A 57671-nucleotide genomic window follows, 5' to 3' on the forward strand; every position below is an offset into this window, starting at 1 on the left:
TTGAAGATTTAAAGCCATAGTTGACAAATAAGTGATCAATCGGAATGAGTTCTGTTTCATCGGTTTTAACTTTTGTGATTTCAAGATGAGTGGCATGACCATTTTTGCCAATCAAGCGGCTAGGAACAAATGGTGTTTTGATGCTAACAGAAGATTGTTTGAGTTCTTCTACACTATGTTCTAAAGCACGGAAGTTATCCCGACGATGAATGATCGTAGTTGGAGCAATCTTGTCAAAAGCAAGGGCCCAGTCTACAGCAGAGTCTCCACCACCAAGGACGGTCACCTGCTGTCCTTCATATTGTTGGATGTTCGAAACATGATAGTGGACGTTATCAAAGTCTTCAGCTCCCTCAATGTCAAGGGCGCGTGGCTTAAAGGCACCGCCGCCCATGGCAATAATGACTGCTTTAGACTGATGCACTTGGCGAGAAGTAGTGATGGTGAAGAGGTCACCCTCTTTTCGAATATCCTCTACCGTTTCATTGAGAAAGATCGATGTATCAAACCGTTTGACTTGCTCAATCAAGCGGTTGCTCAATTCTTCACCAGTCAAATTGGTAAAGCCAGGTACATCGAGGATACTCTTTTCTGGATAGAGAATAGCTGGTTGCCCTCCCAGTTGAGGTAAGGAATCAATCAGTTTGACTTTTACTTGGCGCATATTGCCATAAAAAGCAGCAAACAGACCAACTGGTCCGCCCCCAACAATTGTAATATCATAAATTTCTGACATAGTATCTCCTTCAGGGTTTTCTTTGTTTCCATTGTATCATAAAATGAGAAGAATGAAAAAGTCGGAAAAAGAAATGATATGAAGTCTAGGAGGACTAGAAAAGTTTCAAAAGATCTTGACAGCGTCCTTAAAGTGTGATAAAATTATTAAGATTTTAGGCTTGAAGGGAGTGAAAAACATGTCAAAAACAGTAGTACGTAAGAATGAATCTCTTGACGATGCTCTTCGTCGTTTCAAACGTGCGGTTACTAAAGCTGGTACTCTTCAAGAAACACGCAAACGTGAATTCTATGAAAAACCTTCTGTAAAACGTAAACGTAAATCAGAAGCAGCTCGTAAACGTAAAAAATTCTAATTGAATACAAGAACAGACTTCGGTCTGTTTTTTGTTTTTAATCCGTTAAAGATAAAAAAACGATCTTCTAGCTAGAAGATCGGATCTTTTTATCTGATTATTTGTTTGCAAGCAAGTCGCGGATTTCTGCAAGCAACTCTTCTTGAGTTGGAGCAGGAGTTTCTTCTTCAACAGCTTCTTCCTTTTTACCAAGGTTTTGAGCTTTTTCAGCAGCCTTAACGATGAAGAAAAGAACAGTACCAATGACTACGAAGTTGATAACAGCGCTCAAGAAGCTACCGTATGCCACACCGTTCCATGACAATTCTGCGATTTTATCAACACCAGCAGCTTTCAAAGCTGGGTTCAAAATAAGTGGTGTGATGATATCGTTCACAAGAGATGTTACGATGGCTCCAAAAGCAGCCCCGATAATCACAGCAACAGCAAGGTCAACAACATTCCCACGAAGGAGAAAGTTTTTCAATTCTTTCAACATATCCTAAATATGTCCTTTCATAATAAATTTTTACTATGATAGTATAACGGAAAAATATTCGACTTACAAGAAATATGCTTCATTTTTTAAAAATTAGTGATAAAGGTTGAAAATCTTTTCTTTTATGTGTGAAATCGGTAGGAAAAAATTTACTTTTACTAACTTTTAGTATAAAATATAAAGTGATAATCTATGGTAAAATGGAGGCACTGTTTATGGTTGATAAAGAGCAAATAGCAGAGATTAAAAACAGTGTCAACATTGTTGAAATCATTGGGGAAGTAGTTTCTTTGACCAAGGCTGGCCGTAATTTTTTAGGGCTCTGTCCTTTTCATGGTGAAAAGACTCCTTCTTTTAATGTCGTTGAAGACAAGCAGTTTTACCATTGTTTCGGATGTGGTCGCTCGGGAGATGTCTTTAAGTTTATTGAGGACTACCGTGGAGTCGCCTTTATGGATGCAGTTCAGATCGTAGCAGAAAAAGCGGGTATTGCGATTCAGTACCAAGCAAGGCCGGCTCAACCAACGTCTATCAATCCCAACCAAGAACTTTATGAGATTCATCAGGAGGCGAGTAAATTTTACCAAGCGATTCTGATGACGACCAAGATGGGGGAAGAAGCGCGCAACTATCTGCATGAACGTGGCCTGACGGATGAGGTCATCCGCCATTTTCAATTGGGCTTAGCCCCAGCAGAAGGGAATTATCTCTATCGAAATCTCTCTGAGAAGTTCTCTGAGAAAGTGATTACCGATTCGGGGTTATTCACAATCTCAGATGCTGGAACAGTTTTTGATGCCTTTCAGGATCGGATTATGTTTCCTTTGACGGATGATAGTGGACGGGTCATTGCTTTTTCTGGTAGGCTGTGGAAACTAACGGATGATGGCAGTCATCAAGCCAAGTATAAGAATAGTCGTAGTACCCGTCTATTTAATAAGAGTTATGAACTTTATCATTTGGATCAAGCCAAGGCGAGCGCCAAAAAGCACCATGAAATGTATATCATGGAAGGCTTTATGGATGTCATTGCGGCTTATCGAGCTGGGATTGAAAATGCAGTCGCCTCGATGGGGACAGCCTTGACACCAGATCATGTTCAACACCTGTCTCATTTTACCAAAAATGTCATTCTGACCTATGATGGGGATAAGGCGGGACTTGAAGCAACCGCTAAGGCCTTGGATGTCTTGCAGAATCTGGAGTTGGAGATCGTCCGTATCCCTGATCAGATGGATCCCGATGAGTACCTCAAAAAGACCTCCCCAGAAGATCTAGCTTCCCTCTTGAAGAATTCGCGGATCAGTAAGATTGAATTCTTGATGCACTACTGGAAACCCCAGTATATTGAGAACTTGCAGGCACAGATTGAGTTTGTCGAGAAGCTGGCACCGATGATCGCCCAGACGCGCTCCATTACAGCGCAAAACACCTATATTTATAAGTTGGCAGATTTATTGCCAGACTTTGATTATTTGCAGATTGAGCAGATTGTCAATAATAGTCGTTTACATCAACGGCAGGAGGATCAAAGTGGTGGACGATCAAGAACGTCGAATTTTTCAGTAGAGCTCTTGCCGAATCGTGGGATGACGCGTTTGATCAAGTCGGAAAATCATTTATTAAGTAGGATGAAAGATTTTCCAATGGTGCTCAATGATTACCGTTTGCGACCTGATTTTTCCTTCGACACACCGGAGCTCCAGATCTTGTACCAATTGCTCTGTCAAAATGGAGAAGTCACCTCTCAGGATCTATCCGAGCAGCCTGAAGGGGTCCAGCACGCCTGGTACCGGATGTTAGAAGAAGATTTGCCAGAAGAGATAGCGGATGGTGAATTAGAGGAAGTGGAAGAAACGCGAAATCGTGAGCTTCTTCGCAAAGAAAGTCAACAAATTGGAAATAAAGTGAAGGAAGCTTCCTCGACAGGGGATGAGGAAAAAGCTTTATTGGAACTCGAGCGTTTGATCGCTCAAAAAAGAAGAATGGAGTAGGAATGGCTAAAGAACAAAAAGATATTACAACATTGGACGTTCAAATTGCAGAGTTTATTCGCAGCCACAAGAAAAGTGGAACTGCAACAGATGATGATATTAATGACAAATTGGTGATTCCTTTCTCACTAGATGCAGACGGAATTGATGATCTCTTGCAACGGATTCAAGATGCAGGAATTTCGATCACAGATAAAGACGGCAATCCAAGTGCGCGTGTGTTAACCAATGAAGAAGAACCAGAATTAACAGATGAGGAATTGCTTGGAAGTAACTCTGCTAAAGTCAACGACCCAGTTCGGATGTACCTAAAAGAAATTGGGGTTGTTCCTTTGTTGAGCAACGAAGAAGAGCAAGAATTGGCTATTTTGGTAGAACAAGGCGATTTGGAAGCCAAGCAACGTCTAGCAGAAGCCAACCTTCGTTTGGTCGTTTCCATTGCGAAGCGTTACGTTGGTCGTGGCATGCAATTTTTGGATTTGATCCAAGAAGGAAACATGGGCTTGATGAAGGCGGTTGATAAGTTTGACTATACCAAAGGGTTTAAGTTCTCTACTTATGCCACTTGGTGGATCCGTCAGGCCATCACTCGTGCCATTGCAGACCAAGCGCGTACCATTCGGATTCCTGTTCACATGGTGGAAACTATTAACAAGTTGGTTCGGGAACAACGTAACCTCTTACAAGAATTGGGACAAGATCCAACGCCTGAACAAATTGCTGAGCGCATGGATATGACGCCAGACAAGGTGCGTGAAATTTTGAAGATTGCCCAAGAGCCTGTTTCTCTGGAAACTCCAATCGGGGAAGAAGATGATAGCCATTTGGGAGATTTCATCGAAGACGAAGTGATTGAAAATCCAGTAGACTATACCACTCGTGTGGTTTTACGTGAGCAATTGGATGAAGTCCTCGATACCCTGACAGACCGTGAAGAAAACGTCCTTCGTTTACGTTTTGGTCTCGATGATGGAAAAATGCGGACCTTGGAAGATGTGGGCAAAGTCTTTAACGTGACCCGTGAACGGATCCGTCAGATCGAAGCCAAAGCCCTCCGCAAACTCCGCCACCCAAGCAGAAGCAAACCATTACGTGATTTTATAGAGGATTAAAAAGGTCCGGGGGACCTTTTTAACGGCCACCCAAAAACAAAAGATTGGCCAGGTCCAGTGGACATTTTTAACCCGAGCCAAGAAATTCGGAAGCGAGGAATGTCCTGCGGGTCTTTTTAACGGCCACCCAAAAATAAAAGATTGGCCAGGTCCGGGGGACCTTTTTAACCTGGGCCAAGCAATTCTATCGAGAGTAACATAACAAAAAAAGGAAGTGTCATATGGCATATACAACTGAGCAAATTGAAGAAATTAAAAATAAAATTTTAAATGCTTTGGAAGAGGTAATCGATCCTGAGCTTGGGATTGACATTGTTAATTTAGGTCTTGTTTACGAGATCCATTTTGATGGTGAAACTGGAGCGACCATTATTGATATGACGCTAACGACCATGGGATGTCCATTAGCGGATCTTCTGACAGATCAGATTCATGATGTTTTAGCAGAAGTAGAAGAAGTGACATCGGTGGATGTGAAGTTGGTCTGGTATCCTGCTTGGACGGTTGAAAAGATGAGCCGTTATGCACGGATAGCACTTGGAATTAGTTAAAAATTCTATTCATCAAAACAAATCAGAGGTTAGGGAAACCCTAACCTCTGATTTGTTTGTACCCCTTTTTTTGAACAACCATTTTCAAATTCTTAGCAAATTTTCAGATAAAGTTGCAATCATCAAGGGGACAGGGTATAATAGCATAAATAGAAAATAAAGGAGATTTACATGAATCAGTATCCTTTGGTCTACTTGGACCATGTGACAAAGAATTATGGGCATGAAGTTGCTCTCATGGATGTTAGTTTGAACATCCAACCTGGCCGTATTATTGGCCTTTTGGGTCCCAATGGTAGTGGGAAAACAACCATCATTAAATTGATTAATGGTTTGTTGCAACCAAGCCTTGGAAATATCTATATTCATGGGCAATTACCATCCCCAGCTTCTAAAAAAGTTGTTTCCTATTTGCCGGATACGACTTATCTGAATGAAAATATAAAAATTAGTGATGCTATTAGCTATTTCCAAGATTTTTATTCAGATTTTAATGTCCAACGAGCTTACCAATTGCTCAACGATTTGCATTTGCATCCAAATCAAAAATTGAACAGCCTTTCAAAAGGGAACAAGGAAAAAGTGCAATTGATTTTGGTGATGAGTCGTGAAGCTGACTTGTATGTTCTTGATGAACCAATCGGTGGGGTTGACCCAGCGGCGCGTGATTATATTTTGCGGACCATTATTCAAAACCGACGTCCAAATTCTTCTGTCTTGATTTCTACTCACTTGATTGCGGATATTGAGCAAGTTTTGGATGAAGCGATTTTCATCAACCAAGGAAGAATCCTCTTGCATGAAAATACGACTGTTATGCGCAATCAACACGGAAAATCAATCGATGAGATCTTCCGTGATCAATTCCGTGTTTATTAGGAGGACCCCATGTTTGGTAAATTATTAAAATACGAATTTAAGACAACAAGTAAATGGTATCTGTTGATTACTTTGATCGCACTTGGTTTGTCAGTGATTACTGGTGTTATTGGTGGAAGTGCTACAAACGGTTTTGTGGATATGGAAGCCAATAGTATGCAAATCATAACTGGGACTCTTGGGATTCTCATTTTTGGAGGAGTCATTGGTCTTTATCTTAGTAACTACTATATTATTATTCGTCGTTTCTATTCCAACTTATACGGACGTGAAGGTTACTTGACCTGGACCCTTCCAGCTAGCCCTCATGCCATCATTTTGTCTAAATTTGTGGGAGCCTTAGTAGCGAGTCTTTACTGCCTATTCCTTCTATTTTTTAGTGGTTTTATCACAATGCTTGTGATGGGCGCTGTCATGGGACAAGACCTCTCTCCTGTATTTAGTATTATCTCTGAGGCTTTTAGTCATTCTATTGCTTATTGGATTATCATCTGGTGGATTTTTACCACAGCTTCAGGAATCTTCCTATTTTATGTATCGATCGCACTTGGTCAATTGTTCCAAAATCGTCGTGGATTGAAGGCTATTCTGTTTTTCTTTCTCTTGTGTATTGTGTTAAGTATCATTGGTACAGCAGTCAATCCAGCTAGAAATACGAATGATTTACTCCATCTGCTCTATGATAACGGAAATATGGAGGAATGGGGAACCTTATTTATACCAGGACTCATCTATGAAGTCATCAAGATTGTTTCTATGTACTTCACCATTCACTACATCAGCAAGTACAAGTTGAATCTTCAATAAGTACAGCAAATTGAGCAAGGAGCTTCCCAGCGGAAGCCTTCTTGTTCAATTTTTTTCTTTTGCATTTTTAGCTACATTTTGATATAATAATTGTATTCGTTTTGGGGTCGTTACGGATTCGACAGGCATTATGAGGTATATTTTGCGACTCGTGTGGCGACGTTAACGCTCAGTTAAATATAACTGCAAAAAATAATAATTCTTACGCTTTAGCTGCCTAAACACCAGCAGGCGTGACCCGATTCGAATCGCTCGCGTTTGATGACAGGTCTTTATTTGAGCGAGATACGATCAAGCTTTGTCTAGTAGCTTGATAAGAGATTGATAGACTCGCAGTTTTTGGGCTTGAGTTATGTGTCGAGAGGCTGTTAAAACAAAACATAACCTATGGTTGTAGACAAATATGCTGGCAGGTGTTTGGACGTGGGTTCGATTCCCACCGGCTCCATATATAATTTTGGAAGATTACTCAAGAGGCTTAAGAGGCCGTGTTGGAAACGCGGTAGGCGTGTAATAGCGTGCGTGGGTTCGAATCCCATGTCTTCCGTTGTTGAGACATCATTGTGTAGCAGTGGTGTTTTTTTGTACAAAAAAGAGTTCCAAAAATAGACAAGTGAGAGAGGAGAAAAAGTGATTGCACAGCTAGATACCAAATCAGTTTATACCTTTATGGAAAGCCTTGTGACCATAAAAGACTATGTCCAAGTGGCTAAAAGCATGGGTTATGATGCATTGGGAATCATGGATGTAGATAATTTGTATGGTGCCTATGAATTTATCGAAGCCTGTCAGGACCACAACCTCAGCCCTTTGGTCGGTTTAGAAATTGGACTAGAGGTAGACAATGAAACAATTCCGTTTCGGATGATGGCCTTGTCAACGAAGGGCTACCAAAATCTGATGAAGATGTCGACCGTCAAAATGATGGGGAAAAGCAACTGGGAGGATGTGAAGCACCTTACAGAAGGAGTAGCAGTCATTGTTCCAGCGCCTTTTGCTAGTGGAGACTTGCCTCTTGGTCTAGATTACTTTATCGGAGTTTTTGCGGATACGTCGAACCAAGAGTTTAGCCACCCTGTGCTCCCTCTTCATACTGTGCGTTTTTTTAAGGCTGGGGACGTGGAAGCTATGCAAATGCTCGCAGCCATCAAGGACAATCAAAGTTTGACGGAAACAGGACCAATTGATCCGACAACAGTCCTAAAAGCCCCTCAGGATTTACAGAATGATTTTGCTGAGCGATTTCCGCAAGCCATCATAAATCTTGAAAAACTTGTCAAAGGGATTCAATATGATATTGACACCCAGTTGAAATTGCCTCGCTTCAATCCTCAGAAACCAGCTGTTGTGGAATTGAGAGAATTAGCTCAAGCCGGTCTTCTTCGAAAGAACTTGACTAGTCCGGTCTATCAAGAACGTTTGGAGCATGAATTAGACATTATTCACCAAATGGGCTTTGATGATTATTTCTTGATTGTCTGGGATCTTCTTCGTTTCGGACGAAGTCAGGGATATTATATGGGGATGGGACGTGGGTCTGCTGTAGGCTCACTGGTAGCCTATGCTCTAGAGATTACAGGGATTGATCCTGTGGAGAAGAACCTCCTCTTTGAGCGCTTTTTAAATGTGGAGCGCTATACCATGCCGGATATTGATATTGATATTCCTGATCTCTATCGTCCTGAATTTATCCGCTATGTGAGAGACCGTTATGGAAGTTACCATGCGGCTCAGATTGTAACCTTTTCAACCTTTGGCGCTAAGCAAGCCATTCGCGATGTCTTTAAACGCTTTGGAGTTCCTGAGTACGAACTGACCTCTATTACCAAGCGAATTGGTTTTAGGGATACATTGACGACAGCGTATGAACAGAATCTAGCCTTTCGACAAGTAATCCATAGCCGAACGGAATTTGAGCGTGGCTTTGAGATTGCGAAAAGAATCGAGGGCCAACCTAGACAGACTTCGATCCACGCGGCTGGGGTCGTGATGAGTGACCAAGATTTGACCGATCATATTCCTCTCAAGTATGGAGAGGACATGTTCATTACCCAGTACGATGCTCATGCGGTTGAAGCCAATGGTCTATTGAAAATGGACTTCTTAGGCTTGCGCAATTTAACTTTTGTTCAAAAAATGAAGGAAGCAGTCTATGAAAAGTATCAAGAAGATATACGAATAGAAGCCATTGATTTAGAAGATCCAGCAACGCTGGCTTTGTTTGCGTCAGGAGACACCAAGGGGATTTTCCAATTTGAACAGGCCGGGGCCATTCGCCTTTTGAGGCGTGTGAAACCCAATCATTTCGAAGAAGTGGTAGCGACCACCTCTCTTAATCGTCCAGGAGCTAGTGATTACATTGACAATTTTGTAAAACGAAAGCATGGCCAAGAGAAGGTAGAAATTTTAGATGCCTCTATCGCAGATATCTTAACGCCTACCTATGGGATTATGCTTTACCAAGAGCAGGTCATGCAGGTGGCCCAGCGTTTTGCAGGCTTTAGCCTGGGGAAAGCCGATATCTTACGGCGTGCCATGGGCAAAAAAAATGCGACTGAAATGCACAAGATGGAAGACGATTTTGTCACGGGTGCTCTTAAACTTGGTCATACGGAAGAAAAAGCCAAAGAGGTCTTTGCGATTATGGAAAAATTCGCAGGCTATGGTTTTAACCGTTCCCATGCCTATGCCTATTCTGCCTTGGCCTTTCAGATGGCCTATTTCAAGGTCCATTATCCAGATGTTTTCTTTGATGTCATGCTCAATTATTCGAGCAGCGATTATTTGACAGATGCTCTCCAGTTTGATTTTAAAGTCGCGTCATTATCGATTAATACCATTCCATACAGGGATAAGTTTCAAGATAGAAAAATCTACTTAGGCATGAAAAATATCAAGGGATTTCCGAGAGAGTTTGCCTATTGGATCATCGACAATCGTCCCTTTGAAAGTGTCGAAGATTTTATTTTACGACTACCTAATCAGTATCATAAATTACCTCTACTAACGCCTTTAGTGGAGCTTGGATTATTCGACATTTTTGAAAAAAATAGACGCAAGGTGCTTCACAATTTGCCGAATTTGTTGGTCTTTGCGGATGAATTGGGTAGTCTGTTCGGGGATTCCAATTACTCTTGGACGGAGACAGAAGACTTTAGCCAGGCTGAAAAATATGAAAAGGAAGAGGCCATTATTGGCGTCGGGCTCAGTACCCACCCACTGATTTCGATTGGGCAAACGAGTCCCTACGAGATTCAGCCAATTTCTCAACTCATACAGGGAGAGCAGGCGTGCATTCTCATTGAGGTGCAAAGCATTCGAACCATTCGAACCAAGTCGGGCGATCTCATGGCTTTCTTACAAGTCAGTGATACCAAGAAAAAACTAGATGTGACCCTTTTCCCTGAAACCTACAATCGATTTTCCTCCTTGATAAAAGAAGTTGGCTTTTATTACTTGACGGGGAAGGTACAGGAGCGTGATGGGCGCTTACAGATGGTTCTATCAGAAGCACAATTAGCGACCAATGAGAAATTCTGGATTCAATTGGCTGACCACAGTCAGGATCAGGCCATTCTTTCGATTTTGAAAAAATATCCTGGTCCTTACCCAGTTGTGATGCGCTATGAAGATGAAAAGAAAACCTTGCAACTGAAAGGGTATCCAGTTCAAAAAAACAAAGAGTTAGAAGCAGAACTCAAGAATCTGGTTATGAAAACGATTTATCGATAAAAACTATGGAAAATACGAGATATTTAGTCCCATTTGTGTTATAATTACGTAGAATGTAAAAGAAAAAAGGAGCAAATAACGAAATGAAACGTATTGCTGTTTTAACTAGTGGTGGAGATGCCCCTGGTATGAACGCTGCCATCCGTGCAGTTGTTCGTCAAGCAATTTCAGAAGGAATGGAAGTTTTCGGTATCTATGATGGATATGCGGGAATGGTTGCTGGTAAAATTCAGCCCCTTGACGCCTCATCTGTTGGAGATATTATTTCCCGTGGTGGTACCTTCCTTCACTCAGCACGTTACCCTGAATTCGCACAACGCGAAGGTCAATTAAAAGGGATTGAGCAGCTGAAGAAACATGGAATCGAAGGTGTTGTCGTTATTGGTGGAGATGGTTCTTATCATGGTGCGATGCGCTTGACTGAGCTTGGATTCCCAGCTGTTGGTCTTCCTGGTACGATCGACAACGATATCGTCGGAACTGACTTTACAATTGGTTTTGATACGGCAGTCACAACTGCAATGGACGCGATCGATAAGATCCGTGATACTTCTTCTAGTCACCACCGTACTTTCGTTATCGAAGTGATGGGACGTAACGCTGGAGATATCGCTCTTTGGGCAGGGATTGCATCTGGTGCAGATGAAATCATCATCCCAGAAGAAGGATTTAAAATCGGAGATGTTGTTGAGAGCATCAAAGAAGGTTATAAAAAAGGTCGTACTCACAATATCATCGTTTTAGCTGAAGGTGTGATGTCTGCTGCTGACTTTGGTAAGGCATTGAAAGAAGCAGGTGATGAAAGTGACCTCCGTGTGACCGAGCTTGGCCATATCCAACGTGGTGGTTCTCCAACTGCACGTGACCGTGTCCTTGCATCACGTATGGGTGCACATGCTGTTACGTTGTTGAAAGCTGGTATTGGTGGTGTAGCTGTTGGTATTCGCAATGAGAAAATGGTGGAAAACCCAATCCTTGGTGATGCAAAAGATGGTGCTCTCTTTAGCTTGACGGATGACGGTAAGATCGTCGTAAACAATCCGCATAAAGCAGATCTTGGTCTTGCTAAATTGAACCGTAGCTTATCATCTATTTAATTTCATTTCTTAATTTCGTTAACATGTCTTAAAAAGACAGATATATAAAAAAGGAGTCGTATATCATGAACAAACGTGTTAAAATCGTTGCAACTTTAGGTCCTGCGGTCGAAATCCGTGGTGGTAAAAAATTTGGTGAAGATGGATACTGGGGTGAAAAACTTGACGTTGAAGCTTCAGCACAAAATATCGCTAAATTGATCGAAGCTGGTGCTAATGTTTTCCGTTTCAACTTCTCACATGGTGACCATGCTGAACAAGGTGAACGTATGGCAACTGTTAAACGTGCAGAAGAAATCGCTGGTAAAAAAGTTGGTTACCTTCTTGATACAAAAGGTCCTGAAATTCGTACTGAATTGTTCGAAGGTGAAGCAAAAGAATATTCATACAAAACTGGTGAAACGATTCGTGTTGCGACAAAACAAGGAATTAAATCTACTCGTGACGTTATCGCTTTGAACGTTGCAGGTTCACTTGACATCTTTGATGATGTTGAAGTTGGTCACCAAGTATTGGTGGACGATGGTAAATTGGGTCTTCGTGTTATCGAAAAAGATGCTGCTAAACGTGAATTTGTTGTTAAAGTTGAAAACGATGGTATCATCGCAAAACAAAAAGGTGTAAACATTCCTAATACAAAAATTCCTTTCCCAGCTCTTGCTGATCGCGATAACGATGATATCCGTTTCGGTTTGAAACAAGGAATCAACTTCATTGCTATCTCATTTGTACGTACTGCAAAAGACGTTCAAGAAGTTCGTGCAATCTGTGAAGAAACTGGTAACAGCCACGTTCAATTGTTTGCGAAGATCGAAAACCAACAAGGTATCGAAAACTTGGATGAAATCATTGAAGTTACTGATGGCATCATGATCGCTCGTGGTGACATGGGTATTGAAGTACCATTCGAAATGGTTCCAGTTTACCAAAAGATGATCACTTCTAAAGTAAACGCTGCTGGTAAAGTTGTTATCACTGCAACAAACATGCTTGAAACAATGACTGAAAAACCACGTGCAACTCGTTCTGAAGTATCTGACGTCTTCAACGCTGTTATCGATGGTACGGATGCTACAATGCTTTCAGGTGAATCTGCGAATGGTAAATACCCACTTGAATCTGTAGCTACAATGGCGAAAATCGACATGAACGCTCAAACTCTTTTGAAAGAATATGGTCGTTTGAATCCAGCTGCCTTTGAACGTCATTCTAAGACAGAAGTTATGGCATCAGCAGTTAAAGATGCTACAAGCTCAATGGACATCAAATTGGTTGTTACATTGACTAAGACAGGTCACACTGCACGTTTGATCTCTAAATACCGTCCAGATGCTGATATCTTGGCATTGACATTTGACGAATTGACTGAACGTGGATTGATGTTGAACTGGGGTGTTATCCCAATGTTGACAGATGCTCCTTCATCAACTGATGATATGTTCGAGATTGCTGAACGTAAAGCAGTTGAAGCTGGTCTTGTTAAATCTGGTGATGATATCGTTATCGTTGCTGGTGTACCAGTTGGAGAAGCTGTTCGTACAAACACAATGCGTATCCGTACAGTACGTTAATAGACAATTTGATCTGAAAGCCTTGCTGGTTGGTCCGAAAGGATCGACCGCGAGGTTTTTCTTGTTTAGTTTGCTAACAAGACTTCTCACTAATGCTTACTTTCTCTTTTTTAAAGATCAAAAAAATGGTATAATAAATCAAAAGGAAGGGAGACATACATGCCAAGGAGAGATTTAATTAGAAATGTCATCATTGTCGCTGTATTGGTCTTAGCACTGATTTTGCTTCGAATCTTTGTATTTCATCCATTTAGTATCAATGATAAGATGGCCAATGCTTCTGTGAAAAATGGAGATCTTGTGGTAGCAACTAGAAATGCTCAGGTAGATCGCAGCGATTTGGTCTTATACAAGGTCGGTGGAAAAGAATACCTTGGACGTGTCATTGCCAAAGAAAATGATGAGGTCAGCTACGTGGATGATGTTCTCTATTTGAATGGACAGGCAACACCAGAACCTTACCTGAATAAAATGCTAAACAAACATCTAGCTGCTCCAACGAGTAATGGGTATTATACGGATGATTTCTTTTTATCAGAGTTAAAAGGGACCAAGGCTGGTCGTGTACCATCTGATACCTATCTAGTCTTAAATGATAACCGTGGGGATACAGAAGATAGTCGTGAGTTTGGTTATATCCATAAAAATCAGATCGAAGGAGTCGTGAATCTGCGTCTCTATCCTCTCAATAAATTTGGATTTATAAAAGTAGAAAAATAGCCGAAAGGCTATTTTTTTTTATAAATATCAAAATGAACTAGTTATTTTCCCATTTTTGTGGTAAGATATTCATTAAATAATTTTTTAGGAGGAGAATGCTATGCAGTATGCTTTGGAAATTTTACCAAGTTTGTTAAAGGGAGCAAGCCTCACCTTGCAAGTGTTTGCTTTCGTATTGATTTTATCGATTCCATTAGGAATCGTTGTTGCCTTTTTGCTTCAATTGCGCTCAAAGATCCTGCATGGACTCCTAACGATTTATATCTGGATCATGCGAGGGACCCCTCTATTGCTCCAGTTGATCTTTATTTATTACGTCCTTCCAAGTATTGGGATTCGGATTGACCGCTTGCCTGCGGCTGTTACAGCCTTCACCCTTAATTATGCAGCCTATTTTGCAGAAATCTTTCGTGGCGGGATCGTTGCCATTCCAAATGGCCAGTATGAGGCGGCTAAGGTCTTAAAACTGAGTTCTTGGCAAACGATTCGCTACATTATTTTGCCTCAGGTGGTGAAGATCGTTCTTCCAAGTGTCTTCAATGAAGTCATGTCCTTGATCAAAGATACTTCCTTGGTCTATGCTCTGGGAATTAGTGATTTGATCCTCGCTAGTCGGACGGCAGCCAATCGTGATGCCAGTCTAGCACCCATGTTTTTAGCGGGAGCTATTTATTTAATCCTCATTGGGATCGTGACCATCATTGCCAAGCGGGTTGAAAAGAACTTTTCATATTATAAATAGGAGGAGAAGCATATGTTAGAATTAAAACAAATTTCGAAACGTTTTGGGGATAAGCAGATCTTATCAGATTTCAATCTTCTCGTTCCTGAAAAACAAATTGTTGCTATTGTTGGACCTTCTGGGGGTGGAAAGACCACCTTGCTTCGCATGTTAGCTGGTCTTGAAACGATTGATTCTGGTCAGATCATCTACAATGGTGAAAACTTGCCTCTGGATACCTTAGAAAAACGAAGTCTTCTCGGTTTTGTCTTCCAGGATTTTCAATTATTTCCACACTTATCGGTTATGGAAAACCTGATCTTGTCACCTATCAAGACCATGAATGTGACTAAGGAAGAAGCGACTAAAAAAGCCATGAGCTTACTGGAGCGCTTGGGGCTTGGAAACCATGCGGATGCTTATCGATTCTCCCTATCGGGTGGTCAGAAGCAACGGGTGGCATTGGCGCGTGCTATGATGATCGATCCGGAAATCATTGGCTATGATGAGCCAACTTCGGCCTTGGATCCAGAATTGCGATTAGAAGTTGAGAAGTTAATCTTGCAAAACCGTGAACTGGGCATGACCCAGATTGTTGTGACTCACGATATTCCATTTGCAGAGGCCATTGCGGATATACTGGTCAAGGTTGAGCCAAAATAGGAGGTGCCTATGAAACGTGTAATACCATGGCTGCTAGGTGTCCTTAGTCTCGTCCTTCTGACGGCTTGTGGTCAGACTGTGAGTGATCCGAAAGTAGACAACTGGCAAAAATACCTAAAAGAGCAGTCCATCACGATTGGTTTTGATAATACCTTTGTTCCCATGGGCTTTGAACAAAAAGATGGAACCTATGCGGGGTTTGATATTGATTTGGCCAATCAAGTCTTTGAATCTTATGGGATTCATGTCAACTGGCAGCCTATCGATTGGGATATGAAAGAGACAGAACTGAAAAATGGGACCATTGATGCCATCTGGAATGGCTATTCAGCAACAGATGAACGTCGGGAAAGTGTTGCTTTTACAAAGCCCTATATGAAAAATGAACAAGTCTTGGTCACTAAGAAAGCCTCTGGGATCCAATCAGTCGATGGGATGAAAGAGAAACGATTAGGTGCACAGACTGGATCGTCTGGCTATATGGATTTTGAAGCCAATCCTAAAATCTTAAAAAATAAGGTCAAAAATCAAAAGGCTACTCAATACCAGAGTTTTAACGAGGCACTGATCGATCTCCAGAACGATCGGATCGATGCCCTCTTAATCGATCGTGTTTATGCCAACTATTATCTACAAACAGAAGGAATTTTAAAAGACTACAATGTCTTTCCTGTCGGTTTTGAGACAGAATCCTTTGCGGTAGGGGTGCGCAAGGCGGATAAAACATTGAAGAAAAAAATTGATGAAGCTTTCGTAAAACTCTATCAAAAGGGCCAGTTCCAAAAGATCTCTAAGAAGTGGTTCGGAACGGATGTAGCGACAGATGACATCAAGTAAAAAAGCTAGGAAATGATTCCTAGCTTTAGATTAAAGACAAAGTTATCTTAAAAACTTTCCTTAGGTGAGTACGGACGTCAGCGAACTTCTACGAAGTTCCATGACTTAGTTTTGAACCTAAGGTTTCAAAACTCCCGAGTGCTAGAAACACCACTGTTTCTAGCACTTTTCTCACAGCGGAAAGTTTTGGTATACTTTTGATTCATTTTAAAAATTAGAAAATTTTTAGAGAATCAATTAACTTTTTTTATAAGGTTTGGATACTCTCTCAAGCTAGGAGATACTTCCTAGCTTTTTAGTCTGTTTTATTAGTAATTTGATGGAAAATCTTTTGCCAAGTTTCGTGGCGTCGCCAGAGACTGGTATGGATTTGGCCGTCGAGTTCATAGCGGATAAGTTTGGTTTTTTGGCTGATGGACTCCAGTTCAAAGTGTTGAAAGTGAACTTGGTTGTTTGCGATGGCTTCGATCAATTCTTCCTTGTGGTGTTCGTGACCGCTATCGTCAATCAAGGTATAATTATCCGCTAGAAGAGTATCGAACTCTTGCTTGGCATAGAGGCGTTTTTCGTAGGTCAAGAGTTTCTTTTCGACATTTTCGATGAGCTCATCTTCAGGAATCGAGCTTGGTTCCACATGAACATCAATGTCAAAGACGCCAAATTCTTGCCTGAGAAGGTCTTCGACTTCCTCTGTGATCGCATGACTTTCATAGACAGAAAGATCGGGATTCATTTCCAAAACGACATCTAAGTAGATATTACTTCCATAGGTCCGTCCACGTTGGTATTTCACGCGGGCGATTTTTGGCAATTTGAGAATGGCTTTTTCATAATCCTCCAATAGGCTATCGTCAAACCCATCTGAAAGGCTGAAGGAAGATTCCATAAAGATATCGTAAGCTGTTTTGAGGATAAAGAAGGTAATGATGACGGCAACGATCTTGTCGACAATGGGATAGTTAAAAGCACTAGCAACGATCGCAATTGATGTTCCAAGAGAGGTGACGACGTCTGAAAGATTGTCTTTTGCAGCTGCTTTTAAGGCTTTTGATTTGGCCCGTTTTGCTAGGCGTAAATCGTAAACGTAGACGCCAAACATGACAATGGCCGAAAGGACTCCAACAGTTGCTCCAAGTGGATCGATACTGGCAGATTCATTATTGAAAATCTTTTGGAGGGTATCTCTTAGGACGTCAAACCCAACATAAAACATAATGATAGAAGTTACTAAGCTAGCCAAATCTTCAATTTTCCAATGGCCAAATTTGTGGTCGCGGTCAGCTGGTTGGCGGGCGAGACGAATCCCGATGAGCAGGGCAACGTTGCTAATAATATCGGATAAGTTGTTAAAACCATCTGCTACCAGACTGGATGAGTGGAGCAGATGACCGGTCGCTAACTTAGCACAAGATAGCAATAAATAGGCAATAATACTAACGATAGCACCACGTTCGGCCAGTTTTAAGTTACTGTTTGGTTTGTCCAAAATACCCTCCTAACCCTCTAATGAGAACCTTCTAGTTTATAAGTTACTATTATATCGTTTTTAGAAGTGAAATTCAAATGTATCCCTTTTTAAAAGAAGTTGGGCCGGTTTTTGTGGTATAATAGAACGATTGAATGAATGAGGAGAATGAGATGAATCCTTTATTGAATGGTATGAATGATCGCCAGGCAGAGGCGGTCCAAACGACAGAAGGTCCCCTCTTGATCATGGCGGGGGCTGGATCTGGTAAGACACGTGTCTTGACCCACCGCATCGCTTACTTGATCGATGAAAAAATGGTCAATCCTTGGAATATTTTGGCCATTACCTTTACCAATAAAGCCGCTCGGGAGATGAAGGAGCGGGCTTATCAATTGAATCCAGCCACCCAAGATTGCTTGATCGCCACCTTCCACTCCATGTGTGTGCGTATCCTCCGTCGAGATGCGGATCACATTGGCTATAATCGGAACTTCACCATTGTCGATCCAGGTGAGCAACGGACCTTGATGAAGCGGATTTTGAAGTCTTTGAATTTAGATCCGAAGAAATGGAATGAACGAACCATTTTGGGGACCATTTCCAATGCCAAGAATGACCTGCTTGATGAAGTGGCTTATGCTGCACATGCAGGGGATCTGTACACTCAGATTGTGGCCAAGTGCTATGAGGCTTACCAAAAAGAACTTCGTCAGTCAGAAGCGGTGGACTTTGATGATTTGATCATGCTGACCTTGCGCCTCTTTGACCAGCATCCTGATGTGCTGACCTATTACCAGCAGAAGTTCCAATATATCCATGTAGATGAGTACCAAGATACCAACCATGCCCAATACCAATTGGTCAAACTCTTGGCTTCTCGATTTAAAAATATCTGTGTTGTTGGGGATGCTGACCAGTCTATTTATGGCTGGCGGGGAGCAGATATGCAGAATATCCTGGACTTTGAGAAGGATTATAAGGAAGCTAAGGTCGTCCTTTTGGAAGAAAACTATCGCTCGACAAAGACCATCCTACAAGCAGCTAACGATGTGATCAAACATAATCGCCACCGTCGTCCGAAGAATCTCTGGACCCAAAATGAAGACGGGGAAGAGATTGTCTATTACCGAGCTAATGACGAGCAGGATGAAGCGGTCTTTGTTGCCAAAACCATTGAAGAGCTCAGTCGGAAAGCTAAATACAAGCACCGTGATTTTGCGGTTCTTTACCGGACCAATGCTCAATCCCGGACCATTGAAGAAGCGTTACTCAAGTCCAACATTCCCTACACGATGGTAGGGGGTACCAAGTTCTACAGCCGGAAGGAAATTCGGGATGTCATTGCTTATCTGAACTTGATTGCTAACCTCAGTGACAATATCAGTTTTGAGCGCATTATCAATGAACCTAAGCGGGGAATCGGACCGGGTACAGTGGATAAGATTCGTGATTTTGCGCAAATGCAAGAATCCTCGCTCCTGGATGCTTCGGCCAATATCATGCTCTCAGGTATCAAAGGAAAAGCATCCCAAGCCATCTGGGACTTTGCCAATCTCATTCTTGATTTGAGAGAAAGATTGGACCAGCTGACCATTACAGAGTTAGTCGAAGAAGTCCTTGACAAGACAGGCTATATGACTGCCTTAACCAATCAGGGAAATTTGGAAAGTCAAGCCCGCATTGAGAATATCCAAGAGTTCCTGTCTGTTACCAAGAATTTTGATGAAAACGGGGAAACCGTCGAAGACGAAACAGGTGTGGAAACCTTGAGTCGTTTCTTGAACGACTTAGCCTTGATTGCCGATACAGATGATGGGGCGCAAGAAACTTCAGAAGTGACCTTGATGACCCTTCACGCGGCTAAAGGCTTGGAGTTTCCAGTTGTTTTCTTGATTGGGATGGAAGAAAATGTCTTTCCTCTTAGTCGGGCAGCAGAGGATCCAGATGAGTTGGAGGAAGAACGTCGTCTGGCTTATGTGGGGATCACACGGGCAGAGAAGGTTCTCTTCTTAACCAATGCCAATTCTCGTTTGCTCTTTGGTCGTACCAGCTACAACCGACCAACGCGTTTCATCAATGAAATTAGCTCGGATTTATTAACCTACCAAGGATTAGCGCGTCCGGCTAACACCAGCTTTAAGGCTTCTTATAGCAATGGTGGCGGAACGACCTTTGGAAAAGGAATGAGCCTGTCACAAGCCCTTCAAGAACGAAAGAGACAAGCAGCCCCAAGTGCCCTCACGTCATCAAGCCTTCCCTTCGGCAATGGGAACCAAGCTGGTGCTAAAGAAAGTGTCGCTTGGTCCATTGGCGACATTGCCCTTCACAAGAAGTGGGGAGAAGGAACCGTGCTGGAAGTATCTGGTAGTGGCAATACCCAAGAACTCAAGATTAACTTCCCAGAAGTGGGGCTCAAGAAACTCTTGGCCAGCGTTGCTCCGATTGAGAAGAAATAAACTGAAACCAGTAAGCTTAGCTTGCTGGTTTTGCCTTTTATAAAACTTCCCTTAGGTGAGGACGGACGGTAGCGACTCCCTTTGGGATTCCATACCTTAGATTTGAGCCTTCCGTCTCAAATCTACCGAGCAGGAGAAACAAATCTGTTTCTGTTACTTATCTCACGGCGGGAAGTTTCAATGGTTCGCCTTCCGTTTCCTCAAATGCTTCTTATGTTCACTATTTCTGTTATAAACTTTATTTCGAAAGTAGGAGCAAAGCCTAGTTTGCTGGTTTTGATTTTACTGGTAGCATGATATAATAGACTAAGAATAGAGAAAGAGGCATGCTATGAACGAAATCAAGTGCCCCAACTGTGGGGAAGTCTTTATAGTCAACGAGAGTCAATACAGCGAACTCTTGTCACAGGTAAGGACAGCAGAGTTTGACAAGGAAATCCACGAGCGGATTCGGCAAGAGTTGGCTTTAGCTGAGCAAAAAGCCCTTAATGAGCAACAAGAGAAGTTAGCTAAAAAGGACCAAGAAATTGCTCGGTTACAAAATCAGGTTCAACAGTTTGATACCGAAAAAGAATTGGCCAAAAAAGAGGTGGAGCAAACCGCTAGTCAAAGTTTGTTAGAGAAGGAAAAAGAAGTTCAGGCACTGGAGAATCAGTTGGCTACCTTGCGCTTGGAGCATGAGAACCAACTACAAAAGACTTTATCTGACCTAGAAAAAGAACGGGATCAGGTCAAAAATCAGCTTCTTTTACAAGAAAAAGAAAACGAGCTTTCTCTTGCTTCGGTGAAACAAAACTATGAAGCACAGCTCAAGGCGGCTAGTGAGCAAGTTGAGTTTTACAAGAATTTCAAGGCCCAACAATCAACCAAAGCTATTGGGGAAAGTCTGGAGCAGTATGCGGAGAGTGAGTTTAATAAGGTTAGAAGTTTCGCTTTTCCAAATGCTTATTTTGAAAAGGACAACAAGGTTTCTGCGCGTGGTTCTAAAGGAGACTTCATCTTCCGTGATTTTGATGAAAATGGGCTAGAATTCATTTCCATTATGTTTGAGATGAAAAATGAAGCAGATGGAACGGAGAAGAAGCACAAGAATGCCGATTTCTATAAGGAATTGGACAAGGATCGTCGAGAAAAGAACTGTGAATATGCGATTTTAGTGAGCATGTTAGAGGCAGACAATGACTACTTTAACACAGGGATTGTGGATGTCAGTCATGAGTATGAGAAAATGTACGTCGTGCGTCCTCAGTTCTTTATCCAACTGATTGGGCTCTTGCGTAATGCGGCTCTTAACTCCTTAAAATACAAGCAGGAGTTAGCACTGATCCGTGAACAAAATATTGATATTACTCATTTTGAAGAAGACCTGGATGCATTTAAAGTTGCCTTTGCTAAGAACTACAATTCAGCTTCAGTCAATTTCGGCAAGGCTATCGATGAAATTGACAAGGCCATCAAACGGATGGAAGAGGTCAAGAAATTCCTCACCACATCCGAAAATCAACTCCGCCTCGCTAACAACAAGCTGGATGATGTATCAGTCAAAAAATTGACCCGCAAAAATCCAACAATGAAGGCCAAGTTTGATGCGCTGAAGGAAGAATAGGAGGATCCTATGCAGATACGAAAAGCAACTATGAAAGATGCTGAAGCCCTACTGTCTTTATACGAAGACTTAGGCTATCCAACGACCGCTTCTAAGCTGTCTCGACGTTTAGAAATGATTCTTTCTCAACCGCATTATGGCTGTCTTCTAGCTGAAAGAAACGGAGAAATTTTAGGTTTCTTAGGTTATGCAAAGCTCTTATTTTTTGAAGCAGATAGATCTTACTATCGTATTTTAGCTTTGTCAGTTTCAAAAGAAACAAGACGCCAAGGAATTGCTAGTAGGCTAATCGATGAATTGAAAAAACAAGCGGTAAAAGAAGGAGTTGAGGCACTGGCTTTAAATAGTGGATTAACCGCTGAACGAAATGCTGCACATCAGTTTTATCAGGCAGTTGGATTTGAAAAAGTGACTGCCGGCTTTGCCTTGCATTTAAAAACCCAACATAAATAAATCATGAAAAAATAGTAGAGGGAACGAAATAATGTCTTCAACAAAAGGGAAAACCTTATATTTTAACGATAAGAGCATGGACTATGTGACCTTTGGTAAAGGTAAGCAGCCATTAGTGATCATACCAGGCTTGGGGGATGGGTTGCAGACGGTTAAAGGAAAGGCCCAGCTCTTTTCCCTCTCTTATCGTCTACTTGCCAAGCGCTATAAAATCTATGTTTTTTCTCGAATCAATGAGCTGAGACAGGGCTATACGACGCGGGATATGGCAGCAGATGTAGCAGAAGCAATGGAGACACTAAACCTAGATACCGCCTATGTCATGGGGATTTCACAAGGTGGAATGATTGCTCAATGGTTAGCTGTAGATTTTCCAGAAAGGGTTCAAAGGCTTATCCTAGCTGTTACAACAGCGAAACCTAGTCAACTTGCTAGAGAACGAATTGAGCATTGGCAAAAGCTTAGTCAATCTGGAAATTTTAAAGACCTCATGCTGGATATTGCAAAGTATTCCTATACGCAAAAGAGTTATCATAAATGGCGATTACTTTATCATATTATGGGTCGCCTGGGACGAATGAAAGATGAAAAACGAATTGTCATTCAGTCTCAGTCTTGCTTAGAACATAATAGCCTTGAGGTCTTAAAAGAAATTCATTGTCCGACCTTGGTTCTTGGTGCACTTGAAGATGATGTGATCGGTGTGAAGGGATCCAAAGAACTGGCAAAAGCGATTTCGGGTTGTCAGCTCCTTATTCTTAAGCATTCAGGTCATGCTCTGTATGAAGAAAATAAAGCATTTCAAGAGGCTGTCTGTGGATTTTTACATTAAAAAACGCTGGAAAAATTTTCCAGCATTTTTTCTATTTAAATCGCAAAGAGATCGTTTAGGTTTTCTGCCATGGTTGGGTGGGTAAAGATTTGTTTTGCGATGTAAGTATAAGGAATCTTGTTGTCCATGGCCATGGTGATCAGGTTGATGAGTTCACCAGCAGCTTCTCCAAAGAGAGTCGCTCCAAGAATTTCTTTGGTTTCTGGGTTGACCACGGCTTTAAAAGCACCACGAAGGTCTGCATTGACATGTCCGCGAGGCATGGCAGCAACTGGCAATTCTTTGACAGCAACTGGAAGTCCTTTGTCGCGTGCTTCTTGCTCAGTCAAGCCGACTTGGGCCAATGGAGGAGCAATGAAGAGTGTCGTCGCATAATTTCTACGTGTTTCGAGATTGTAGCTTCCATCGCCTGTAAGGTAATTAAAGACGATGCGGAAGTCATCAAGTGACATGTAGGTGAATTGAGGACCACCATTGACATCCCCAACTGCAAAGACACCAGGAACACTGGTTTCTAAATGACGGTTGACTTGAACCGCTCCACGATCCGTAACTTGGATGTCTGTGTTTTCAAGACCAAGGCCAGCTGTGTTTGGCTTACGTCCGGTTGCGTAAAGAAGAATATCAAATTCGAAATCCCCTTTATCTGTTACAACCGTTAAGCTGTTTTGGCCATCTTTAATTTCTTGGGTATGAACACCTTGAAGGAACTGAATACCATCTTCTTCAAGGTAGCCTTTTGCAAGAGCTGCGATGCTTGGCTCAATCCGTGGCAAGAACGTGTCCGCAGCATCCAATACTGTTACTTGACTACCTAAGGTATTGTAGAGATGAGCAAATTCCAATCCAATTGGTCCACCACCAAGGACACCCAGGCGTTTAGGTAGATTTTCCAACCGTTGAATACCGGTGGAGTCTACAGCAAATTTACTTTCAGCCAATCCTGGGATTGGAAGGACAGTTGGTACTGCACCAGTATTAATAATAATGGTTTCAGCAGTCAATTCTTCCTTTTCGTCACCAGCTTGAATTTCGATGACCTTGTTGGAAACGAAACGAGCTGTTGCATCGATAACGTCTACACCCGTTCCAGCAATGGTTGCGTAGTTCTTGCCGTTGAGACGAGTGGTGACCGCATTTTTTTCGCTCATGGCTTGCTCAAAATCCAAGCCTTTTTCCGCTGCGACAATCAAGGTCTTAGTTGGAATACAAGCGATATTGATACAGGTACCACCGTACATGGACTTGCTCTTTTCAATCAGAGCGACTTTTTTCCCATGGCTTGACAATTTTGCGGCCAAAGTTTTCCCGGCTTTCCCGAAGCCGACAACGATTACATCATACGTTAACATATTATACACCTTCCTTTGATTTTCATTTTATCAAATGAAGGAAAAATTGTCTGAAATCTGCTACGGAATTTTTTTGAAACACCTTGGAGACGGGAATCAGCGACAAGAGAGAGCTTTCATGGTATAATAAAGGATCGGTGACTTGGATGATCACACAATCAGTTAGAAAGAGCAAATCAAGATGGACGGAATTATTAATGTAAAGAAAGAAGCGGGTATGACCTCGCACGATGTGGTCTTTAAACTGCGCAAAATTCTGGGGACCAAGAAGATTGGCCATGGGGGGACCCTGGATCCGGATGTGGTAGGAGTGCTTCCCATTGCCGTTGGAAAGGCGACTCGGATGGTTGAATTCATGCAAGATGAGGGCAAGATCTACGAGGGTGAAATCACTTTGGGATTTTCTACCACGACGGAAGATGCCAGTGGGGAAATCGTTGAGCGGACGCCAGTAGAAGCACCCTTAGATGCAGCAGAGGTCGACCGTATGATTGCTCAGATGGTGGGTGAAATCAAGCAAGTACCTCCTATGTACTCAGCAGTCAAGGTCAATGGGCGCAAGCTCTATGAATATGCGCGTGCAGGAGAAGAAGTGGAACGTCCTGTCCGAAAAGTGACCATTTATGAGTTTGCAAGGACCGGAGAGATTGTTTATGAAGAGAAAACAGCCCGATTTCCCTTCCGTGTCAAATGCAGTAAGGGGACCTATATCCGGACCTTGTCGGTGGATTTAGGGCAGAAACTGGGTTATGCAGCCTATATGTCCCACTTGATCCGCACCAGTGCAGCCGGTTTGTCCCTTGAAGATGCCTTGACTTTAGAAGAAGTGGCTGAAAAAGTGGCGCAAGGAGATTTGAGCTTCTTTCGTCCTCTTGAAATTGGGACAGGAGATCTGGAAACAGTAGAGCTGACAGTAGAAGAGGTTGGCGAAGTCCAAGTGGGACGCTTTATTCCGGTTGAGAGTGAGGCAAAAGAGTTGGCTGCTTTTTACCAAGGAAAACTAGTGGCTATTTTAGAGAAAAGGGAAGAACTTTACAAACCTCGCAAGGTTTTTCTGACAGAAAGTGTGTTACAATAAATTCATGAATATTCGTACGATAACTACTGCAAATCAGATCCACGTGGAGTGTGAGACGGTTTTGGTCTTGGGCTACTTTGATGGCCTGCATCTGGGGCATCAAGAACTCTTTAAAAAGGCACGTCAGATAGCAGATAAAAAAGGCTTGAAGGTCGCTTTGTTAACCTTCCCGGAATCTCCTAAGTTAGCCTTTGTCCGTTACCAGCCTGAATTATTGCTCCATCTGCAAAGTCCAGAGGATCGCTTTCAAACCTTAAGAGAACTTGGAGTAGATGAGCTCTATCTCATTGATTTTACGACTGATTTTGCTTCTAAAACAGCTAAAGAATTTATTCAGCATTATGTGAGGGCACTAAAGGCCAAGGTCTTGATTGCTGGTTTTGATTATAGTTTCGGTTGTGATAAGAAAACAGCCTCCGATTTATCCGCTTATTTTGGAGGCCAAGTGGAAGTCATTGAACCCGTACTGGATCAAGGTGAGAAGATCAGCTCAACCCGTATTCGTAAAGCAGTTGTAGAAGGGCGCGTCAAGGAAGCAGCCCGTCTGCTGGGACGTCCCTTAGCTAGTCGAGGGATTGTAGTGCACGGGGATGCGCGTGGTCGTACCATTGGCTATCCAACGGCTAATCTAGCCCCGATTGATCGGACTTATCTACCATCTGATGGCGTCTATGTAGTCGATATTGATTTTAAAGGGCAGACCTATCGGGGAATGGCCTCTGTCGGGAAAAATGTCACCTTTGATGGTAAAGAATTGCGTTTTGAAGTCAATCTCTTCGATTTTACAGGTGATATCTACGGTCATACCCTAACCATTCACTGGTTGGACAAGATTCGAGAAATGGTCAAGTTTGATGGTGTAGCGTCTTTAGTAGCTCAATTAGAAGAGGACGAAGCAGTCGCACGCAAGTGGTCAAAAACATAATCTCAAGAGAGTGGGACAAAAGTCCTAGCCTCTCAATTGTTTTTGGATTGTCGAGCAAGACGCAGTGGTTGAGTGGGCTCTACTACGCTGATTTTATCAGCTTTTACAGCCCTACTCAACTGTGCGGAGGTGGGACGACGAAATCGAATTCTAACGAATGACCGATTTCTGTCCCACTCTCTTTTTCTTCGTCTTACCATGTTAAGGAAAATGAAAGTGCTTCCTGATTTCCACTGAAATTCAGAAAAATAGCCGAGAAATCAAAAAAGCCTTTTCAAGCCTCTCTTTTTTTTGTATAATAGAGTTAAATAGTTAGATACAATAAAGAAGTGAAATACATGATTACATTATTTTTATCACCGAGTTGTACATCATGTCGAAAAGCACGGGCTTGGTTAAAGAAGCACGATGTTCCATTTAAAGAACACAATATTATGACAAGTCCTTTGAGCAGTCAGGAGTTGACAAGTATTTTGGCCTTAACCGAAAATGGAACGGACGACATCATTTCAACTCGCTCAAAAATTTTTCAAAAATTAGACGTTGATGTGGAGGATTTGTCGATTTCTGCCTTGATCCGACTGATTGAGGAAAATCCAAGTCTCTTGCGTAGACCCATTATTTTGGATAACAAACGCATGCAAATCGGCTTTAATGAAGACGAAATTCGGGCCTTTTTGCCACGAAGTTATCGCAAACAAGAGTTACGCTCTGCCACTCTGAGAGCAGAAATAAACTAAGAAGTATGTCGAATGCAAAAAAATTATAGTTACCCACTGGACTTATCGTGGAGCACTGAAGAGCTTGCTTCAGTGCTTTCTTTTTTCAATAAAGTCGAAGAAGCCTATGAAAGTAAGGTAGAGGCTAAAGAATACATGGAAGTCTACCGTGCTTTTAAGAAGGTTGCGCCAAGTATTGGAGAAGAAAAACGTCTTGGACGGGAGTTCGAAGAAGTGAGCGGTTATTCTCTCTATCGTGCAACCCAGGCTGCAAAGCAAAAAGAGGAAGGATGGTTTTCTCTTGAAGAATAAATTAGAGTTTGCCAAACAAATCGTATTAGAGGCTGGAGAGTATATCCGGCAGCATCTCAATGATTCGTTGAAAATCATGAGAAAGACAGGGCCAACTGATTTGGTAACCCAGATGGACCAGCAGGTCCAAAAGGATTTGGTTGAAAAGATCACCCGTCGTTACCCAATGGATCAGATTTTTGCGGAGGAAGATGGCCTTCGCTCGCCCATTTCAGAAGGTTCTGTTTGGGTGATTGATCCGATCGATGGTACCAATAATTTCGTAGCCCAAAAAGAAGATTTTGCTGTGATGGTGGCTTACTTTGAAGAGGGCCATGGTCAATTTGGCCTGATTTATGATGTGATGCGCGATCAGCTTTTTTATGGTGGCGGTGAGTTTCCAATATACCGTAATGAGGTTGAACTGAAGCCCTTTGCGGACCAGCCTTTGGAAAACTTTATGATTGCTTCAAATGTCGGTATGCTTGAGAAAAATGACTGGGGCATGGCTGATCTTGGGATGAAATGCCTCGGGATTCGGGTCTATGGAAGTGCGGGTATTAGTTTTTCAAAAATTCTCTCAGGTGGCATACTAGCGTATTTTAGCTATATTTGGCCATGGGACTATGCAGCCGCAGCGATCATGGGCGAACGCTTAGGCTATACCGTTTTGAATCTCAATGGAGATCAGCCAAATTACCAAACCCTTGAGCCCATCATGATGGTGCCAAAGGCCAAGTTGTCTGAAATCCAGACCTATCTGAAGAAGGGGAGAAAGTAGATGAATTTTCCCAATGGCTTTAAAGAAAAATACCAGCATCTTCTAGGTGAGGATGCTGCTGCTTTTTTTGCGACCTTTGAGCAAGAGGCAGTAGCAGCCTTTCGCATCAATCCCTTAAAAGAAAATCAAAAAGCCTTTTCGGACCCCATTCCCAATACCCCTTGGGGCCATTATGGAAAGGTGTCTGGTAAATCGATCGAGCATGCGACAGGCTTGGTCTATTCGCAAGAGCCAGCAGCTCAGATAGTGGCGCAAGTAGCTCAGCCAAAGCCTGGAATGAAGGTACTTGACTTAGCCGCAGCACCTGGTGGTAAGACGACGCAACTTTTGTCTTATTTGGATAATCAGGGACTCTTGGTCTCCAATGAAATCCACAAGGGACGCTCGAAAATTCTCGTAGAGAATGTCGAACGCTTTGGTGCGCGAAATGTACTGGTGACCAATGAGTCTGCCGATCGTCTGACAAAAGTTTTCTCAGGCTTTTTTGATCTGATTGTATTAGATGCCCCTTGTTCGGGTGAGGGGATGTTTCGTAAGCAACCAGACGCTATGGACTATTGGTCTGTCGAATATCCTCGAGAGTGTAGTCTTCTTCAAAGAGAAATTCTGGAAGATGCCCTTAAGATGTTGGTCCAAGGTGGTTCCTTGGTTTATTCAACCTGTACTTGGGCTCCAGAGGAAAATGAAGAAATTGTATCCTGGCTTTTGGAAAACTATGATCTGGAGCTGGAAACGATCGAGAAGATCAATGGTATGGCAGAAGGCATTGACTATCCAGAAACCGCGCGTATGTATCCTCATCGCTTTAAAGGGGAGGGCCAATTTGTCGCTAAGTTTCGTTATCTTGGTGAGAATCGAGCTGCGAAACTTCCTTCTAAGAAAGACCAATTAACTGCTGAACAAAAGAAATGGTGGCAAGATTTTGCCAAAAAACACCTATTCATTACACTCGATGGAGTGCTAGAAACTTTTGGAGAAGAGCTCTATCTGGTGCCGAAAGGTTTGCCAGATCTTCGAAAAGTAAAAATTGCCCGCAATGGCTTGCACCTCGGAACCTTCAAAAAAAATCGATTTGAACCTAGTTTTGCCCTTGGTCTAGCTCTGAAACCGAGTGAAGTCAAAGAGACCGTTTCGATCACGCCTGAGGACTTTGTTCATTATGTGGCGGGAGAGACAGTTCAATTGAAGGAAACGCATCCAAATGGATGGTACCAGGTCCTTGTCGAAGGCAATGGTTTGGGCTTTGCAAAAGTGACCGGGCAAACCCTGAAAAATTTCTATCCAAAGGGGCTTCGTTTTAGGTAAAATGCTGGGCAAAGACCCCGTTCTATGATATAGTGGAAGTACAGTTTTTTTTGAAAAAACTTGTCAAAATCATAAGTGAAATAGTGAAATATCAAGGAGACATGATTTGAAAAAGTCTAAAAAGCTGATCCTAGGACTAGCGACGATCGCATTAGCAGGAAGTTTATCTGCTTGTGCTTCTTGGATCAACCGAGGAGAATCCATCACTGCTGTTGGATCCACTGCCTTGCAACCCTTGGTTGAAGGAGTGGTAGATCGCTACATTGAAGAACATCCTGGTAAGATTGTGAATGTACAAGGAGGAGGTTCTGGTACAGGACTTTCACAAGTTCAATCAGGTGCTGTGGACATCGGAAATAGTGACCTGTTTGCAGAGGAAAAGTCTGGGATCGATGCCTCTAGTCTGGTCGATCATCAGGTAGCCGTAGCAGGGACAGCCATCATTGCCAATAAAAATATCTCGGTCGACAATCTGACAGCGGAGCAATTGCGAAAGATCTTTACGGGTGAATATACCAACTGGAAGCAATTGGGTGGTCCAGATCTTGAGATCACGATTGTGAACCGTGCCGTAGGTTCTGGTAGCCGGGCTGTCTTTGATGCTATTATCATGGATGGCAAACAACCCAAGCAGGCCCAAGAGCAAGACTCTAATGGAATGGTAAAAAACATCGTTTCTCAAACTCCAGGAGCCATCTCTTATTTGGCCTTTACCTACCTAGATAGCAGTGTCAAAACTATGAAGCTCAATGGTTACCAACCCACCAAAGAAAATGTCATCAGCAACAAATGGCCGATCTGGTCCTACGAACACATGTATACGAAAGGGAAACCCAATGAGTTGTCTAAAAAATTCATTGACTACATGATGACCGATGAGGTTCAGCAAAAGGTTGTTGGCAAGATGGGCTATATCCCGATCAATGACATGAAAGTCACCCGTGATTTAAAAGGGAATGTGACAAAAAAATAAAAGAATTAGGTAAAAAATGAACGAAGTAGCAAAAAAAATGCTGACGAAATCAAAAAACTCCCGCCTAGAAAAATTTGGGAAAACCATTACCTTTCTATGTATGAGTTTGATTGTTGTCGTCGTTGCCATGATTTTGATTTTCGTGGCCCAAAAAGGTTTATCGACTTTCTTTGTCAATAAAGTCAATATCTTTAGTTTTCTATTTGGGAGTACTTGGAATCCTGCTGCAAAGGAATTTGGAGCCCTACCCATGATTCTAGGTTCCTTTATTGTAACCTTGCTTTCTGCCCTCTTGGCAACGCCGTTTGCCATTGGTGCAGCAGTTTTCATGACAGAAGTCTCCCCTAAAGGGGCTCGTTTCTTGCAACCAGCGATTGAGCTTTTGGTGGGAATTCCTTCCGTTGTTTATGGATTCATTGGTCTTCAAGTGGTCGTCCCATTTACGCGTAGTCTCTTTGGAGGGACTGGTTTTGGGATCCTCTCAGGGGTCTTTGTCCTCTTTGTTATGATCCTACCAACTGTTACCTTTATGACGACCGATAGCCTCCGAGCTGTACCCCGTCATTACCGTGAAGCTAGTATGGCCATGGGAGCGACCCGCTGGCAAACCATTTGGCATGTCACGCTCAAGGCAGCCCGCTCTGGAATCTTTACAGCAGTTGTCTTTGGAATGGCGCGTGCCTTTGGGGAAGCCTTGGCTATCCAGATGGTAGTCGGAAACTCTGCAGTGGTGCCAACCTCGCTCACAACACCAGCTTCTACCCTCACCTCTATTTTGACCATGGGAATCGGAAATACCGTCATGGGTACGGTCAATAACAATGTTCTTTGGTCACTCGCCTTGGTATTGCTCCTCATGAGTCTTGCCTTTAACAGTGTGATTAAACTGATTACGAAAGAAAGAGGTAAGAAGAACTATGCACGCTAAACGAATGGATAAAATTGCAACAGGAGTACTGTATGCTATTTCAGGGATCATCGTTGCGATTCTTGCCTCATTGATCCTTTATATCTTGGTCCGTGGCTTGCCCCATGTATCCTGGCACTTCTTGACTGGGAAATCCTCTTCTTATCAAGCAGGAGGAGGGATCGGAATTCAATTGTATAATTCCTTTTTCCTCTTAGTCATTACCTTGGTGATTTCCTTCCCACTTTCTCTTGGGGCTGGGATTTACCTTTCTGAGTACGCTAAAAAGGGGCACTTGACCAATTTGGTTCGTACCTGTATTGAGATCTTGTCTTCCTTGCCATCTGTTGTTGTAGGTCTCTTTGGTTACTTGGTCTTTGTTGTCCAGTTCAAATATGGATTTTCGATCATTTCAGGGGCCTTGGCCTTGACCGTCTTTAACTTGCCACAGATGACCCGCAATATCGAAGATAGCTTGCAGCACGTCCACCATACCCAGCGTGAAGCAGGTCTTGCCCTAGGCTTGTCTCGCTGGGAAACGGTGATTCATGTCGTGGTACCGGAGGCTCTTCCAAGCATTATTACTGGGGTCGTTTTGGCATCAGGACGGATCTTTGGGGAAGCCGCTGCCTTGATCTATACAGCAGGTCAGTCAGCTCCAGCGCTTGACTGGTCTAACTGGAATATCTTTAGTGTGACCAGTCCGATTTCGATCTTCCGTCAGGCTGAAACCTTGGCCGTCCATATCTGGAAGGTCAACAGTGAAGGAACCATTCCAGACTCGATCGAAGTCTCAGCTGGTTCTGCCGCCGTTCTTTTGATCTTTATCTTGATCTTTAACTTTGGAGCACGCAAACTCGGAAGTTACCTCCATAAAAAACTAACATCTGCTTAAAGGAGAAGAAATGTCAAAATACAATTGGGATGAGCGACACATCATTACTTTTCCTGAAGAAAAGGTGGTCCTATCGACCAAAGATTTGCATGTCTATTATGGAACGAACGAGTCCATTAAAGGCGTCGACATGCAGTTTGAAAAGAATAAGATTACAGCCTTGATCGGTCCTTCAGGATCTGGGAAATCAACCTACCTTCGTAGTTTGAACCGGATGAATGATACCATCGATATTGCGCGTGTTACGGGTGAAATCTGGTATGAAGGAATCGATGTCAATCGTCCGGATATCAATGTTTATGAAATGCGCAAGCATATTGGGATGGTTTTCCAACGGCCCAATCCTTTTGCCAAATCAATATACAAAAATATCACCTTCCCGCATGAACGTGCTGGGGTGAAAGACAAGAAGGTCTTGGATGAATTGGTTGAAACATCCTTGAAACAGGCTGCTTTATGGGATCAGGTAAAAGATGATCTCCATAAATCTGCCTTAACCCTTTCAGGTGGTCAGCAGCAGCGACTCTGTATTGCGCGTGCCATCTCTGTGAAGCCAGACATCTTACTGATGGACGAACCTGCTTCAGCCTTAGACCCCATCGCAACAGCGCAATTGGAAGAAACCATGCTTGAGTTGAAAAAAGATTATACCATTGTCATTGTGACCCACAGCATGCAACAAGCAGCCCGTGCTAGTGATTATACCGGTTTCTTTTATCTTGGAAACCTCATCGAGTACGATAAGACCTCGAATATTTTCCAAAATGCGAAATTGCAATCGACCAACGATTATGTATCTGGTCACTTTGGATAAAGTAGAATGACAACAAAAAGGAAAATAGAATGACAGAACCAATTTTGCAAGTCAAGGACTTGTCGGTTTATTACAATAAAAAGAAGGCTTTGAATAGTGTCTCTTTGGATTTTGCTCCAAAGGAGATTACAGCCTTGATTGGTCCTTCAGGATCAGGGAAATCTACCCTTTTAAAAGCCATTAACCGCATGGGGGACCTGAACCATGAGGTCACCACCACAGGAACCATCCTCTATAATGGACATAATATCTATGGACCTCGTACCGATACGGTCGAATTGCGCAAGGAAATCGGAATGGTCTTCCAACAGCCCAATCCCTTCCCAATGTCCATTTATGATAATGTGACCTATGGCTTGATGATTAATGGGGTCAAGGATAAGGCTGTCTTAGATGAGGCAGTTGAAACCTCATTGAAACGCGCTTCCATCTGGGATGAAGTCAAGGATCGACTGCATGATTCAGCGATCGGACTTTCCGGTGGTCAGCAACAGCGGGTCTGTGTGGCGCGGGTTCTTGCGACTAGTCCAAAGATTATTCTTTTGGATGAACCAACTTCAGCGCTGGACCCGATTTCAGCTGGTAAGATCGAAGAAACCTTGTATGGACTAAAAGATCGCTACACCATGCTCTTGGTGACACGCTCCATGCAGCAAGCGAGTCGGATTTCTGATAAAACAGCCTTTTTCTTGGATGGCGATTTGATTGAGTACAATGATACCAATGAAATGTTCATGAACCCAGCTAAGAAAGAAACAGAGGACTATGTCTCTGGTAAATTTGGATAGGAAGAAAAAGAAAATGTTACGAATTCAATTTGAAGAAGATTTAGAAAAGTTGCATAACCAGTTTTATGCAATGGGAAACGAAGTGTTGAGCCAGATCAACCGTACAGTAAGAGCTTTTGTCACACATGACCGTGAATTGGCCCGTCAAGTCATCGAAGACGATGCCAAGATCAATGATTTTGAAGTGAAGTTAGAGCGCAAATCCTTTGAGATCATTGCCCTCCAACAGCCAGTGTCACAAGACCTTCGCGTAGTCATGACCGTCTTAAAAGCGGTCTCTGACCTAGAGCGGATGGGTGACCACGCAGTATCAATTGCCAAGGCAACGATTCGCATGAAAGGTGAAGTGCGCATCAAATCTGTTGAGGAAGAAATCAGCAAGATGGGGCGTGAGGTCAAAGACTTTGTAGAAGCGACCCTTGATGTCTACCTCAAAGGTGATGTCGATTTGGCCTATGAAGTTGCGACACGAGACGAAGTCATCAACCATTACTTCGATAGTATCCAAGAATTAGCAACAGAAGAAATTCGCAAAAATCCTGAGTCTATCGTAACCGGTCGTGATTACTTCCAAGTGATCAACTTCTTGGAACGTATCGGAGATTATGCAAAAAACATCTGTGAGTGGGTGGTTTACTTTGAAACAGGTAAAATTATCGAAATGTAAGATCATAGAGTCTTTTCGATATCAGGCAGGCATTGTCATGCTTGTCTTTTCTTTTATCCCGACTTTGTGATAAAATAGTCCTATTAGGGCTTTTGATAGGAAAGCATCGAAATAAAAAGGAGGAAATTATGCAAGCAGTTGCACATTTTGTAGAAACATTCGTTCCAGAACATTATGACGTGTTTTTGGATTTAAGTCGTAAAACTAAGACCTTTAGTGGTCGTGTGGTGATCACAGGTCAAGCCAAGGCGGACAAGATCTCGCTTCACCAAAAGGATTTGACCATCGAAACAGTAGAAGTAGCCGGTCAAGCCCGTCCCTTTACGGTAGATGATGCCAATGAAGCGGTTTACGTAGAATTAGTGGAAGCTGGTCAAGTAACAGTTACCTTGACTTATTCAGGTAAGATCACTGACAATATGACTGGGATTTACCCATCTTACTACAGCATTGATGGCGTGAAGAAGGAAGTCCTCTCTACCCAGTTTGAGAGCCACTTTGCGCGTGAAGCTTTTCCAAGTGTGGACGAGCCTGAAGCCAAAGCAACGTTCGATCTGTCTTTGAAATTTGACCAAGAAGAAGGTGAAATTGCCCTCTCAAATATGCCTGAAATCGATGTGGAAAACCGCAAAGAAACAGGTATCTGGAAATTTGCTACGACTCCACGGATGTCTTCTTACCTCCTTGCCTTTGCTGCTGGGGATCTTCAAGGTGTGACTGCCAAAACAAAAAATGGCACTCTCGTAGGTATCTACTCAACCAAGGCCCATCCTTTGAAAAACTTAGAATTTTCATTGGATATTGCCGTTCGTGTCATCGAATTTTATGAAGACTACTATGGCGTTAAGTACCCAATTCCTCAATCTCTTCACGTGGCGCTTCCAGACTTCTCTTCTGGAGCCATGGAAAACTGGGGCTTGGTGACGTACCGTGAAGTTTACCTCCTGGTCGATGAAAACTCAACGGCAGTTAGCCGTCAACAAGTCGCTCTTGTAGTCGCTCACGAATTGGCTCACCAATGGTTCGGTAACCTCGTTACGATGAAGTGGTGGGATGACCTCTGGTTGAACGAAAGTTTTGCCAACATGATGGAATATGTCTCTGTCAATGCTATCGAGCCAAGCTGGAATATCTTTGAAGACTTCCAGACTACTGGTGTGCCATTGGCCTTGAAACGCGATGCAACCGATGGGGTGCAATCGGTCCATGTGGAAGTTAAACACCCGGACGAAATCAATACTCTTTTTGACCCAGCCATCGTCTACGCGAAAGGTAGCCGTCTCATGCATATGCTCCGTCGTTGGTTAGGTGATGACGCATTCCGTAAAGGACTCAAAGCTTACTTTGAAAAACACCAATACGGCAATACCATCGGTCGTGACCTTTGGAATGCCCTAGGTGATGCATCTGGCCGTGATGTAGCTGCATTCATGGATTCTTGGTTGGAACAACCGGGTTATCCAGTCCTTTCAGCAGTGGTAGAAAATGATACCTTGAAGATCAGCCAAAAACAATTCTTCATTGGGGAACATGAAGATCAAGGCCGTAAATGGGTTGTGCCATTGAACAGCAACTGGTCTGGTATTCCAGATACACTTGAAACAGAAACCCTTGAAATTCCAGGTTATGCTGCCCTTGCTGCTGCAAATAAAGAACCTCTTCGTTTCAATACGGAAAATACAGCCCACTACATTACTGATTACCAAGGAGAGCTCTTGGATGCGATTGTAGACAACATGGCTTCCTTGGATAACACCAGCAAGCTTCAAGTTGTACAAGAGCGCCGTCTCCTAGCAGAAAGTGGTGTCATCTCGTATGCAAGCCTCTTGCCAGTTATCGAGAAATTAACGCAAGAAAGTTCTTATTTGGTTGTATCTGCGGTTTCATCCATTCTTCAAGGTCTCAGCCTCTTTGTGGATGAAGGGACTGAAGTCGAAGCAGCCTATAAAGCCTTGTTGGTAACCTTTAACCAATTCAACTTTGAACGCCTTGGTTTTGAACCAAAAGCTGGAGAAGCCGATGAGGATGAAATGGTTCGTCAATTGGTGATTGCCAATATGATCAAGGGGGATGATGCAGAAGCAAGCGCCAAAGCAAGCGAAATCTATGCAGCCCATGCAGACAATATTAGCAAGCTTCCAGCAGCCATTCGTTTGCAAATCTTGATTAACCAAATCAAACACCATGAAAGCAAAGAATTGACTGATTTGTACTTGACGACTTATGCCCAAGCGACAGATGGCAACTTCAAGCGTCAATTGTCTACAGCTTTGGCTTATACAACCAATGCAGACACAGTTGAAAAGATTTTGACAGAGTGGAAGAACAAAGATGTTGTGAAACCACAAGACTTGGCAATGAGTTGGTATTTCACTTTCTTACATCATGACTTCACCCAAGAATCTGCCTGGACTTGGGCGCGTGAAAATTGGGAATGGGTCAAAGCAGCTCTTGGCGGAGACATGAGCTTTGACAAGTTTGTCATCTACCCAGCCAATACCTTTAAAACAGCAGATCGCTTAGCAGAATTCAAAGCTTTCTTTGAACCACAATTGTCTGATATGGCTATCAGCCGAAACATCAGCATGGGAATCAAGGAAATCGCAGCACGTGTGGATTTGATCCAACGGGAAAAAGCAGCAGTAGAAGCAGCAATTCTTGCGACGAAATAAATTTATAAAAGATGAGAGTGGGACAGAAATCGGTCATTCGTTAGAATTCGATTTCGTCGTCCCACCTCCGCACAGTTGAGTAGGGCTGTAAAAGCTGATGAAATCAGCTTAGTAGAGCCCACTCAACCACTGCGTCTTGCTCGACAATCCAAAAACAAAAGATGAGGCTAGGACTTTTGTCCCAGCCTCATCTTTTGTTTTTCAATGAATCATCTGTATTGGATATCGAAGGAGAAGGATCATTCGTTTATTGGACTTGGTAAGAGAATCTCCGTTCGATAGTGGCCATTTTCTTTGAAACGCTTGATAGTTCCTTGGTATTCTTGTACTAGAGCATCAACGTTTCGTAAGCCCCAACCATCTCTTTGACGTGTTTTACGAGTCTCTTGTTCTTGTTCATTAAAGGTATTGTTGATCGAAATAAATAGGTTTTGTTGAAAATAACGTATATTCAGAGCCAATATTCTCTCCGATTTATCAGTTATTCGAAGACAGGCTGAAATACTATTATCTAAACAATTTCCTAAAATAACAGCTAGAATATCGGGCTGAATAGATAATTCTTGAGGGACAAAGCAGTCAATTTCCAATTCAATTTCATCTTCCACATTGTGCAGTTTTTGATTCAGTAAAAAATTAATTGTTGGATTTTTGGAGTAAAAAGTTTGTTTTCCCGAAATACTATCGGTTAACGAGTGAAGATACTCTCTAGCCTCATCAGGATTTTCTTCTAGAAGTGCCAACAGAGTTAAATGTTTATTTTTTAAGTCATGCCGAAGACTTTGCAATCGTTGGTATTCCTCTTGAGACTGTTGTGTTTCTCTTAATTGGAATTGAAGCTGTTCTTTATCTAATTTATTTTGATAATAAGCGTGCTGTTGTTGAGAAAGATGTAAGGTAAAATAAAGTGAGGAAAATGACAATACAATAAGAGAAAAGAGTGAAATGACAGAAAGATAATCTGGTCCAAATACTTGTCCTTGAATAGCAGATACAGTAAAGGCAAAAATAATCGACAAAATCGGCACGATAAATTGATACAGCCAATTTCTTTTAGATGTTGGCATGGTTAACTTTTGATGTGTTCGGAATAACTGTCGAAGAACTAGAGTGATCACAGTTGAAAAAAGAAAACTGATGACAAGGTAACCACTAATCATTCCTAAATTTTTTGATACTTTTGACAGTGGAAGAAAAAGTTGGATAGCTTGATTGAGGACAGCTCCTGCTAATAATGTCAGGCTTGTCTGTAAGAATATCCAAAAGGAAGAATCACGAAAGGAGTAGCCAAAATAGAGTCCTACAAGAGAGGATTCTAACATACTAAGGAGGAGATTGCTCACTAAAAAAACGCGACTTTCTAAAAATAGAAACACAAGAGCCACATGAAAAAGAAAGCAACAACAAAGGACTAAAAGGGTTTCTTTTGAATGTTTATTTTTGGATATTGGCCTAAAAAATAAAACAGTTGCCAGAAATAAGTCGAACAAGATACTAATGATCCGTAATCCTATTAGCATTAGAAATTCCTTTCACTGAGGTAGTTATAGTATTTTTCTTTAAAAGAAGACTGGAACTTACGACTAATTGGAAGTAGATGCTCCTCGGTTCCATTTAGCAAAATAGTCACGGTTTTCGCATCAAAATCTTTGATATATTTGGGATTTACAATATAAGAAGCATGTATTTGAATAAAATAATCAGGTAGTTTATTTAGAATGTCTTGGGTTTTCAGTAAGGACTTATAGGTATCTGCTAGCGTGTAAATAAAAACAGAACGCTTATCCTTCTCAAAATAGGTAATGTCACTTAAAGGAATAGAGTAACTTTGTTTTCCAAATGAGAAGTTAAAGATGGTTTGTCCTAAATCTAAATAACGTAAAACTCTGTCTACTACCTTATTTAGCCTTTGAGGTTCAATTGGTTTTACTAAGTAATCAAAAGTCTGTACTTCAAAAACTTGTTCCATGTAATCACGATAGCTGGTCACAAAAATAATGGGGATAAAAGGATTGAACTGCCGAATTTCACGTGCAAGGTCAATTCCAGTAATTTGTGGCATATCAATATCCAAAAAAACACAATGAGTATCCCTTGTTAACTGTTCTAGCATTTTTTGTGGATTGGTATATAGTTTCGTTTCTACAGGAACCTTGTCGTAAGAAAGTAAATACTGTTCTAACTGACTAGCATCTCTAGTTGAGTCATCACAAATAACGACGTTTAACATAAGTCCCCCTTATCAAATTGAATTGGCTAATTATGACACTAAAATGGTAAATCATGACGTAAACCTTGGAAAGTCATATGTTTATTATACAATAATCTTATCAAAAATGAAGGAAGCTGGGAAAATCTTCTCAGATTTGAGTGATGAGATGAAGACATTTGCGACACTGACTATTAGAGATTTGACAAAATCATTCGATAAGCAACATTTTGCTAATAACCATATTTCCTTAGAAATAGAAGCTGCTAAAATTACAGCCTTTTTAGGACACAATGGTGCTGGTAAGTCCACCCTCTTAAATCAAATGATTGGTTTTACCAAACCTGATCGAGGAGACGTTTGTTATGGAGATATTTCTTTTGTTCAAAATCGTAAACAAGCTCGCTCAATGATGAGCTATATGTCACAGCAGTATGCACCACTTGAAAAATTAACAGTGGAACAAAATTTAGAAATGCTTGGAAGAATGAGAGGATTAAACACCTTAGAACTCCAAAAGGAACTTGACCAACTCCTAACTGATTTAGAAATTAAAGAATATCGGAGAAAACAAGGAAAGGACCTTTCAGGTGGTTTAAAGCGCCTGACCTCTTTTGCAATGGCTTTAATCGGATCTCCGACCATCATTCTTCTTGATGAGCCGACGAACGATGTTGATCCAATACGTCGTGAAAAACAATGGCAATTATTACAGAAGCTAGCGCATAAAGGTCATACCATTATTATCGTGACGCATAATCTCTTAGAAGTTGAAAAATATGCTGACAACTATGCCTTATTTAACCATGGGAAGTTAATCAAATCAGGACCTGTTCAGCAAATAACCTATCAAAAACAGTATCAAATCTCTTTTGAGTTTAGGAATGAAGATAGCTTAGCTCTGTTCCAAGATTACACCATTATCAACGGTTCGGTTTGCCAGATTGAAATAGAAGAGAAGGAGTTAACGAGATTGCTACCAAAAATCACACAGGAATTGGATCGAAAGAATATTTTTAATCTGTCACTTACTCAGAAAAACATATCCATTTCAGATCTTTATAGAGAGGAGTTGATAAACTGATATGACTCAATTTTTTTACTTACTTCGTTGGAACTATCTTCGTCAAAAAGATTTATTTCTACTCTTTACGCTAGCTCAGGTTCTGTTATCCATTTCACTTCTTTTTGGTTATCCACTAGTGATCGGTGAGATTGATAGGACAGCTGCCTACTATCTCTCTTCTGGTTCAGTTCTGATAGGAATTATTTCTATTGGCTGTACTATCTCATCGCCTGTTATAGCAAATGCGAAGTCAGAAGGACATGTAGACTATGTACGAGCCCTTCCAATACCACGAATTCTTATTTCCTTAGCAGATCTTTGGATGTGGATGATTGCTATTTTACCTGGAGTGTTCATTTCTGTTATACTGGGCTATTTTCGTTTTTCTGTCCGCTTAAATGTATCTATTCTAGCTGTTTTCATCCTATTTCTTATCTGTCTTACGATGATCAGTCTTGGATTTGCCATTGCTTATACTTTTTCTCCCAATATTGTCACGTTGATATCTCAGTTGATTCTTATGATCGGTTTGATGTTTTCGCCAATCATGTACCCAGCAAGTCGTCTTCCAGATTGGATAAATCATCTCTACCATGTTCTTCCTTTTGTCCCTTCTGTCAACCTCTTACGAGCTAGTGTCTATAGTCATGGTCACGTCTCATTTTTTGACTTGGCTATTCTGATTATCTGGATTTTTCTAACACAGCTACTGATCTTGAGAGTTCTTTATAAGGAAAAATAAAGGAAGGAGGGTAGATAGAAGGTTCTTCTACGAAACAGGAATCCATTAAAAAGGAGTTCAATTGAAGAGATATCCCTACAACAAAAAGCAACAACTGTGTTCAGATGTTGCTTATTTTAGTATATTCGTACCCTTGATATCTTAATTAAAATACCAGTGGTGTTTGAGGCTGGCAAAAATAGCTTTGCTAGTGATCGTGGTGATGATCAGTTTGATGAGGTCGGCAAGGATAAAGGGAGCAACGACTAAAGCAAAAGCTTTTTGGATATCGGTATGCGTGACCAGCATAAAGCCGATAGCTCCAGCTACAAAGAGGAGAACACTACTAAATAAATTAGCAAGGAAAATGGTCAGCACGCTGGATTTAGCATTTGTAAATAGAGACGTGATCCATGCTCGGAATGGGAAGAAGAGGAGGAAACCAGCAGTAGGGCCAAGGAAATGCGAAGCACCACTAGCACCACCTGCCAATACTGGGAATCCTAAGAAGCCAAGAAGTAGGTAGAGGCAGACGGTGACAAAGGCATGACTGGGTTTATAGATGGTCCCGATAATCCCGATCATGAGCGTTTGCAGGGTTAAAGGAATTGGACCAAATGGAAGGGTAAATTGAGATAGGACGGAGATCATAGCTACTCCAATGGAGATGAGCACTAAAGGAAAGATTTTCTTCATAACAGTCAACCTCTATTTTATTTTATGGTAACTATTCTACAATATCGGTTTCATCCTGTCAATAGTCCCAGTCGTTTTAGGTTGTTTTAAGTAAAAATTTAGGCCTGTTTAAGACTTCTAAAGTATAATCGCCTTACTTAAAGGATCGAGCTCCCTTTAAAATTTAAAAGACAAGTACTTGTAAAAAAGATAAAAGGTAAAAAGATGAATCAAAAAGAAACAAAACAAGTAGTCGAAACGCAAGAATCCAAAGAAAAAATGGTCGTCCTCAAACGAAGCCCTAAGTGGTGGATTGGAATGGCAGCAGTTGGTGGATTATTGGTCGGTGCTGGAAGTGGCTTTGGTGTCGGTGTCATCGCCTCACAATCTTCTAATAACCAACAATTTTCTCAACCGGTCCAAACGGGTCAAAACCAAGGGTCCAATCAGCAACAAAATAGTCAAAATGGCCATGCTTCACAAGGAAACCAGCAAAATGGTGGCCCCCAGGATGGTGGTCCTCAAGGTGGTGGTCAAGGACAAGGTGGCGGACCTGGTCAGATGCCACAAGAAGGCAATGGTGGCCCTCAAGGGAATGGTCCAGAAAATGGCATGAACCAATCTGGCGGACAAGAAGGGAACCAGGGTTCCTCTAAAAAGTCCAATAAGAAGAATTCAAAAAATAAAAACAAGACGAGTGATAGTCAAAGTAACAAAGAAAACACGACAAACTCATAGAATATGCCTTCCTCAGGCAGTCTGAATTTGATCATCAAACCAGGTTCTAACTATAGGAAATGAAGGCAAGTCGTGTTATAATAGTTTGGAATAGATTAGAAAGACTCACTCAGGAAAGAGAAGAGGATACGACAATGATTAAAATTCTATTGGTCGAAGATGACCTTGGTTTATCAAATTCAGTATTTGATTTTTTAGATGATTTTGCGGACGTTATGCAGGTCTTTGACGGAGAAGAAGGCCTTTACGAAGCAGAAAGCGGAATCTATGATTTGATTCTGCTGGACCTCATGTTACCAGAAAAAGACGGCTTCCATGTCTTGAAAGAATTGCGTGAAAAAGGCGTGACGACTCCTGTTTTGATCATGACAGCCAAAGAAAGTTTGGATGACAAAGGGCACGGCTTTGAGCTAGGGGCAGACGATTACCTCACCAAGCCTTTCTATCTTGAAGAGCTTAAGATGCGGATTCAAGCCCTTTTGAAGCGCTCAGGAAAGGTCAATGAAAATACCCTCAATTATGGCAATTTGAAGGTCAACTTATCTACCAATTCGACTTACGTGGACGATAAGGAAGTGGAACTTCTTGGGAAGGAATTCGATCTCTTGGTCTATTTCCTTCAAAACCAAAATGTCATCCTTCCAAAGACACAGATCTTCGATCGTCTCTGGGGCTTTGACAGTGACACGACTATCTCAGTGGTTGAAGTCTATGTTTCAAAAATCCGTAAGAAATTAAAAGGTACTGATTTTGTTGAGAGCTTGCAAACATTACGCAGTGTGGGGTATATCTTAAAAGATGCTAACAAGGATTAAGAAAACAGTCGGAGAAGATGATTTTTCTTACTTCGTCCGATATTTTGGTCTCTTCACCTTGATATTCTCAGCCATGACCTTAATTATTATTCAGGTCATGCGCTCGAGTCTCTATACAACGGTCGATGAGAATCTCAAGACCTTGAGTCAGGATCCTTATTCCATTATAGCTATTGCCAACCGGGATCAGAAACAGTCTAATTCCAAAGAGGGTGATGAGCATGAGATGATGCCTGATCATAACAAATCGGAACCCAAAGGAGATGTTACTTCCAATACCACTGTTGTTCTACTGAACAAAAAATATCAAAACTTAACAACGGGAAATGGGTTTTTAAACTTCAAAACTGTAACTTTTGGTCGTAAATTGCTTAACAAGGTTTCCCAACTCCAAATCACAAATAGTTACGGGAAAAAAGAAAGTTACCGGGCTTACATGACGGATTTGGGCTTGTCAGATGGTGATGAGAGTGATGTCAAATACGCGGTCATCATGACCAATATTAGCCAGTTGGAGCAGACGAGCGAAAAGAATGAGAACCAAATTGCACTCGTTATGATCTGCTTCTGGGGGATTTCACTGTTTGCTAGTCTCTTCCTAGCACGTCTCAGTGTTAAGCCCCTACTTGAGAGTATGCAAAAGCAAAAGGCATTCGTGGAAAATGCTTCACATGAGTTACGGACGCCTCTAGCAGTCCTTCAAAATCGCCTCGAAACGCTTTTTAGAAAGCCCGAAGCGACCATTATGGAGTCAAGCGAGAGCATTGCATCTAGCTTGGATGAAGTTCGAAATATGAAGCTCTTGACCACCAACCTTCTCAATATCGCCCGAAGAGATGATGGCTTGAAACCAGAGATGGAAGACATCGAACCAAGCTTTTTCGATCAGACCTTCTCGAATTTTGAGATCATTGCGGAAGAAAATGATAAAATTTTCCGAGGAGACAATCAAGTGGACAAAGTCATTTGTTCGGATAAGACATTGCTTAAGCAGTTGATGACCATTCTCTACGACAATGCCTTGAAATATACCGATGAAGATGGTGAGATCCAGTTTGAAGTCCAGTTGAAGGACAAAAATCTTCTTCTAAGGGTGCTGGATAATGGTCCAGGGATTCGAGATGAGGATAAGAAACGGATCTTTGATCGTTTTTACCGCGTGGATAAGGCCAGAACCCGTCAAAAAGGTGGATTTGGTTTGGGACTATCTCTTGCGAAGCAGATCGTAGAATCCTTCAAAGGAACCATCCAAGTCAAAGATAATAAACCAAAAGGGACCATCTTTGAAGTGAAATTATCCGTCAAGACGGAAAGTCGTAAAAAAAATCGTTCATAATCTTTAAAAAATAGAAAAGAGAAATACCTATGAGTTCAAAAATGTTGCACACTTGCCTTCGTGTGGAAAACTTAGAAAAATCAATCGCTTTTTACCAAGATGCGTTTGGTTTTGAAGAAAAACGTCGGAAAGATTTCCCAGACTACAAGTTCACGATTGTCTATTTGGCCTTGCCTGGAGATGACTATGAGTTGGAATTGACGTACAATTATGGTCATGGTCCATATGTGATCGGAGATGGCTATGCTCACGTCGCATTGAGTACTCCTGATCTAGAAGGTTTGAATGCTGAACACAAGGCTAAAGGCTATGAAGTGACAGAACCAAAAGGTCTTCCAGGAACACAACCGAATTACTATTTCGTTGTAGATCCGGATGGTTATAAAGTAGAAGTCATTCGTGAAAAATAAGAGTAATCAAAAATAGGGGGCTGGGACAAAAGTCCTAGCCTCTCAATTATTTTTGGATTGTCGAGCAAGACGCAGTGGTTGAGTGGGCTCTACTACGCTGATTTCATCAGCTTTTACAGCCCTACTCAACTGTGCGGAGGTGAGACGACGAAATCGAATTCTAACGAATGACCGATTTCTGTCCCACTCCCTCTTTTTTATGAAACCATTTACAGAAAAGGAATGTTTTTTCGAGAGAAATTTGCTATAATAAAGTTATGAGATTCAAATACACGAAAACTATTTTATTAATCATTATAAATCTCCTTTTACTGAGTCTTTTGTATATCGGCTATCAAAAGATCCAAAGGGTTCGTGAACAGAAAGTCTATCAGGATCAGTTTGCCAAGGTCACTCAATTAGAGAAAAGCTCTGAAAAAGGAAAAGATGCCCAGGTTCAGGAAGGAATTTTAGGAACTTCCTATGTGACAGCTTACTATCCTACTAAGGATGGACAGCCTGTTGAGATTATTAAAGCGAAGATCCAAGAAGATCTTCAGCGTCTAGGATCTGATGAGAAAACCAAAGAGCCGAAGCATCTGACCTTCTACCATAGTGAAGAAGCAGAAGCGCCTTTTGTTGGTTATCATCCCATCCAAATTAAACGCTCTGAATACCAGTACAAAAAAGGGAAATTCATCAAAGATGAGACGGTGAAGTTGCCCCTCTTTTACTTGGATGATGAGAGTAACCCTCTGACCTTGAGCCAAGTCTTTGCGGATCCAGATGGAGCCAAGCAGATCTTTTTGGAGGAATTACGGGGAAATCTAGCCTTTCGTCAGTTGGATGAGGAAAGCATTGATCAAATGGTTGCCCACTTCTCAGAGTTGGACTTGAGCCAATGGGAATTCCAATATGAAAAAGGGAATTTCACCATTCCATTTCCAAGCAAGGTTAAAGGAGACGATACCTTTACTGTTCCCTTATCTAAATTCTATGACGTGATTGATACAGAACGCTTGCTTCCTGATGATCTAGCTTCTTACCAATCCTATATTGAAGAACGCCACCGTAAGATGATTGCCCTGACCTTTGATGATGGACCGGATCCAACCACGACCCCTCAGGCGCTGGCTATCTTAAAGAAATACAATGCCAAAGCTACCTTCTTTATGGTCGGAAAAAATGTCAGTGCGAATCCGGATATTGCTAAGCAAGTCCGCAAAGAAGGTCATCAAATCGGGAACCATACCTGGGATCACCCTCAATTGCCAAAATTGAGCTTGGATAATGCCAAGAAAGAGATCTTGGATACCCAAGAAGCTATTCAAAAAGCGACAGGTGTGCAGACCAAGATCACGCGCCCTCCATATGGAGCCATCAATAACGCCATCCAATACGGTGTAGACCAATCCTTCATCATGTGGGATGTAGATAGCCTAGATTGGAAGACACATAATACGACGGCTATTCTCAATGAAGTGAAAAAAGAAGTCAAACCGGGGTCGATTATCCTCATGCATGATATCCATCAAACCACGATTGATGCTCTTCCGACCGTCCTTGACTACCTTAAATCACAAGGCTATACCTTTGTAACGGTAGATGAATTGTTGGATTACCAACTTGAAAGTCATCGCATTTATTACAATGGAAATTAACGTAAAAATCCTCTGCTGGAAATAGCAGAGGATTTTGTTAGTCATTAAGATAGAGTTCTGAATTTTTTAAAACAAGTTCACGTACAGAAGCGTACTTTTTCAAGGTTTTGAGTTCTTCTGGGTGGGTGATAAAGGTGATCACATAGCCCTCACAGCCCATCCGTCCCGTACGACCGGCGCGGTGGGTATAGGTCTCCACATCACGGGGGATATCGTAGTTAATCACACATTCAAGATGTTCAATATCGATTCCACGAGCGACCAAATCGGTGGCCAGTAAGAGGGTTAGCTGATGATCTTTGAAGCGTTCCAGGATGACCTTGCGGTACTTAACATTGACATCACTAGCCAGCGACACGGCCTCAACACCCCGGTATTGTAGTTTTTCTTCAGCACTACCCAGATCAGATAGGCTGTTGAAAAAAGCCAGACCACGAAAATCTTCGACGTAGGCGAGCTTACGGAGCAATTCGACCTTGTCACGCCGATCCACCTGCATATAAAAATGTTGGATATTGTCTAAAGAAACTCCATCAACCGTAATGCGAAGGGTATTTTCTTCTAGCTGATCTGGATCGACCTTGGCTGTGGCGCTCATGTAGACATATTGGTGGTCACGGGGAGCATAGTGGCTGATCTTGTCGACGAAGTGGTACTGGGAATCGCTCAGTAATTGGTCAAATTCATCTAAAATGATGGTTTCCACATTCATCATTTTGATCTTTTTCAGCTTGATCAATTCAAAGATCCGACCAGGCGTCCCAACCAGAATTTCGGGTCCTTTTTTGAGGCGTTCGATTTGCCGTTTTTGACTGGATCCTGAAAGGAAGAGTTGGGTCTGGAGACCGAGAGGCTCTGCCCATTGTTTGGTGACATCAAAAATCTGTCCTGCTAACTCTGTATTAGGAGCTAGAATCAAGAGTTGTTGGACCTTCTTCGGTTTGAGTTTGAGCAAGCTTGGAAAGAGGTAGGCAAGTGTCTTACCAGTACCGGTAGGACTGATCCCGAGGACATTTTCTCCTTCATAGATAGGGGTGAAGATTTGCTCTTGAATTTCAGTGAATGCATCAAATCCGAGTGTTTCTAGCTGATCTTTCCAGCTTTGTGGAAATTGTTCTTTCATTCTTTTTCATCCTTAAATTTTATTCCAGCGCTTTGACGCATCTGGTAGAGGGTTTCATGGACCTGCGCAGCCGTTTGTATCCATTCGAGATAAGTAGCCTCCTTGTGACCAGCCATGGCATGGGCAAAGGCTTCCGCCTCTTCTTGCATGACATGACTACAAGGCGTAAGAGGAAGATCGATGACCTCACCAGCATGGCTGACAAATTGGGCCTGGTTGATAGCTGCTACAGCATTTAGAGTCAGCGTTCCAGTCTTGGTATAGATTTCAGCAGGTAGATGGCTGGTGATATTTTTCCCCGCCTGAATGGCAACCTGAAACTCTGGATAAATCAAGACACCCTGACCATAGAGATCAACCGAATTGGGTAATTGCTGAGCGGCGTAGTGGCTGGAGATTGGAACTCCAAAGAAGCCAATGGCCAGGTAGAGGCAGTAGACACCCAGATCCATCAAGGCCCCACCTGCATAGACATCTGAGAAAATATTGGGTATCTCACCTGCTAGAAGAGCAGGCAACTTGGAAGAATATTTGGCAAAGGTAAAGTTGGCGCCGAGTATTTCCTGATTAGAGAGGAAGTCTTTAACCACTTGAAAGGCTGTTTCTTGGTAATTTCTAGCAGCTTCAAAGAGATAGACCTGGTGCTCCTTAGCAAGCTTGACCAGTTCCTTCCATTCAGAAGGCTTCGTCACAGCCGGTTTTTCAAGGATGACATGCTTCTTTGCTAAAATAGCAAGCTTGGCCTGAGCGAAGTGAAGAGAATTAGGGCTGGCAATGTAGACCACATCCAGCTCACTGTCTAAGAAGTCGACCAAGTCGGTGTAGCAAGAGATCACCCCATAAGGGTCACAAAAATCTTGAGCAGTCTTCATTTTTCTCGAATACACAGCCTGCAAACCATAGTGACCCGTTTGGTGAGCAGCATTTATAAATTCATGTGAAATCCAGCTCGTTCCAATAATTCCCAGCTTTAACATAAAGTGTCCTTCCGTCATCAATTCACTCTATTATACCATGAAAAGTGGGAGGGGACAGTATAAAGTAGAAAATATGCACTGATTATTGTATAATGAAGTGATATGCTTAGAAGGGAAAACAAGAGGATTGAGAAATTCAGAATTATTGATCATTATTCCTGCTTATAATGAGAGTGGAAATATTGAAAAAACAATCAAGATGATTAAAGAACATACGCCTGAATTTGATTATGTCATTATCAATGATTGTTCTACAGATCATACACTTGAAATTTGTCGCAATAATAACTTTAATGTTATCGATTTACCGATCAATTTAGGAATTGGTGGTGCTGTCCAGACAGGGTACCAATTTGCAGTTAAAAATGGCTATCAATATGCTGTTCAAGTGGATGGAGATGGGCAGCATAATCCTGAATTTATCAGAAAGATGCTTCAAGTCCTTCAAGAGAAGAATGTGAACATGGTGATTGGCTCTCGTTTCATTGAAAATCAAGGTTTCCAATCCTCCTTCGCTCGGCGGATTGGAATTTCATTTTTTGAAAAATTAATTAAGATTTTAACTGGTCAAAAGGTAACAGATCCAACATCAGGATTGCGGGTAGCAGATCGAAAAGTGATAGAAGAATTTGCCAAGCAATATCCGAGTGATTATCCAGAACCAGAGACGATTGTGTCCCTCTTAACCTCAGGCTATTCCGTTGCAGAAGTACCTGTATTAATGAACGAGCGAGAACACGGAGAATCATCGATTACATTAAGCAAGTCTGTTTACTATATGATCAAAGTGACAATGGCAATGCTATTGGCTAGAATTGGTGGAGGATATAAGAAATAACATGCTAAATATTTGGTTAACCCTTATTGTAATTATTTTTATCGTTTATATTCTACGCCTAGTTGCAAATAAAGTCGTTGAAATGAGAAATGTCATTTCTTGGCTCATTCTTTGTATACTCTCGTTGCCAGTCATTTGGTTTCCCAATTTGATTGGAGCAATATCTTCATTTCTTGGTATTCAGACGCTAAGTAACTTTATTTTTTTATTAAGTACATTTTTATTAATATTTTTAATTTTTTCATTAACTCGTACTGTATCAAAACAATCAGTACAGATTAAGAAATTGTCACAAACAATCGCCTTATTAAGAAGTGAGAATGAAAATGAACAATAAAACAAATAGGAGTGTTTATTTTTGGAATTTTGCAGGGAATATAGCAGCGGCTGCAGTTTCTATATTGTATTTGATTATTGTCTCTCGATATACTTCCGCAAGTGATGCTGATAATTTTAGTTTAGCTTATGCAATTGGGAATCTCTGGATTGTAATTGGTATGTTTCAAGTAAGAAATTATCAGGCGACTGATTTGAAAGAAGCATACTCGTATTTGGAATATTGGCTAACTAGGGTTATTACAGTTTGTTTAATGTTAGTTACATTATTTCCATATTTACTTTTTAGTGGAAATAATGTTGGAAAAGGGGATTTATTTTTAATTATAATCCTAACGGTGCTTTATCGTTCATGTGATGCTTTTTCTGATTTATTCCAAGGTTTATTTCAACAACATGAACGTTTAGATATTGCAGGGAAATTAATGGTACTGCGTTATGGTTCGAGCACAATCATTCTCCTAATTAGTTTGTTACTTTCAAATTCTTTAATTTTTTCTTTAATTTGTTTATGTTTTTTTAATGTTCTTTTTGTTTTTGGGGGTGATTACGTTCAATCCAAACAAATTAGAACGATACCTTTTAATCAGATTTCATATGCTACATTTAAGCGATCAATTAGTATCATGAAAACTTGCCTTCCCTTGTTTGTTAACGGATTTTTATTGGTATATGTTTTGAATTATCCAAAACAAGTGATTGATAAATTGTTAGTCGAGGGTGTATTACGTGAAGGTGCTCAAAGGGATTTCAGTATTCTATTCATGCCTGTTTTCTTTATGAGTTTATTTGTATTAGCATTAAGACCGTTAATTACCGATTTGGCAAAACAATGGTCGGAAAAAAAGTTTCATACGTTTAATGCTATGGTTCGAAAGATTATACTGTTACTTGTGATTTTGGGACTGGTAGTATCAATACTGGCCTATTTGATAGGGATCCCTATTTTGAATATTATAAGTGGTATTGATTTATCAAACTATAGTTTATTACTTACTATTTTAGTGCTTTCTGGCTTTTTATATTCTATAGCTTCTGTCATAGGTGATTTTTTAATTATATTGAGGAAACAAGTCTATCTACTCTATGTTTATATCGTAATGGCGTTATTGACGAATATTCTTACGCCTTTAGCGATGAGGAAGTTTGGCTTGTTTGGTGCGGGGCTTAGTTTTGTTATTGTTATGTTATTTTACACAATTGCGAGTTGGATTGTCTTTGTAATTATGAGAAGGAAGGAAATTCAAAAATATGAATCATTGGAATGATCATACATTTGTAATCTGTGCTTACGGGGATAGCCCTTATTTAGAGGATTGTATAAAATCGTTATTAAGCCAAACCGTAAAAAGTAATATCATTTTGTATACCTCTACTCCAAGTGTATTTATCGAAAGTATTTGCCAAAAATATGCTATTCCGTTTAATACAAGTGTAGGTGGTGGGATTGGGAAAGATTGGAATAATGCTTTATCTTTTGTTACTACCCAATATGCTACAATTGCCCATCAGGATGATTATTATGAGCCAACCTATTTGATGGAAATTAAAGAGAGATTAAAGAATCATAAAGATGCTATCATTCTTTATTCTGATTATTTTGAAGAAAAAAATGGAGAGGTCATTAAACCGACTTCAAATCTAAAAATCAAATCATTAATGTTAAAAACAATCTCATTATTCCCTAAAACTAAGTGGTGGAGAAATCGTATTCTTGCTTTTGGAAATCCGATTTGTTGCCCTGCTGTAACTTATAACTTACAATTGGTTAAGGGCTTTAGATTTGATGAGGAGTGGAGAGTTAGTCTAGATTGGCTTGCCTGGTATCATTTGGCTAAATTTGATGGCAGATTTGTATATGTTCCTAAGAAATTAATGTGCCATCGTATTCATGAAGATTCTGAAACGAGTAATACCATTAGTGATAACACTCGAACTAAAGAAGATTACCTGATGTTTAAACTCTTTTGGCCAACCGGATTAGCGAAATGTTTAAATCGATTTTATAAAAAGAGTCAGGATACAAATGGGTAAAGATTGCGCACTTGAGGTTTGATAACAATATAAAAGTTCTATTATCTTACTTATCTGCAAAAACTATGAGTGATATTATAAAATTAAAAGGATAAGATTGTGAAAGAAGCGCCTAAAATTAGTGTCATTATTCCTGTATATAATGCAGAATTATATCTAAAAAGATGTATAGATTCCATTTTGAATCAAAGTTTTAAATCATTTGAAATTATTGCAATTGATGATGGGTCAAAAGATAGTTCGTTCAAAATTTTGAGTGGATACCAACAATTTTCTCCAAATATTAGAATTTTGAGTAGAGAAAATAAAGGTGCGGCTTACACTAGAAATGAAGGTATTAAGCTTGCGAAAGGTGAATTCATCATGTTTATTGACAGTGATGATTACATAAACCCAGACTACTTGCAAGTATTTTACGATGAAATCTCAAGAGGGATGGATGATGCAGTTATTGGTGGACTTCAGAGAGTAAACCAAGATGGTAAACAACTATTTTCTATCCAATTAGGTAAAGATAAATGGTCGAAATATAGATCAATTTCACCATGTGCTCGCATCTATAGAAAAAAATTCTTACAAGATAACAATCTTCATTTTCCGGAATTTCCTTTGGGTGAGGATTTATTATTTAGTTTAAAAGTGTATTCAAAGTCAAAAAATATAAATACGATTAGTTATTGTGGTTATTTTTGGTTTTATAATGAAAATAGTGCATCTAATACACTTAATAAAGGTTTTAACCCAGACGTAAATATTATTGATCTATTAACTGAAATTTCTAAAATTATTCCGAAAGACTATTACGATCTAGATCTAATCAAATTCTTTATTAAAAAATTCACACTATATTGGTTATTAGATGGCGGAAGAAACTCGAGTAGTGATGAATTTTTATCACAATATAAAAAAATAAATGAGTGGGTGATAAATCATGATATGCAAAGTAAGATTTCAGTTTTAAATCCAAAAATCAAAAGTGAAAGATTAATCGTGAAAGTAGCCATTGTATTTACTGATTTGTTGAATAGATTTAAATTAATGAAATTGTTTTCAAAAGTATATTGTAAAGGTCATATTAAGAATAAAAAGTGATATCTATTATTGCTATTAAATTACCATTCCTTTGGCTATTGTAGAATCTAAATTATATCTATAGTGAGGTTATCTTGAATAAAATATTTAGAAATATTGGAATCGCAGGTTTATTTACTTCTTTGATTTCAATTTGGTTATTATTAACTACTGTAAAAAAAATAGGTGCCCCAGATGCGTCTATTAAAATTATACATTGGATAACAAAATATGAAAATATCTTGTTGATTTTAATGTTATTCGTCGCTTTATTATCTGTTGTTTTTTTGATAAGTTCTTCCAAAAAAATTAGAGAGTTATTATTTAAATATAGGTATATCTTAGCTTTAGTAATACTATTTATTGCTGTTTTATTTAAAATTAATGGGTCATCCATGGGAATTTTAGGTATCTTTTTAAATAATACTGATAAAGATCATATATTACTTGGTGTAAGTAGGACTTTACGATCGGATGAGTGGTCAGTAAGTCTTCCATTTCAATTATCTCAATCATTTAATCATTATGCTTATTACTCATCTTTGATAAGGGGTGGAGGTACAGATACTTTTATTTTGAGTGGTTTAGCATCATGGGATTTTGCTACCTTATTTAGACCAGCGAACTTAGGATTCCTATTTTTAGGTTTTGAGCGTGGCCTTTCATTTTTATGGACCTTCAAAATACTATTTCTATTCATGTCTGTGTTTGAAATGGGCCGGGTTGTGACGAATGATAATAGAAAGTTATCATTGTTTCTATCATTTATGATAACATTTAGTGCCGTCGTTCAATGGTGGTATGGCATGATCGAAATGATTGCGGCAGGTAGTATTTTTATTGTCTTATTTGATAAATATTTGAAAGAAAATAGGCCTTTTCTAAAATTAATTTATACAGTAATTATGTCATGGACGGGAAGTGTATATATTCTTACCTTCTATCCGGCCTGGCAAGTACCATTGGCTTATATTTTCTTTGTATTATTAGTTTATATTATCATTGAAAATTACAAGACTTTTAATTTCAATTATAAACTTGATTTATCACTGCTCACTTTAATGACAGTCCTCATCATTACTTCCTCATATATAGTATTAAGTAAGGCATGGCCTACTGTTCAAACAACAATGAATACTGTCTATCCAGGTAATAGGGTTTCTTTTGGAGGTGGAGCTTTTAAATGGATATTTGACTATGTTTATCAGATTTTCTATCCTATAACTGATATTATTGATGAGCGTGCAATGGATTCAGTTTATGATCTGTTTCCAGTCACACAGGTTTTAGCAATTTTAGCAATTATTAAAACAAAAGATAAATTGTTAAGTATGCTAATGATGATTGATGCCCTGTTCTTGTTTTATATCTCATTTTCTATTCCCAAAATTTTTGCAAGAATTACGTTATTGTCTTTTACAACCCCTGCAAGATTACTGAGTGTCTTTGGAATTTTGAACTTAATAATATTAGTTCGTTTTCTAACGATTTCAACAAAAAGATGTTTATCAAGGATTGGCTCTTTTATCACTGCTATCCTGTTATCAGTAGGAATCGTTTTTATTTCTAAAGGGGAGATTAGAGAGTACTTATTGACAACAATAGGGGGAGTTGATCAACAGACTTACTTTAGATTATTTACTTTAGTTGCAATTTTTGTATTGTTTGCTATCCTGTATTTTGTATTTCGTAGAAATTTAAATGGAATCTTAGTTATGGGAATTTCCATTAGTTTCCTAGCTGGTGTACTTGCGAACCCAGTTCGTGTTGGAAGTGATGTAGTAACAAAAAGTCCTTTAGTAGAACGTATTAAATCTATAAATAGTTCTGATCCAGGATTATGGATCGTCGAAGGAGGACTTCCTGCATTACCATACAATAATGTACCATTATTAGGAGGAGCTTCTGTTTTAAATTCTACAAATGCATATCCGAATATCAAATTATGGAAGAAAATTGATAAAGAAAATGATGATTCGAAAGTATACAATCGTTATGCACATATTAGTTTTAATCTAATAGATGAAAATTCTGAAGCAAAATTTAAATTGAATAGCCCAGATTCTTATACTGTTTCACTACCAATCACTGAATTGAAAACACTGAAAATTAAGTATATTATGACTGATCGGAATCTTGAAGATCTCTCTAATGGCATGATAAATTTTGAACAGATAGCTGATGTGAATGGAATTAAAATATATACAGTTAAGTATTAATTTTATAGTGTATAACAAAAAACTAGGGGAAACCCTAGTTTTTTGTTACAATAGAAAGTGAATAAGTCAAGGAGTAAGAGATGACCATATCAGTTGTAGTCCCATGTTTTAACGAAGAAGAATCGATTCCATTGTTTTATAGAGAGATGGAACGCGTTCGGATGGAGATGGGAGAAAAATTTGAATATATTTTTATAAATGATGGTTCCTCAGATGGTACGCTATCCGTTCTTCGAAAGATACATGTTACAGATTCAAATGTGCACTACCTTTCTTTTTCTCGAAATTTTGGAAAAGAGGCTGCACTATATGCTGGACTTGAGCGTGCTAGTGGTGAATACGTGACCGTCATGGACGTGGATCTACAAGATCCTCCAGAGCTATTGATCGAAATGAAGCAGAAGTTGGATCAGCAGCCAGATCTAGACTGTATCGGGACTCGTCGAGTGACTCGTGATGGGGAACCACCGATTCGTTCCTTCTTTGCACGGATGTTTTATAAATTGATCAATCATATTAGCCAAGTGGAAATGGTCGATGGAGCGCGTGATTTCCGTTTGATGCGTCGTCCTATGGTCGATGCCATTATGGAGTTATCGGAGTACAATCGTTTTTCAAAAGGGATTTTTGCTTGGGTAGGATTTGAGACAGAATACCTCGAATATAAAAATGTAGAGCGCGTGGCAGGAGAGACGTCTTGGAATTTTTGGTCTCTCTTCAAATACTCGATTGAAGGGATCGTTAACTTCTCAGATGCCCCACTAAATATTGCCTTTATTGGTGGACTTCTATCTTGGATTTTAGCATTTGTCATGATGATCTTGATTGTGATTCGTACTTTAGTATTTGGAGATCCTACTTCTGGATGGCCATCCCTCATGACAGTGATTCTTTTCCTAGGAGGGTTCCAATTATTAACCATCGGGATTTTAGGGAAATATATCGGTAAGATCTTTATGGAAACCAAGAAACGTCCAATCTATGTTATCAAAGAGAAAAGTGAGTAAAAAGCAGAAAACTTCTGCTTTTTTTGCTATAATGATAAGGAAAGAGCATTTGAAAGGAACGTAACATGATTTTAATTACAGGAGCAAATGGTCAACTTGGAACAGAGCTTCGCCATTTGTTAGATGAACGAAATGAAGAATATGTAGCTGTAGATGTAGCTGAAATGGACATCACAAATGCAGAGAAAGTAGACGAAGTATTTGCGGAAGTAAAACCAACCTTGGTATATCACTGTGCTGCTTACACAGCTGTTGATGCTGCTGAAGATGAAGGAAAAGAGTTGGACTATGCCATCAACGTGACTGGTACGGAAAATGTAGCAAAAGCGTCTGAAAAACACGGTGCAACCTTGGTTTATATCTCAACCGACTATGTTTTTGATGGTAAAAAACCAGTGGGACAAGAATGGGAAGTAGACGATCAACCAGATCCTCAAACTGAGTACGGTCGTACAAAACGTATGGGGGAAGAATTGGTTGAGAAGCATGTTTCTAACTTCTATATCATCCGTACAGCTTGGGTCTTCGGGAACTACGGTAAGAACTTTGTCTTCACCATGCAAAACCTTGCGAAGACTCATAAGACTTTGACGGTCGTTAATGACCAACATGGTCGTCCAACCTGGACACGTACCCTTGCTGAGTTCATGACTTATTTGGCTGAAAACCGTAAGGAGTATGGTTATTACCACTTGTCTAACGATGCGAAAGAAGATACAACTTGGTATGACTTTGCAGTTGAAATCCTCAAAGATACGGATGTTGAAGTGAAGCCAGTGGATTCTAGCCAATTCCCAGCCAAGGCGAAACGCCCTCTTAACTCAACCATGAGCTTGGCAAAAGCAAAAGCTACAGGGTTCGTCATTCCAACTTGGCAAGATGCCTTGAAAGAGTTTTACAAACAAGAAGTGAAATAAGTGAAAATTGAAGCGACCCTTGTGGTCGCTTTTCTGTTTGGATTAGGCAAAAAGCCTAGAAAATGGTATAATTGAATAGACTGTAAATTGTTAGAAAGGGAATCATATGCAACACGTTTTTATTATCGGAAGTCGTGGGCTTCCGGCTCAATATGGCGGTTTTGAGACTTTTGTGGACCAATTGGTTTCGCGTCAAGTGTCTCCAGATATCCAGTACCATGTTGCTTGCCTTTCTAATGATCAAGCCTATCATCATTTTGACTATAAGGGTGTCGATTGTTTCACGATTAAAGCACCCAAGCTT

The 57671-nt window shown here is 40.8% G+C and carries 55 protein-coding genes, 1 tRNA gene and 1 other RNA gene (2 of these 57 only partly in view); 48 read left to right on the forward strand and 9 right to left on the reverse strand.

The genetic code is table 11. The features are described 5' to 3' along the window. A protein-coding gene (locus JX304_RS03780) for an NAD(P)/FAD-dependent oxidoreductase (RefSeq protein WP_205011328.1) crosses the window boundary here: on the reverse strand, nt 1–736 show its 5' portion. 233 nt of this gene lie to the left of the window's left edge; 736 of the gene's 969 nt are visible here — the first part of the coding sequence; it begins with the start codon at nt 734–736; its stop codon lies off the left edge, out of view. 178 nt (nt 737–914) lie between these two features. Here JX304_RS03780 and rpsU point away from each other — a divergent pair, with 178 nt between their 5' ends. Continuing rightward, nucleotides 915–1091 (forward strand): 30S ribosomal protein S21, encoded by a 177-nt coding sequence (rpsU, locus tag JX304_RS03785; RefSeq protein WP_000048054.1) that lies wholly within the window; start codon nt 915–917, stop codon nt 1089–1091. 97 nt (nt 1092–1188) lie between these two features. On the opposite strand, the gene mscL is transcribed toward rpsU, so the two are convergent. Beyond that, nucleotides 1189–1569 (reverse strand): large conductance mechanosensitive channel protein MscL, encoded by a 381-nt coding sequence (gene mscL, locus JX304_RS03790; protein ID WP_205011329.1) that lies wholly within the window; start codon nt 1567–1569, stop codon nt 1189–1191. A 215-nt stretch (nt 1570–1784) separates the two neighbouring features. Between mscL and dnaG the strand changes: the two genes are divergently transcribed. The 14 genes from dnaG to JX304_RS03860 all read left to right on the forward strand — a co-directional run bounded on the left by dnaG (nt 1785) and on the right by JX304_RS03860 (nt 16253). Continuing rightward, nucleotides 1785–3563, forward strand: coding sequence for a DNA primase (dnaG, locus tag JX304_RS03795; protein ID WP_205011330.1), 1779 nt, complete (start codon nt 1785–1787; stop codon nt 3561–3563). A gap of 2 nt (nt 3564–3565) precedes the next feature. Continuing rightward, nucleotides 3566–4675, forward strand: coding sequence for an RNA polymerase sigma factor RpoD (gene rpoD / locus JX304_RS03800; RefSeq protein ID WP_205011331.1), 1110 nt, complete (start codon nt 3566–3568; stop codon nt 4673–4675). A 221-nt stretch (nt 4676–4896) separates the two neighbouring features. Beyond that, nucleotides 4897–5226 carry a metal-sulfur cluster assembly factor gene (locus JX304_RS03805; RefSeq protein WP_004220168.1) on the forward strand — a complete coding sequence of 110 codons (330 nt, stop codon included), beginning with the start codon at nt 4897–4899 and terminating at the stop codon, nt 5224–5226. A gap of 171 nt (nt 5227–5397) precedes the next feature. Continuing rightward, nucleotides 5398–6105: an ABC transporter ATP-binding protein gene (locus tag JX304_RS03810; protein WP_205011332.1), complete on the forward strand. Its 708-nt coding sequence runs from the start codon at nt 5398–5400 to the stop codon at nt 6103–6105. A 9-nt stretch (nt 6106–6114) separates the two neighbouring features. Further along, nucleotides 6115–6912: a hypothetical protein gene (locus JX304_RS03815; RefSeq protein ID WP_205011333.1), complete on the forward strand. Its 798-nt coding sequence runs from the start codon at nt 6115–6117 to the stop codon at nt 6910–6912. A gap of 103 nt (nt 6913–7015) precedes the next feature. After that, nucleotides 7016–7363, forward strand: a transfer-messenger RNA (tmRNA) gene (gene ssrA / locus JX304_RS03820). Nucleotides 7364–7371: 8 nt separating this feature from the next. After that, nucleotides 7372–7459, forward strand: a tRNA-Ser gene (locus JX304_RS03825). Between the two features lie 83 nt (nt 7460–7542). Next, nucleotides 7543–10644, forward strand: a complete 3102-nt coding sequence (locus JX304_RS03830) for a DNA polymerase III subunit alpha (protein WP_205011334.1) — start codon at nt 7543–7545, stop codon at nt 10642–10644. An 83-nt stretch (nt 10645–10727) separates the two neighbouring features. Beyond that, a complete protein-coding gene (gene pfkA / locus JX304_RS03835) occupies nt 10728–11741 on the forward strand; it encodes a 6-phosphofructokinase (RefSeq protein ID WP_205011335.1) in 1014 nt (337 codons plus the stop codon). Between the two features lie 65 nt (nt 11742–11806). Beyond that, nucleotides 11807–13312: a pyruvate kinase gene (gene pyk / locus JX304_RS03840; protein WP_205011336.1), complete on the forward strand. Its 1506-nt coding sequence runs from the start codon at nt 11807–11809 to the stop codon at nt 13310–13312. 159 nt (nt 13313–13471) lie between these two features. Next, nucleotides 13472–14032 (forward strand): signal peptidase I, encoded by a 561-nt coding sequence (gene lepB / locus JX304_RS03845; protein ID WP_205011337.1) that lies wholly within the window; start codon nt 13472–13474, stop codon nt 14030–14032. A gap of 100 nt (nt 14033–14132) precedes the next feature. Further along, nucleotides 14133–14774 carry an amino acid ABC transporter permease gene (locus JX304_RS03850; RefSeq protein WP_205011338.1) on the forward strand — a complete coding sequence of 214 codons (642 nt, stop codon included), beginning with the start codon at nt 14133–14135 and terminating at the stop codon, nt 14772–14774. 12 nt (nt 14775–14786) lie between these two features. Further along, nucleotides 14787–15416 carry an amino acid ABC transporter ATP-binding protein gene (locus tag JX304_RS03855; RefSeq protein WP_205011339.1) on the forward strand — a complete coding sequence of 210 codons (630 nt, stop codon included), beginning with the start codon at nt 14787–14789 and terminating at the stop codon, nt 15414–15416. 9 nt (nt 15417–15425) lie between these two features. Then, the gene (locus JX304_RS03860) at nt 15426–16253 is read left to right on the forward strand and encodes an amino acid ABC transporter substrate-binding protein (protein ID WP_205011340.1); all 828 of its coding nucleotides are present in this window, start codon (nt 15426–15428) and stop codon (nt 16251–16253) included. 295 nt (nt 16254–16548) lie between these two features. Here JX304_RS03860 and JX304_RS03865 read toward each other — a convergent pair whose 3' ends face one another. Next, the gene (locus JX304_RS03865) at nt 16549–17739 is read right to left on the reverse strand and encodes a cation diffusion facilitator family transporter (protein ID WP_205011341.1); all 1191 of its coding nucleotides are present in this window, start codon (nt 17737–17739) and stop codon (nt 16549–16551) included. A gap of 152 nt (nt 17740–17891) precedes the next feature. Here JX304_RS03865 and pcrA point away from each other — a divergent pair, with 152 nt between their 5' ends. The 4 genes from pcrA to JX304_RS03885 all read left to right on the forward strand — a co-directional run bounded on the left by pcrA (nt 17892) and on the right by JX304_RS03885 (nt 23068). After that, the gene (pcrA, locus tag JX304_RS03870; RefSeq protein ID WP_205011342.1) at nt 17892–20177 is read left to right on the forward strand and encodes a DNA helicase PcrA; all 2286 of its coding nucleotides are present in this window, start codon (nt 17892–17894) and stop codon (nt 20175–20177) included. Between the two features lie 331 nt (nt 20178–20508). Next, complete coding sequence (locus JX304_RS03875; protein WP_205011343.1) at nt 20509–21783, forward strand: DUF2130 domain-containing protein; 1275 nt, start codon at nt 20509–20511, stop codon at nt 21781–21783. A 9-nt stretch (nt 21784–21792) separates the two neighbouring features. Beyond that, nucleotides 21793–22236 carry a GNAT family N-acetyltransferase gene (locus tag JX304_RS03880; protein WP_205011344.1) on the forward strand — a complete coding sequence of 148 codons (444 nt, stop codon included), beginning with the start codon at nt 21793–21795 and terminating at the stop codon, nt 22234–22236. Between the two features lie 31 nt (nt 22237–22267). Continuing rightward, a complete protein-coding gene (locus JX304_RS03885; protein ID WP_205011345.1) occupies nt 22268–23068 on the forward strand; it encodes an alpha/beta fold hydrolase in 801 nt (266 codons plus the stop codon). A gap of 35 nt (nt 23069–23103) precedes the next feature. On the opposite strand, the gene JX304_RS03890 is transcribed toward JX304_RS03885, so the two are convergent. Further along, nucleotides 23104–24420 (reverse strand): FAD-containing oxidoreductase, encoded by a 1317-nt coding sequence (locus JX304_RS03890; protein WP_205011346.1) that lies wholly within the window; start codon nt 24418–24420, stop codon nt 23104–23106. A gap of 181 nt (nt 24421–24601) precedes the next feature. Between JX304_RS03890 and truB the strand changes: the two genes are divergently transcribed. The 13 genes from truB (at nt 24602) to JX304_RS03955 (ending at nt 37235) form a co-directional block, all read left to right on the forward strand. Continuing rightward, nucleotides 24602–25498 (forward strand): tRNA pseudouridine(55) synthase TruB, encoded by an 897-nt coding sequence (truB, locus tag JX304_RS03895; protein WP_205011347.1) that lies wholly within the window; start codon nt 24602–24604, stop codon nt 25496–25498. A gap of 4 nt (nt 25499–25502) precedes the next feature. Then, nucleotides 25503–26423, forward strand: a complete 921-nt coding sequence (locus tag JX304_RS03900; RefSeq protein WP_205011348.1) for a bifunctional riboflavin kinase/FAD synthetase — start codon at nt 25503–25505, stop codon at nt 26421–26423. Between the two features lie 338 nt (nt 26424–26761). Next, entirely contained in the window at nt 26762–27163 is a 402-nt protein-coding gene (locus JX304_RS03905; protein WP_187539215.1) for a Spx/MgsR family RNA polymerase-binding regulatory protein, read from the forward strand. A gap of 12 nt (nt 27164–27175) precedes the next feature. Next, nucleotides 27176–27454 carry a UPF0223 family protein gene (locus JX304_RS03910; protein ID WP_205011349.1) on the forward strand — a complete coding sequence of 93 codons (279 nt, stop codon included), beginning with the start codon at nt 27176–27178 and terminating at the stop codon, nt 27452–27454. Continuing rightward, nucleotides 27444–28214, forward strand: coding sequence for an inositol monophosphatase family protein (locus JX304_RS03915; protein WP_205011350.1), 771 nt, complete (start codon nt 27444–27446; stop codon nt 28212–28214). Before JX304_RS03910 ends, JX304_RS03915 begins: the two co-directional genes overlap by 11 nt. After that, nucleotides 28215–29519 carry an RsmF rRNA methyltransferase first C-terminal domain-containing protein gene (locus tag JX304_RS03920; protein ID WP_205011351.1) on the forward strand — a complete coding sequence of 435 codons (1305 nt, stop codon included), beginning with the start codon at nt 28215–28217 and terminating at the stop codon, nt 29517–29519. Between the two features lie 106 nt (nt 29520–29625). After that, nucleotides 29626–30492 (forward strand): phosphate ABC transporter substrate-binding protein PstS family protein, encoded by an 867-nt coding sequence (locus tag JX304_RS03925; RefSeq protein ID WP_205011352.1) that lies wholly within the window; start codon nt 29626–29628, stop codon nt 30490–30492. 16 nt (nt 30493–30508) lie between these two features. Beyond that, the gene (gene pstC, locus JX304_RS03930) at nt 30509–31420 is read left to right on the forward strand and encodes a phosphate ABC transporter permease subunit PstC (protein ID WP_003003307.1); all 912 of its coding nucleotides are present in this window, start codon (nt 30509–30511) and stop codon (nt 31418–31420) included. Further along, nucleotides 31410–32294, forward strand: coding sequence for a phosphate ABC transporter permease PstA (pstA, locus tag JX304_RS03935; RefSeq protein WP_205011353.1), 885 nt, complete (start codon nt 31410–31412; stop codon nt 32292–32294). The genes pstC and pstA overlap by 11 nt, the downstream gene beginning before the upstream one ends. 10 nt (nt 32295–32304) lie before the next feature. Then, complete coding sequence (gene pstB, locus JX304_RS03940) at nt 32305–33108, forward strand: phosphate ABC transporter ATP-binding protein PstB (protein ID WP_049496102.1); 804 nt, start codon at nt 32305–32307, stop codon at nt 33106–33108. A gap of 29 nt (nt 33109–33137) precedes the next feature. Next, a complete protein-coding gene (pstB, locus tag JX304_RS03945) occupies nt 33138–33896 on the forward strand; it encodes a phosphate ABC transporter ATP-binding protein PstB (protein WP_205011354.1) in 759 nt (252 codons plus the stop codon). A gap of 13 nt (nt 33897–33909) precedes the next feature. Then, nucleotides 33910–34563, forward strand: a complete 654-nt coding sequence (gene phoU, locus JX304_RS03950; protein WP_205011355.1) for a phosphate signaling complex protein PhoU — start codon at nt 33910–33912, stop codon at nt 34561–34563. A gap of 128 nt (nt 34564–34691) precedes the next feature. Continuing rightward, entirely contained in the window at nt 34692–37235 is a 2544-nt protein-coding gene (locus tag JX304_RS03955) for a M1 family metallopeptidase (RefSeq protein WP_205011356.1), read from the forward strand. 239 nt (nt 37236–37474) lie between these two features. On the opposite strand, the gene JX304_RS03960 is transcribed toward JX304_RS03955, so the two are convergent. Continuing rightward, complete coding sequence (locus JX304_RS03960; RefSeq protein WP_205011357.1) at nt 37475–38755, reverse strand: sensor histidine kinase; 1281 nt, start codon at nt 38753–38755, stop codon at nt 37475–37477. Further along, nucleotides 38755–39465 (reverse strand): LytR/AlgR family response regulator transcription factor, encoded by a 711-nt coding sequence (locus tag JX304_RS03965; protein ID WP_205011358.1) that lies wholly within the window; start codon nt 39463–39465, stop codon nt 38755–38757. The genes JX304_RS03960 and JX304_RS03965 overlap by 1 nt, the downstream gene beginning before the upstream one ends. A gap of 106 nt (nt 39466–39571) precedes the next feature. Here JX304_RS03965 and JX304_RS03970 point away from each other — a divergent pair, with 106 nt between their 5' ends. Both JX304_RS03970 and JX304_RS03975 read left to right on the forward strand, forming a co-directional pair. After that, complete coding sequence (locus tag JX304_RS03970) at nt 39572–40528, forward strand: ABC transporter ATP-binding protein (protein ID WP_205011433.1); 957 nt, start codon at nt 39572–39574, stop codon at nt 40526–40528. Nucleotide 40529: 1 nt separating this feature from the next. Beyond that, nucleotides 40530–41252, forward strand: a complete 723-nt coding sequence (locus JX304_RS03975) for an ABC transporter permease (RefSeq protein WP_205011359.1) — start codon at nt 40530–40532, stop codon at nt 41250–41252. A gap of 141 nt (nt 41253–41393) precedes the next feature. Here the strand turns inward: JX304_RS03975 and JX304_RS03980 are convergent, their stop codons facing one another. After that, on the reverse strand, nt 41394–41927 hold the full coding sequence (locus JX304_RS03980) for a biotin transporter BioY (RefSeq protein ID WP_205011360.1): 534 nt from the start codon (nt 41925–41927) through the stop codon (nt 41394–41396). A gap of 204 nt (nt 41928–42131) precedes the next feature. Here JX304_RS03980 and JX304_RS03985 point away from each other — a divergent pair, with 204 nt between their 5' ends. From JX304_RS03985 to JX304_RS04005, 5 genes are all read left to right on the forward strand, one after another. Then, nucleotides 42132–42644, forward strand: a complete 513-nt coding sequence (locus JX304_RS03985; protein WP_205011361.1) for a hypothetical protein — start codon at nt 42132–42134, stop codon at nt 42642–42644. Nucleotides 42645–42778: 134 nt separating this feature from the next. Beyond that, the gene (locus JX304_RS03990; RefSeq protein WP_003003305.1) at nt 42779–43459 is read left to right on the forward strand and encodes a response regulator transcription factor; all 681 of its coding nucleotides are present in this window, start codon (nt 42779–42781) and stop codon (nt 43457–43459) included. After that, nucleotides 43443–44795, forward strand: coding sequence for a sensor histidine kinase (locus JX304_RS03995; protein ID WP_205011362.1), 1353 nt, complete (start codon nt 43443–43445; stop codon nt 44793–44795). The genes JX304_RS03990 and JX304_RS03995 overlap by 17 nt, the downstream gene beginning before the upstream one ends. A 29-nt stretch (nt 44796–44824) precedes the next feature. Next, the gene (gloA, locus tag JX304_RS04000) at nt 44825–45205 is read left to right on the forward strand and encodes a lactoylglutathione lyase (protein WP_205011363.1); all 381 of its coding nucleotides are present in this window, start codon (nt 44825–44827) and stop codon (nt 45203–45205) included. A gap of 257 nt (nt 45206–45462) precedes the next feature. Further along, nucleotides 45463–46845, forward strand: a complete 1383-nt coding sequence (locus JX304_RS04005; RefSeq protein WP_205011364.1) for a polysaccharide deacetylase family protein — start codon at nt 45463–45465, stop codon at nt 46843–46845. 37 nt (nt 46846–46882) lie between these two features. Here JX304_RS04005 and JX304_RS04010 read toward each other — a convergent pair whose 3' ends face one another. Both JX304_RS04010 and JX304_RS04015 read right to left on the reverse strand, forming a co-directional pair. Continuing rightward, nucleotides 46883–47968 carry a DEAD/DEAH box helicase gene (locus tag JX304_RS04010; protein ID WP_205011365.1) on the reverse strand — a complete coding sequence of 362 codons (1086 nt, stop codon included), beginning with the start codon at nt 47966–47968 and terminating at the stop codon, nt 46883–46885. Further along, entirely contained in the window at nt 47965–48945 is a 981-nt protein-coding gene (locus JX304_RS04015; protein WP_205011366.1) for a Gfo/Idh/MocA family protein, read from the reverse strand. Before JX304_RS04015 ends, JX304_RS04010 begins: the two co-directional genes overlap by 4 nt. A 127-nt stretch (nt 48946–49072) precedes the next feature. Between JX304_RS04015 and JX304_RS04020 the strand changes: the two genes are divergently transcribed. The 9 genes from JX304_RS04020 to cps2T form a co-directional block, all read left to right on the forward strand. Beyond that, entirely contained in the window at nt 49073–49783 is a 711-nt protein-coding gene (locus tag JX304_RS04020; protein ID WP_205011367.1) for a glycosyltransferase family 2 protein, read from the forward strand. A gap of 1 nt (nt 49784) precedes the next feature. Further along, nucleotides 49785–50120 (forward strand): DUF2304 domain-containing protein, encoded by a 336-nt coding sequence (locus tag JX304_RS04025; RefSeq protein WP_205011368.1) that lies wholly within the window; start codon nt 49785–49787, stop codon nt 50118–50120. Further along, a complete protein-coding gene (locus tag JX304_RS04030; protein ID WP_239649398.1) occupies nt 50110–51387 on the forward strand; it encodes a lipopolysaccharide biosynthesis protein in 1278 nt (425 codons plus the stop codon). The genes JX304_RS04025 and JX304_RS04030 overlap by 11 nt, the downstream gene beginning before the upstream one ends. Continuing rightward, the gene (locus JX304_RS04035) at nt 51371–52153 is read left to right on the forward strand and encodes a glycosyltransferase family 2 protein (RefSeq protein ID WP_205011370.1); all 783 of its coding nucleotides are present in this window, start codon (nt 51371–51373) and stop codon (nt 52151–52153) included. Before JX304_RS04030 ends, JX304_RS04035 begins: the two co-directional genes overlap by 17 nt. Nucleotides 52154–52252: 99 nt before the next feature. Next, complete coding sequence (locus tag JX304_RS04040) at nt 52253–53245, forward strand: glycosyltransferase family 2 protein (RefSeq protein ID WP_239649399.1); 993 nt, start codon at nt 52253–52255, stop codon at nt 53243–53245. Between the two features lie 74 nt (nt 53246–53319). After that, nucleotides 53320–55443, forward strand: a complete 2124-nt coding sequence (locus JX304_RS04045; RefSeq protein ID WP_205011371.1) for a DUF7657 domain-containing protein — start codon at nt 53320–53322, stop codon at nt 55441–55443. A gap of 80 nt (nt 55444–55523) precedes the next feature. After that, a complete protein-coding gene (locus tag JX304_RS04050; protein WP_205011372.1) occupies nt 55524–56450 on the forward strand; it encodes a glycosyltransferase family 2 protein in 927 nt (308 codons plus the stop codon). A 65-nt stretch (nt 56451–56515) separates the two neighbouring features. Beyond that, nucleotides 56516–57367 carry a dTDP-4-dehydrorhamnose reductase gene (gene rfbD, locus JX304_RS04055; RefSeq protein WP_023026990.1) on the forward strand — a complete coding sequence of 284 codons (852 nt, stop codon included), beginning with the start codon at nt 56516–56518 and terminating at the stop codon, nt 57365–57367. Between the two features lie 106 nt (nt 57368–57473). After that, nucleotides 57474–57671, forward strand: partial view of a beta 1-4 rhamnosyltransferase Cps2T gene (gene cps2T / locus JX304_RS04060; RefSeq protein WP_205011373.1) — the 5' end (the start) only. The gene runs 951 nt beyond the window's last position; 198 of the gene's 1149 nt are visible here — the first part of the coding sequence; the start codon lies at nt 57474–57476; its stop codon lies off the right edge, out of view.

The sequence above is a fragment of the Streptococcus parasanguinis genome (assembly GCF_901875555.1).
Lineage (GTDB): Bacteria > Bacillota > Bacilli > Lactobacillales > Streptococcaceae > Streptococcus > Streptococcus parasanguinis_H.

Excerpts from the sequence above, each read along its gene's own strand:
- rpsU (WP_000048054.1), top strand. The coding sequence starts at position 915 with ATGTCAAAAACAGTAGTACGTAAGAATGAATCTCTTGACGATGCTCTT.
- mscL (WP_205011329.1), bottom strand. The coding sequence starts at position 1,569 with ATGTTGAAAGAATTGAAAAACTTTCTCCTTCGTGGGAATGTTGTTGAC.
- dnaG (WP_205011330.1), top strand. The coding sequence starts at position 1,785 with ATGGTTGATAAAGAGCAAATAGCAGAGATTAAAAACAGTGTCAACATT.
- rpoD (WP_205011331.1), top strand. The coding sequence starts at position 3,566 with ATGGCTAAAGAACAAAAAGATATTACAACATTGGACGTTCAAATTGCA.
- JX304_RS03805 (WP_004220168.1), top strand. The coding sequence starts at position 4,897 with ATGGCATATACAACTGAGCAAATTGAAGAAATTAAAAATAAAATTTTA.
- JX304_RS03810 (WP_205011332.1), top strand. The coding sequence starts at position 5,398 with ATGAATCAGTATCCTTTGGTCTACTTGGACCATGTGACAAAGAATTAT.
- JX304_RS03815 (WP_205011333.1), top strand. The coding sequence starts at position 6,115 with ATGTTTGGTAAATTATTAAAATACGAATTTAAGACAACAAGTAAATGG.
- pfkA (WP_205011335.1), top strand. The coding sequence starts at position 10,728 with ATGAAACGTATTGCTGTTTTAACTAGTGGTGGAGATGCCCCTGGTATG.
- pyk (WP_205011336.1), top strand. The coding sequence starts at position 11,807 with ATGAACAAACGTGTTAAAATCGTTGCAACTTTAGGTCCTGCGGTCGAA.
- lepB (WP_205011337.1), top strand. The coding sequence starts at position 13,472 with ATGCCAAGGAGAGATTTAATTAGAAATGTCATCATTGTCGCTGTATTG.
- JX304_RS03850 (WP_205011338.1), top strand. The coding sequence starts at position 14,133 with ATGCAGTATGCTTTGGAAATTTTACCAAGTTTGTTAAAGGGAGCAAGC.
- JX304_RS03855 (WP_205011339.1), top strand. The coding sequence starts at position 14,787 with ATGTTAGAATTAAAACAAATTTCGAAACGTTTTGGGGATAAGCAGATC.
- JX304_RS03860 (WP_205011340.1), top strand. The coding sequence starts at position 15,426 with ATGAAACGTGTAATACCATGGCTGCTAGGTGTCCTTAGTCTCGTCCTT.
- pcrA (WP_205011342.1), top strand. The coding sequence starts at position 17,892 with ATGAATCCTTTATTGAATGGTATGAATGATCGCCAGGCAGAGGCGGTC.
- JX304_RS03875 (WP_205011343.1), top strand. The coding sequence starts at position 20,509 with ATGAACGAAATCAAGTGCCCCAACTGTGGGGAAGTCTTTATAGTCAAC.
- JX304_RS03880 (WP_205011344.1), top strand. The coding sequence starts at position 21,793 with ATGCAGATACGAAAAGCAACTATGAAAGATGCTGAAGCCCTACTGTCT.
- JX304_RS03885 (WP_205011345.1), top strand. The coding sequence starts at position 22,268 with ATGTCTTCAACAAAAGGGAAAACCTTATATTTTAACGATAAGAGCATG.
- JX304_RS03890 (WP_205011346.1), bottom strand. The coding sequence starts at position 24,420 with ATGTTAACGTATGATGTAATCGTTGTCGGCTTCGGGAAAGCCGGGAAA.
- truB (WP_205011347.1), top strand. The coding sequence starts at position 24,602 with ATGGACGGAATTATTAATGTAAAGAAAGAAGCGGGTATGACCTCGCAC.
- JX304_RS03900 (WP_205011348.1), top strand. The coding sequence starts at position 25,503 with ATGAATATTCGTACGATAACTACTGCAAATCAGATCCACGTGGAGTGT.
- JX304_RS03905 (WP_187539215.1), top strand. The coding sequence starts at position 26,762 with ATGATTACATTATTTTTATCACCGAGTTGTACATCATGTCGAAAAGCA.
- JX304_RS03910 (WP_205011349.1), top strand. The coding sequence starts at position 27,176 with ATGCAAAAAAATTATAGTTACCCACTGGACTTATCGTGGAGCACTGAA.
- JX304_RS03920 (WP_205011351.1), top strand. The coding sequence starts at position 28,215 with ATGAATTTTCCCAATGGCTTTAAAGAAAAATACCAGCATCTTCTAGGT.
- pstC (WP_003003307.1), top strand. The coding sequence starts at position 30,509 with ATGAACGAAGTAGCAAAAAAAATGCTGACGAAATCAAAAAACTCCCGC.
- pstA (WP_205011353.1), top strand. The coding sequence starts at position 31,410 with ATGCACGCTAAACGAATGGATAAAATTGCAACAGGAGTACTGTATGCT.
- pstB (WP_049496102.1), top strand. The coding sequence starts at position 32,305 with ATGTCAAAATACAATTGGGATGAGCGACACATCATTACTTTTCCTGAA.
- pstB (WP_205011354.1), top strand. The coding sequence starts at position 33,138 with ATGACAGAACCAATTTTGCAAGTCAAGGACTTGTCGGTTTATTACAAT.
- phoU (WP_205011355.1), top strand. The coding sequence starts at position 33,910 with ATGTTACGAATTCAATTTGAAGAAGATTTAGAAAAGTTGCATAACCAG.
- JX304_RS03955 (WP_205011356.1), top strand. The coding sequence starts at position 34,692 with ATGCAAGCAGTTGCACATTTTGTAGAAACATTCGTTCCAGAACATTAT.
- JX304_RS03960 (WP_205011357.1), bottom strand. The coding sequence starts at position 38,755 with ATGCTAATAGGATTACGGATCATTAGTATCTTGTTCGACTTATTTCTG.
- JX304_RS03965 (WP_205011358.1), bottom strand. The coding sequence starts at position 39,465 with ATGTTAAACGTCGTTATTTGTGATGACTCAACTAGAGATGCTAGTCAG.
- JX304_RS03970 (WP_205011433.1), top strand. The coding sequence starts at position 39,572 with ATGAAGGAAGCTGGGAAAATCTTCTCAGATTTGAGTGATGAGATGAAG.
- JX304_RS03975 (WP_205011359.1), top strand. The coding sequence starts at position 40,530 with ATGACTCAATTTTTTTACTTACTTCGTTGGAACTATCTTCGTCAAAAA.
- JX304_RS03980 (WP_205011360.1), bottom strand. The coding sequence starts at position 41,927 with ATGAAGAAAATCTTTCCTTTAGTGCTCATCTCCATTGGAGTAGCTATG.
- JX304_RS03985 (WP_205011361.1), top strand. The coding sequence starts at position 42,132 with ATGAATCAAAAAGAAACAAAACAAGTAGTCGAAACGCAAGAATCCAAA.
- JX304_RS03990 (WP_003003305.1), top strand. The coding sequence starts at position 42,779 with ATGATTAAAATTCTATTGGTCGAAGATGACCTTGGTTTATCAAATTCA.
- JX304_RS03995 (WP_205011362.1), top strand. The coding sequence starts at position 43,443 with ATGCTAACAAGGATTAAGAAAACAGTCGGAGAAGATGATTTTTCTTAC.
- gloA (WP_205011363.1), top strand. The coding sequence starts at position 44,825 with ATGAGTTCAAAAATGTTGCACACTTGCCTTCGTGTGGAAAACTTAGAA.
- JX304_RS04005 (WP_205011364.1), top strand. The coding sequence starts at position 45,463 with ATGAGATTCAAATACACGAAAACTATTTTATTAATCATTATAAATCTC.
- JX304_RS04010 (WP_205011365.1), bottom strand. The coding sequence starts at position 47,968 with ATGAAAGAACAATTTCCACAAAGCTGGAAAGATCAGCTAGAAACACTC.
- JX304_RS04015 (WP_205011366.1), bottom strand. The coding sequence starts at position 48,945 with ATGTTAAAGCTGGGAATTATTGGAACGAGCTGGATTTCACATGAATTT.
- JX304_RS04025 (WP_205011368.1), top strand. The coding sequence starts at position 49,785 with ATGCTAAATATTTGGTTAACCCTTATTGTAATTATTTTTATCGTTTAT.
- JX304_RS04030 (WP_239649398.1), top strand. The coding sequence starts at position 50,110 with ATGAACAATAAAACAAATAGGAGTGTTTATTTTTGGAATTTTGCAGGG.
- JX304_RS04035 (WP_205011370.1), top strand. The coding sequence starts at position 51,371 with ATGAATCATTGGAATGATCATACATTTGTAATCTGTGCTTACGGGGAT.
- JX304_RS04050 (WP_205011372.1), top strand. The coding sequence starts at position 55,524 with ATGACCATATCAGTTGTAGTCCCATGTTTTAACGAAGAAGAATCGATT.
- rfbD (WP_023026990.1), top strand. The coding sequence starts at position 56,516 with ATGATTTTAATTACAGGAGCAAATGGTCAACTTGGAACAGAGCTTCGC.